The sequence below is a fragment of the Collimonas sp. OK607 genome (assembly GCF_900111995.1).
GTDB lineage: Bacteria > Pseudomonadota > Gammaproteobacteria > Burkholderiales > Burkholderiaceae_D > Collimonas.
The window spans coordinates 1-57,671 of record NZ_FOKF01000016.1 but is presented as its reverse complement, the minus strand read 5'-3'; the positions used below and the strand labels follow the sequence as shown (position 1 = coordinate 57,671).

Here is a 57,671-nt window from a genome sequence, read left to right as displayed (position 1 = left end):
GGTCGGGCGCAATATTGCGTCCCATATTGAAACGCTGTTCCTCGACAAGCCGCGCGAATGGGCGCCTTTGGTTTATTGCTGGCGCGGCGGCAACAGAAGTAGCGCCATGGCGCACGTCATGGCAAAAATCGGCTGGCCGGTGGTGCAACTCGATGGCGGTTACCAGACCTATCGCAGATACGTCAACGCCAGCCTGGCCGAGTTGCCGCAGCGTTTCCGCTTCAAGGTTATTTGCGGTCCTACCGGCAGCGGCAAGAGCCGCTTGCTGCAAGTGTTGGCGCAGCAAGGCGCGCAAGTACTCGATCTGGAGCAGATGGCGGCGCATCGCGGTTCGGTGCTAGGCAATCTGCCGACCGAACTGCAACCTTCGCAAAAGACTTTCGAGAGCCGTCTCTGGGATGCGCTACAGCGTTTCGATCCGCAGTATCCGGTATTTGTCGAATCCGAGAGCAAGAAGGTTGGCAATGTGCGGGTGCCGGAAGTGTTGATGGAAGTCGTGCGCAGCTCGCCATGTTTTGCGGTTGCTCTGTCGCGGCCGGATCGTGTGCGGCTGCTGTTGGAAGATTATGCCCACTTCGTGACCGACCCCGCTTTGCTGAATACCCAGCTGGCTTGCCTGACCTACGTCCACGGGCGCGAGAAGGTCGCTTACTGGCAGCAGCTGAGTTTGTCCGGCCGGATCGGGGAGCTGGTTGATGAGCTATTGCTGAAACATTATGATCCGGCCTATGGGCAATCGATCAAGCGAAATTTCGATCAGTTTTCCGAGGCGCAGATACTGGATCTTCCTGATATTTCAGATAGCACTTTTCAACGCGTGGCAAGACAGCTGCATCAGGACAAGTAAGCAAATAAGCCCGGATGAGGCGTATGCTTCATTAACATTCTCTATACTCTATAGACTTCAATTCCAGGATCCCTATGTCCGATCTCGCTGAACCAAACATCAAGCTGACTTCTTTTTCACACGGCGGCGGTTGCGGCTGCAAGATCGCGCCGGGGGTGCTGGCGGAAATCCTCAAGAACTCAAACGGATTCCCGGTGCCGAAAGAATTGATGGTGGGGATTGAAACCGCCGACGATGCCGCCGTCTATAAGCTTAACGATGAACAGGCGTTGATTGCGACCACCGACTTCTTCATGCCGATCGTCGACGATCCCTATGATTTCGGCCGCATCGCCGCCACCAACGCCATTTCGGATGTATATGCCATGGGCGGCACGCCGATCATGGCGCTGGCGCTGGTCGGCATGCCGATCGACAAATTGCCGGTGGAAGTCATCGGCAAGATTCTGCGGGGCGGCGAGTCTATCTGTGCAGAGGCAGGCATCCCGATTGCCGGCGGCCACACCATCGATTCGGTCGAGCCGATCTATGGCCTGGTGGTGCTGGGCCTGGTCCATCCATCCAAAGTCAAACGCAACGCCGGCGCCAAGGCTGGCGATAAACTCATATTGGGCAAGCCGATCGGCGTCGGCATTTTGTCGGCGGCATTGAAAAAAGACAAGCTGGACGCCGCCGGTTATGCGGCACTCATCAGCAACACCACCAAACTGAATAAACCGGGCCGCTTTTTGTCTGAACTGGCTGGGGTTAACGCGTTGACCGATGTCACCGGTTTTGGATTGCTGGGGCATATGCTGGAACTGGCCCGCGCTGCGAAGTTATCGGCCAGGCTCGAAATGGGATCGATCCCCTTGTTGCCGCAAGTGCAGCAACTGGCAGAGCAGGGATATATCACCGGCGCCTCCGGCCGTAACTGGAACGGCTACGGGCATGACGTAACGCTGGCCGACAGCATCACTCCGGTACAGCGCAGCTTGCTGAGCGACCCGCAGACGTCGGGCGGCTTGCTGGTTTCTTGCGATCCCGCAGCGGTGGAGCAGGTGCTGGAGCTGTTCCGGCGCGAAGGTTTTGCCGACGCTGCTGTCATTGGTGAAATGGCAGCAGGCGGCAATCGTGTGGAAGTGGTTTCCTGACCGGGTTTGGATTGAAGCGGTTCAGGACATTCAGGCACGCTTCCTGAAAAACAGCGTGTCGCCCAGCCATACGGCAAGCATCGTCACTCCCATCAGTGGAAAGATGATGCCGAGGATCGCCATATAGCTTTTCCAGCGCGTGATTGACGGTGTCGGCTGCAGTACGCGCTTTGGGGCGCCTATGGAGTTTTGCGGGCGCCGCTTCCACCACATCACGAATCCGGTGACCGCCATTCCTAGCAAGGTCAATGAAATCGCTGCGCAAATCAGCTGGTTCGCCAAGCCGAAATATTCCCCCATATGCAGCGCAACGCCCAAGGTCACTAACTTGGAGACAGGGCTGTAATCGGAAAAGCGCAGGTCTTTCATGATTTTTCCGCTGTACTGGTCGATATGCAACGTGCGTTGCCGATCAAGATCCGAACGTACGAATTCTCCAGCGCCCGGCGCATAGGATGCGGTGAAAACATCGGTGCCTTTACCCGGCAACGCGAGTTGATAGGTCTGCATGCCGTTGTGCGCAGCGATCGCTACCACCTGATCGATTGCCAGCGGGTGGTGCTGCATTTCCTGTGACATCGGCACTGTGGTTGCGCCCACTGCCCACGGAATTTCGGCAAGAGGCAGGTCCTGCATCTTCTTCGGCATGGCTGGCATGTTGGGCATGCTAGCCATTGCGCCATGGTCGTCTGCCGGCGCATCCGCCCCGTGGACGTGCGCGCTCTTGGCTGCCGCTGGCGGTTGTGCAAAGCTGGCCCAGGTGACTACAGCCTGGAAATTCTTGCCCCAGAAGCTGGACCACGGCAAGCCGCTCATGATGAAGAACACCGCGCCAATCGAGACCCAGATACCGATCACCAGATGCAACTCGCGCCAGATCGCCCGGCCACGCAGGCCGAGGCGGGGCAGCACAGTACCCCACACCGAAAACTGCTTGCGCGGCCACCACAAGGCGATGCCGGTGCCGACCATGATCAGGGTCCAGCAGGCGGCCAGTTCCATCAGCCAGCCCCCCCATCTTCCCAGCAGCAAATCGCGATGGATCTGGCGCACCTGTTTCATCAGCCTGTGTTCGACGCTGAGCGTGCCCAGCACCTGGCCGGTGTACGGATTGAGGTACACGCTGCTGCTGTCGCCGGAAGGCAGGCGAAACACCGCTTCGGTGCTGCGGCTCGGATCCTGGCTGACGGCAATCGAGCTGGCCGTTGCATCAGGCGGCAGCGCGGTGGCGGCGATGCTGAGCAGTTTGCCGTAGCCAAGCCTTGCCTGCGTGCTCGCGGGAACAAACAATTTGTCGCCGTACAAAACACTTTCAATCTGTGGTTTGAAAACGTAGATTGCGCCGGTAATCGCCAGTACGATTAAAAAAGGCATGACGAACAAGCCGGCATAAAAATGCCAGCGCCAAAGGATGCGGTAATTGCGGGACGAGACTGAACCTGTCTCATCCTGCGCTTGTTGCTCAACGATTGTCTGCATGACTGTTCCTTGCTAAAAATGATGATCTGAACCGGGGTCTTGACCACTTATAGGCTGACCTTGGCTTCCAGATAGAACGTCCGGCCCGGGTAAGGGTAGTAGACGTAGTAGCGGCGGTTGGTCAGGTTGTCGATGCCGAGTCCCAGCTCGGTATTTTTAGTGGGCTTGAATGTCAGTTTGGTGTCGAACACCAGGAAAGAACTGGTGCCGCCGAAGGTATTCGGATTGATGTCAGTATTGGTCAGCGTGTTGTATTGCCGTCCCGAGTAGCGTCCGGCCAGCATCACGTTAGCCTGGTCGTTGATGCGATAGCTGCCGACCAGATTGCTGCGCCACAAAGGGATGCGGTAGAAGTTCTTGCCGACGGTCGCCGGATTCTTGCTGTTTTCCAGGATGATCGACCTGGTGTAACCGACGCTGGCGCTCAGGTCCAGTCCGCGCAGTAAAACGTCTTCGGCCGAATAGCTGAACTCGATCCCGCGCGAGCGTACCCGATCTATATTCTGGATACTGGTAACGTTGGGGAACACTGTCGTGTTGGTCTGGCTGAACAAGGTGTTCTTCACGTCGTCTTCAAACAAAGACATACGCAGCATGCCGTTGAAATGCGACCATTCTGCACTCAGCTCTTTCGCCAGATCGTTTTCCGGCTTGAGATTCGGATCGTTGTTGATCAGCGTGGAGCCGGTCAGGCTGCCCTGGAACAGTTCACTGACGGTCGGGAAGCGATAGGCGCGCCCGGTAGAGAAGCGGATTGTCAGGTCGGAAGTAGCCTGATAGGAGAGTGCCGCCTTGGGCGACCAGTACGACAGGTTGCGGTTGTCGTAGCGCTGGGCCGCAGCGCTGGTCGCGCGTGCGCCATCGTAAGCTAGCCAGTTTTCATAGCGCAGGCCGTAGGTCAGCTTCCAGAGCTGGTTCAATTGCCAGGCGTCTTGCGCATACAGTGCCTGGGTTTCAGTCTTGCCGGCAAAGGTATTGTTGAAGCTGCCGCCATCGTTGCTGCGCCAGTTGCTCAGGTTGAGCGTAGTATTTTCCAGGAAATAATCATCGTAGTGGTAGCCGAAAGTCAGCCAATGGCTGCCGGCGTTGACGGTTGCCGGTTTGTAGTCGGCCATCAGGTCCAGCGTTTTCCAGCCCGAGCCGTCGCCATAGGTGGCGACACCGCTGAGATTGCTGGCCAACCCGCTGCTGGCGGATCTGGAAATGCTCTTTGAAACGTCGAAATACGATGCAATCGCCGAGTAGTTCCAGCCGCTGGCGTTACGGGTTTTCAGCGTTAAACCATACAGCTGGTTCTCGCTTTCGCTGGCCGCCGGCGCAAAGAAGGATGCCGGCAGGTTATATTGATAGCCGCCGATATTAACCAAGCCTGAATACACGGGATTGCCGTTGGCGTCGCGCAAGAAGGTCTGGGTACTGTTGCTTACCTGCTGGCGCCAGTAGCCGAAAGTGAAACCGGCCTGCAGCGCCGGCGTTATATCGTAGACGGCCTTGAACTTGAACAGATCCTGCACCGCTCGCTCGGCGCCCTCGGCATTGACGCCGAAGATGGTGGCCGGAGCGCCGTTAGGGTCGGTATATGAATAAGCGCCAGTGACAGGAATCGCAGAGGCAGTCGCAACTTGCGTAGAGCGCGGCTGGCTGGCATAGACAAATGGCTGGCCGGCATTGCTGAGGTGGTCTATGCCGAGCAGGAAAGACAGGTCGCCGACTTTGTTGCCGATAGCCGCCGTACTTTTGTTGCCGTCGAAATGGCCGTCGACGCCGAACATGTTGAATTGCTGGCTGAAGACCTGCGCCCTTGCCATCGCTTCCAGTTTTGTCGGCATCTTGGTGGTGATCGCTACCGTCGCCCCCATGGAATTGCCCGGATACAGTGCAGAAAACGGGCCGTAGATCACATCGACCTGGGCAATATCTTCCGGAAAAACCATGGACCAGCGCGGCGGGAAGCTATGCGTGTTGCCCATGAAATTGCTGAGCAGCAGGCCATCCGCATACACCAGGCCGCGTGCGGTCTGGGAGGTGCCGTTGCCACGAACCGAAATCGTGGCGTTTTCATCGCCCACAAAACGTTTGCGAATTGCCATGTTCGGCATGTACTTCAAGGCGTCTTCAGTATTGATGACGTTGAGATTTTCTAACTGCGCCGCAGTGATGCGTTCACTGCTGGCGGGCAGGTTGGGATCAAGTACCCGCTTTTCCCTGGCAGCGCTGACAAACACTTCGTGGAGCACTTCGTGCACTGCGTGGACATCATCCTCAGCCGCCCATGCGCTTTGCGACATCATGGGCAGGGCGAGCATGAGAGAGAGCGGTAGCGGCCGCAACGACGTAGATAATCTCGATGACTGGCTTGATAGATGCAGCGACGACAAATAGCGGCGCGTTGAAACACTCTTGGTTTGCGTGAGCAAATCAAACATAAATTCCCCTGGACTTCAAACGGTAATCGTCCCGGATTGCAGGCGCAACCGGAGATAGGCGGCATCTCAGATGCCGGTAATGGAAATCAGGAAAGAGTCAGGGGAGGGTCGAGCGGGTGAGTCTGCCCACGGAACGGGCGTGGCGGGATGTAGCTGTATAGCGGCAGGCCGGTATGTTCGGAGACAGTGGCGCTTATCGGCAACAAGCCGAAAGAAACCGTCGGCGGCGGGCTATTGGCCAGCAAAGTACAGTAGCCGCAAGCATTCCAGTGATCGGTATTCGGTGCAGAAGAGTTGCCACTGTCAGCCGGAACGGCATGCACCAGTCCGGCCGCGGTGCAGATCTCGTTGTATATCTGTATCGTTCCCGCCGCCTTGATGGACTGCGAAACCGTCGGCATGAGGATTCCCAGCCAGATGGCAAACAGGCAAGCCCAGACAACGAATTTTTGGCGGCGGATACGTAACATGGGAGATTTACGAGGATTTCAGCACCGGAGAGGTGAGGTGCGAAGCGGATTATATCGCGACGGCAATAAGTGGGCTATATGGAAAGATTGTATTGGCTTTGAAGGGCAGACATCGGCAGCGTTTGAGGAAACCATCAATACATTACACGGTACCGGCGTGGCGACGGATAATAGCGGCTACATTATTTTTAGAGTTCCCCCATGGAAATTAAGGTCAACTTTCTCGATAAGCTACGTCTTGAAGCCAAGTTCGATGACTTCACGGTAGTGGCCGACCAGCCTATCCGTTACAAGGGCGATGGCTCGGCGCCAGGTCCCTTCGATTATTTTCTGGCCTCATCGGCCTTGTGTGCAGCTTACTTTGTGAAGTTGTACTGCGTAACTCGCAACATTCCTACTGAAAATATCCGCCTGTCGCAGAATAATATTGTTGATCCGGAAAACCGGTACCAGCAGATTTTCAAGATTCAGGTCGAGTTGCCGTCGGATATCTCTGCCAAAGACCGCCAGGGTATTTTGCGCTCCATCGAGCGTTGTACGGTCAAAAAAGTGGTGCAAGCCGGACCCGAGTTTGTAATTGAAGATGTAGAGAACCTGGATGCCGATGCTCAGTCGTTGCTGACGTTGAAGCCGGCTTCTGACGTCAGCACCTATATTGCGGGCAAGGATCTGCCGTTGGAGCAAACCATCGCCAATATGTCGGGTGTTTTGGCGAACTTGGGCATCAAGATTGAAATCGCTTCGTGGCGCAATCTTGTTCCCAATGTGTGGTCGCTGCATATCCGCGATGCGCACTCGCCAATGTGTTTTACCAATGGCAAGGGAGCGACCAAGGAAAGCGCGTTGGCGTCGGCGCTGGGAGAGTATATCGAGCGGCTGAATTGCAACCATTTCTACGCCGGCACGTTTTGGGGTGAAGACATCGCCAACGCGGAGTTTGTACATTACCCGAACGAGCGCTGGTTTAAGGCTGGCCGCAAAGATGCGCTGCCGGCTGAAATCCTGGATGAGTACTGTCTGCAAATTTACAATCCTGACGGCGATTTATTTGGCTCGCATCTGGTCGATACCAACTCCGGCAATGTGCAGCGCGGTATCTGTTCGCTGCCGTTTGTGCGGCAGTCGGACGGCGAGGTGGTCTATTTTCCGTCCAACCTGGTCGAAAACCTCTACGTCAGCAATGGCATGAGTGCCGGTAACACGCTGCCCGAAGCGCAGGTGCAATGCCTGTCGGAAATTTTCGAACGGGCGGTAAAACGCGAAATCCTGGAAGGTGAAATCACATTGCCTGATGTGCCGCAGGAAGTGCTGGCGAAATATCCTGGCATTCTTGCCGGCATTCAGGGGTTGGAAGAGCAGGGCTTTCCAGTGTTGGTGAAGGATGCGTCGCTGGGAGGAGTGTACCCGGTGATGTGCGTCACCCTGATGAACCCACGGACAGGCGGTGTGTTTGCCTCGTTCGGCGCACACCCAAGCCTGGAGGTGGCGCTGGAGCGTAGTCTGACGGAATTGCTGCAGGGTCGCAGTTTTGAAGGTCTGAACGAATTACCTCGGCCCACCTTTACAAGTGAAGCCGTGACTGAGCCGAATAACTTTGTCGAACACTTCATAGATTCCAGCGGAATTGTGTCATGGCGATTTTTCAGTGCCAAAGCGGATTTCGATTTTGTTGAATGGGATTTTTCCGGCCACGGTGAAAACTCCAATGCCGACGAAGCTGCGACCTTGTTCGGTATTCTCGAAGGCATGGGCAAAGAGGTGTACATGGCGGCGTATGACAATTTAGGCGCCATAGCCTGCCGGATCCTGGTGCCCGGTTACTCGGAAATTTACCCGATAGAAGATTTGGTCTGGGATAACACCAACAAGGCGCTGTTGTTCCGCGCCGATATTTTGAATCTGCATCGCCTGGACGATGCCAGCCTGGATGCGCTGCTTGAGCGGTTGGATAACAGTGAGCTCGATGAACATTCCGACATAGCCACATTGATCGGTATCGAATTTGACGAGAATACGGAGTGGGGACAACTAACCGTTCTCGAGTTGAAGCTGCTGATTCATCTCGCCTTACAGCAATTTGAGGCGGCGCAAGAGCTGGTGGGAGCCTTCCTGCAGTACAACGACAACACGGTCGAGCGCGGATTGTTTTATCAGGCCTTGGATGCGGTGCTAGAGGTGCTGCTGGATGACGACCTGGAACTGGACGATTACGTGGTCAATTTCCGCCGGATGTTTGGCAACGCTCGGATGGATGCGGTAATGGGGTCGGTGGACGGCAGCGTGCGCTTCTTCGGGTTAACGCCAACGAGTATGAAACTGGAGGGTCTCGATAGGCACCAGCGCTTGATCGACAGCTACAAAAAATTGCATAAGGCTCGGGCCAATGTGGCGGCTACAGCCAGTTAGGGGTATGAGTCATGGCGGGATGGGCTGATGCCGTTCATCCCCCGGCGTTCGATACCAGGGCAACCGCCGTAATTGCGCCATGCTGGACTGCTCGCCCCCTGAGAGACGGGCCGTTCGGCTTGAGGATCGAATTCGAGGCGCAGATGTTTGCGCGGGTCGTCGAATCTGATCAGGGCGCAACGGATGCTGCGGCTACTTTACTGTCGCATGATGGCGAAGCGCGGACTCTCGAAATGCACCGATTGCATTTAACAGAGAGTCTCGAATCTGCAGGCTGAACTGAGGGGCTATACCCGTTGGCGCCTCAGCTCTTCTCGGGCATTGCGGAAGAGTGGTGACTTGTGATCAGCCACTGTTTTCCGTCCCACTTGTAAGTGTATGTATAGCGCGCCTTGACTTGCGCACCCGTAGTGCCAAAGGTGAACGTATAGAGTCCCACGTCAACCGCGGTATTACAACCAATCTCGATTGTTCTCGAGTCGATCTTCCCCATGGGCTTGTTTTTAAGGAAGTACTGGAAGTAGTCCTCCTTCTCGGCCGGGGTCAGTCGCGGTTTGTTCGACACGGTGGCGAGAAGGACAGAGCGCTCGGCGTAATTGGCGACAACTTTGTGCGGGTCGCCGGTTTGCAGCGAGCTATTCCATCGGTCAAACAAGGCTGAGATTTCTTGTTCGTTGGTTGCCTTGCAGACTTCCGTGCGCGCTGACTGTGCTGACACGGATCCGGACTCCGACGGAGCCGAGGCGCAGCCTGCGAGAACAACGGCAAGAACTGCTGACAGGGTAGAGATGTTCCTCATTTGCGATCCTCTTGTGGTGATCGAAAAACGGTAGGGCATAACCACAATCGTTATGCATGCACTTTTGGGCGCTCTTTTCGAAGAGGAGCCGGACATCGCCCATGAAATGATAATCCCGTGGCAACCCCGTGGCAACCCCGCCAATTGTCAAACAAGCATTCTAAATATAGGACGTGATCAATGAATTGCCAAGTTACGGGGCAATATTGGCTGTTAATGCCAATGTTGCGGGAGGTAATCTTTCGCTCGAATTTGCGCATAGTAGTACCTGGATCGCATATCACGCACAGGATTATCGTAATATTCTTTTGTATATAGCGATTAGCAAACTTAAGCACTATTCTGCTCTTGGCCTCTGTCCTGTCCACGATGTCTCGATATGACTGAGCGCTTGCAGCGGAAACATTGAAGCAAATACACCTACCGTTAGCCCCTATGGGGAATTTGCAGCATGCCTCATAGGCGCGCTATGAATTTACTTGGAGAATTGATGTCATATGTGCCTATTTCTATAGCAACCAACTCGCAACAAAATCCGTTTCAACCTACTCCTCCCCGCGACAACACCTTCCACCCGGAAGACTGGAAAATTCTTAGCAAATTCTGGTATCCCGTCGCTTTTTCTTCCGATCTGACCGATAAGCCTATCGCCGTACGCCTGCTGGACGAGCGCCTGGTCGCCTATCGCGCCGAGGGCCGCGTAGTCATCGCCAAAGATATGTGCGCGCACCGCGGCGTGCCGCTGAGCCTGGGTTGGGTCGAAGGAGAAAATATCGTCTGTCCGTATCACGGACTGCGTTACGGGCCGGACGGGAAATGCCGCCATATTCCATCGCAACCGGATGGACACATTTCCGATCGCCTCAAAATCTGCATGTATCCAGCCCAGGAACGGTACGGCTTGATCTGGACCTCGCTTGGCGGCGGACATGAACCATTCCCCGAATTCCCGACCTGGGACAATCCCGATTTCCAGCAGATCCTGCCGCCGTCGATCGACATAGCAGCTTCCGCCGGCAGGCAAGTCGAAGGCTTCATCGACGTGGCCCATTTCGCCTGGATACACGAAGCTACCTTTGCCGATCGCAACAATCCCTTTGTGCCGCAATATTCCGCCGAGCGCACCGCCCGGGGCATGCATGCCGAATACATCAGCAATGTCAGCAATTTCCCCAAAAGAATGCAGCATCGGGCGCCCGCCGACTATCGGTGGCGCCGCGTATTCAACATCGAACTGCCGTTCACAGCAAGTCTGACGGTCGACTTCCCCGAGGGTGGAGTGCTATCGATCTTGAATGCCGCGAGCCCGGTTTCGGCGCGCTCGACGCGCCTGTTTGTTCCGATAACCCGCAATTTCGACAAAGACCAGCCATTGCAGGAAGTCTATGACTTCAACCGGCAGATTTTTGAAGAAGACCGGGCAATTGTGGAAACCCAGCGTCCGGACGATCTGCCTCTGGACAAAGGGATCGAGGCGCATATCCTTGCCGACCGTTCTTCCGGCGCCTATCGTCGCTCGATGAGTCTGCTTGGGCTGGGCGCCGCTTACTCAGCTTGACGCGCTGTCCCTTCCTTCCCTGCCCAGAGGGAAGGGCCGTAACGCCCACTTGAATGCGCAAATGCGCAAGCCTTCCTTAACCGCACGACTGCGAGTGATCCTGCGCGTTAAGGCTAACGATAGACAGAAGAGAACAATATGAGGAAATGGGAATGCGTGGTTTGTGGCTTTCGCTACGACGAAGCCAGCGGAATGCCGGAGCACGGCATTGCACCGGGGACCCCTTGGGAAGACGTGCCTGACGCCTGGTTTTGTCCTGACTGCGGCGTCGGCAAGGCGGAATTCGAAATGGTGTTAATCGCGGCATAGGCGTGGCATAGGCGTGGCATAAGCGTGCCAAAAGCGATCACCTGACAGTATCAACATAAAAGGCTTTTATCATGGCACCCATTATTATTATCGGGAGCGGGCTTGCGGGTTACACCGTTGCGCGCGAATTCCGCAAACTGAATCGGGAAACCCCGCTCACTATCATCAGCCGGGATTGCGGCAGCTTCTATTCGAAGCCGATGTTGTCGAATGCCTTTCAACAAGGTAAGAATGCAGCCAGCCTGGTCAACTTTACAGCCGAAAAAATGGCTGCCCAGCTCAATGCCGAGATCCTGAGCGAGGTCGAAGTCGAAGAAATCTCACCCCATACCCATACCATAACGGTGGCCGGCAATCCGGTGGCTGGCAGACGCTTGCCCTATTCATCCCTGGTATTGGCTTTGGGCGCCGATCAACGTCAAACCAATTTGAGTGGCGACGGTGCGGCGGACGTATTGACCGTTAACGACCTGGCGGATTACACCCGCTTCCGGCAGGCGCTAGATGGCTGCCGCCGCGTCGCCATACTTGGCGCCGGACTAATCGGTTGCGAATTCGCGAACGATCTGGCGTCGGCGCAGTTTGACGTAACTTTGGTCGATCCCGCTTCATGGCCACTGAGCCGTTTGCTGCCAGAGCCGGCAGGGCAGGCAATGGCGGCGGCATTAGGCAAAGCAGGGGTGACGTTACATCTCGGGAAAACGCCGCAATCGATAGAACGCCGCGGTGATGCGTACTGCATACACATGGAAAGCGGCGAAATACTGGAGGTCGATCGCGTAGTTGCAGCAATCGGCTTGACGCCAAGAGTTGCGTTAGCGCGCAAGTCAGGCTTGTTCGTTGAGCGCGGGATAGTCACCAATGCATGGCTGCACACCAGCGCCAACGATGTGTACGCGTTGGGCGATTGCGCGGAGGTGGACGGACTAGTGCTGCCTTACGTGATGCCGATCATGCAGGCAGCCCGCGCATTAGCGAAAACACTCAATGGCGAATCGACTCGGGTGGTGTATCCAGCCATGCCGGTGGTGGTGAAGACCCCGGTCATGCCAACTGTAGTGGTGCCGCCGCTGGATGCAAATGGCCGCTGGGAAAGCGCCAGGGCATTTGATGATGAAGCCAATCCCGAAAGCGTCTGGTCGGTTTTCCGCAACGATCAAAATGAGATGTGCGGCTTTGCGTTGATGGGGGACTATGTCAAAGAGAAGAACACGCTATTGAGTACGATGGCGCCATGGCTGGCTTGAAGCCTGTCCATTTTCGAATAAATGCCTGCGACGGTCTGCAGGCATCACTTGGGGCCATCTCGGTAAATCAACAATAACCGCCATTCATTACATAGAGTCAGTGGCAATAGCCTCAACAGCTTCTTAAGTTGAAAACTTAAAATCTGTGGTTGATGCCTGCCATCCATGCATGCGTAGTCAAGCCTGCCGTTACTGGTTGCGCATAGACTGGAGACTGATTCATATTGCTACCGTGGTTATTGACGTTGGCTGCTTCCAGGTACAATTTGGTGCTCTTCGACAGCGCGTAATCGGCGCCGACCACATACATGACGGATTTGTTGGCACTGTTATTGTTGTCTTTGATGCTGTACACGCCGGAGGTCAGATTGAGCAATGGCGAAATGCGATACCCTAATCCATAGTTAATCATGTTGAGACTCCCTGTAGTCGCAGCACCACCAAATTTGGCCGGATTCGTTCCGGCGCCTGGAAACGTAGGATTTTCCGCCTTCCAATATCCAATGCTCAACGATAATGCGTCAAAGGTGTACATCGCGCCGATCTGCATCAGGCGATTGGTGGCGTGCCCCTGGGGGTTCAGCGAAGCAACGATGCCGTTATCATTTCCAGTGTAATAAATGGCATCCAGTTTCAAATGAGGATCATCGTAGGCCAGGGTCCCAACGATTTGCCTTCCCGCGGACGTATTTCCTGCAACTTCACCAAATGCGTACTCAAAACTAGCCGTGATCCCCGACATTTTTGGAGAAACATAGACGATGGCATTGTCATTGTAGATGGTGGCAACGGCGGCATTTGAATTGCTGCCGGCAAAAGCACCTGTTGCGCTATTTAAGCCGATCAACCCGGTTAAGCTACTGCCAAAATAAGCGCCGCCACGTACATCCGTTGCGGAAAATGCGTAAAACACCGGGGCGATCACACGACCCGCCTTGATCGAACCGAAATCGCCGGAAATGCCTACATTGGCCTCTTGATTGAACATGGAAGTTCCGCCTGAAGAATTGGGGCCGCCGCCAGCGCCAGTCTGAGTAGAAAAATTTCCCCGTAAATTGAAGTTAGCTTTCATTCCGTTACCGATATCCTCGGAACCACGCATACCCCAAAAACTCAGTCCCATTCCGCCATCTTTGACACCGATAACTGCACCGCCATTAGTTGAGTTAGGCAGATAACCTAAGGCAGGATTCGAATTGTTCGATATCGACAGTATCCCGGAATCGGCCATGCCATAGATCGTGACCGAAGATTGCGCGGATGCTGCGCAACTAAATAAAGAAATTATTGCAATGCCTGTTAACTTCAATTTCATCTTTGTCTCCGTTATGTTTTTTAAAATGATGAAGAAAACTATTATTTTTGAATTCAAACAAAATCATCGCGACTCTCAGAACATTTCTCAGCAAATCAAGTTCTTTGAGATTTATCGTTTTTAATTTTTCTCCCTGGACAGAAATTCGGATTTTTAATCTTTAAGATGAATCGAAGCTTGAATATCAAAAACGGAAATTCCCAGCTCTCAACACGCGTCGATGAGTCGCTGAATCAGCGCATCCGCGTCCGGCCAATCTCCGTATCCTGAAGCCGGATTCAAATGTCCGACCCTGCCCAGGTTGATAACTTGACTTTTCCAGTCGCCGGCTAGTGCGCTTACAGCCGTAATCTCACCCAAGGGGTCGTTCTCGCTGACGGTGACGATGGAACGAAACGGAAGCGGTGCGCGCGGCACCGGCAACCATCCTTTTTCCCTGAACTCATCGATGGTTGGATATCCTGCTGGAAGTGGTTTTTCAAAATCCGGTGGGACAGCTAGCAAAGCGCCCGAAATTTTTTCAGTTGAATGTCTTTGCGCCCAATGGGCGAACATGATGGTTCCGCCGCTATGTGCGACGACGATGATCTGGCCGTCGATTTCATTGATTGTTTTCTCAATCGCCGCGATTCTCGCTGCAAGATCCAATTTATTTGTCTCGAGAGGAGGAATCGATCTGAATGCCGGCAAGCGTGCTTCAAGCAAAGTTTGCCAATGTTCCGGCACATGATCCCTCAGTCCCGGAACAATTAAAATTGTGGTGTTTTTTTGATCTAACATTTTGACTCTCCAAATATTGCGGACGAAACGGTGCCTGGCATTCACGCAGATTGCGTCCGCCTTAGTTCAAACGTTTAGTGAAAATTCAACCTCTCGGCTGCATGCTCGGCATGGATAAAACGAAGCGGGTTAAACATGTCGTTTCAGTGACCATCAAAAGAACCGGTTTAACGCCAACGATCATCGGTTCTTTCAATTCATGCTGGCTTCTCTGCATTCTTTATTTCCTGGAAATCGAAAACGATTTCTCCATCTATCAATTTGTTTCCGTAAGTGCGGACGGCCATGCCTGCGCCATATTTCATGCATCCGCTACGAATATCAAAACTCAGGCCATGTGCGGGGCACTTCAGCATGTAACCATCCAACGTGCCGCGAAACAACGACGCTCCGGAATGCGGGCAGCTATCATCAATTGCATAGATATCCCCGTCGACATTGAAAATCGCAATATCTCTTCCGCCAATGCGGACAAACATTCTTTGGCCGGTAGATATATCCGTTTTGCCAAGCATGTGCGATGTGACTGTCATTGCGTTTAGCTTCTCAATAAATTTTGCATGACGGCGAAGATTTGCTCGGGAGATTGTGCTCCACTAATTTCGGTCTTTTGATTGAAAACATAGTGTGGAACACCTCTGATTTGTGTCAGATACCCATCCGTCAAAATATTCGATTCTGGCTGTTCCAGCCACTCATCAAACATTTTTTTTCCAATCCCGGCAGCTTGAGCGACGCTATAAAGCAGTTCATCGCTGCCAATATCTTCGCCGAAGAAAAAATATCCATGAAACAAACGATCCAACGTTTTTTTGTATTCCTCTTCGCCGATAAAATTCGACATGCAGGTAAGCAAAGCATGCGCTTTTGCCGTATTCGGAAATGTCTTTATACGATCAAAGTTGATACGAAAACCTACCTTGGCCGCGGCATCATTGACTTGTTGCTGACGCAAAGACATCGCTTGCAGACTACCCAATCGCTTTTCATAGAATGCCTGGAATGGCAGTCCATTCTTTGGCACATCTGGCAGCAGCTGCACTCCATGCCATTTCACATTCACTTCTACTGACGGATATTGTTCTGTAAATCTACTTATCGCCTTATCCAGGCTGACTTTACCGATCAGGCACCAAGGGCAGATCAGATCAAAACCGACTTCAATTTGTAAGTTCGTCATCGTTAACATGTCGCGATATTTTTTTTCAAGGCCAATGATGCGACTTTGTTCAGATCGTTTTCGTAATAATGCTTACCAATCATGAACACCAAAGTCGACGCAATACTGATTAAAGGAATCAACTGCAATGTCGCTTGCAGGCCAAGTCGGTCTGCCAGAATTCCGGTCACAATCGGGCCAGGCGCAAAGCCAAGTAAATTGTTTGCCAAAGTCAGTGTCGCAAAGGCAGTACCGTGTATGGCAGGACTGGTCAGATTAGCGACCATGGCTCCGGCCGGGCCTGCCGATCCTGCAGCAAAAAACATTCCAAAAGCAATGAAAATGAGCTGCGTAGAACCTGACGGCAATTGAAATGCAAACATCAACAATGCGCCGCTGGTAATGCAAAAACCAATGACCAATTTCACTTTTCGTACCGGCGAATTGCGTCCCAGACGATCACTCACCATGCCGCACAGAACCATGCCTAAACTGGCACTTATCAAAAATGCTGCAGCGAGAATGCCCGCCTTATCCGGCTTCATGAGGTAAGACCGGTTCAAATAGCTCGGCATCCAGCCGAGCAGGGCACTGATGATAAATAGTTGAAGCCCACTCCCGACATAAGCACACAGCACGGATTTGGTCGAGAACAACCCAATAAGCGGTGCACGTTGGTCTTTGAATGTTTTAGAATCGGATCTGAACTTGGCCACATTTGGACGATCCAAAGCAGCCCTGTTCTTTTTGAGGCAAAGTGGAAAAAGAATAGCGAGTATCAATCCGAACAAAGCGATGTACCCAAACGACCAGCGCCATCCAAGGTGCGTAGCTAACACGCCTCCGAAACCTACGCCAAGAACAGAACCCATTAAGCCGCCGGCCATGAATGCGGCCGTCAGCGTGGAACGCAAGTTGGCAGGAAAGACGGATAACACCAACGCCACCCCGACACTCCCATAAGCAGCTTCACCGACGCCAACAAAAAAACGCGCCAGAAACAACTGGTGATACGATTGCGACAAACCACAGGCAAGCGTCGCCAGACTCCACAACATCGCCATCAGTACCAGGCTTTTCACACGCCCCCAACGATCGGCAAGTAAAGAAAGAGGAAATGTCAACAGCCCGACCATCAGCGCGACGATGCCTCCTAAAGCACCCAACTGGGAATCGGATAAATTCCATTCGAGTTTGATCATCGGGAATACGGCATTGAGCACCTGACGCGACATGTAGTCGGAGATCAGCAATCCCAAGGTCAGTGCAAAAACCAGCCAGGCGTAACGCCGTGTGACATTGACGATAGGACTCGCGTCCACGCCAGATGATGCGTAGTGATAAGCCAAGATTGTCTCCAGTTTAGATCGCCTTATTTTGACGATTCAATGTTTGCAAACTCGGGCAGATATTTCTGCTCCGGTTTGCATTTATCGTGGGGTACGGCTGTTACTTATTGTGTTTGCGCGTCCCGCAACGGGAAACCTCGCTGGCCTTTCACGCGGTTAGGCGCCATGCCGAGTTGCGCCAGAGTCTCGTCGGCGCTCTTGTACTGAACGCCAATTTTGTAAATTTCCCGTGCTTCCTTACCCGTTGCCACTTCACGGCCCAGTTCGCGGGCAATGCGCACGCATTGTTCGATTTGCTGTACAGACGTCATACGCTTTCCATGTTGATCCATGATGACGTCTTCGATACCGCAGCGTGGATGGAAGCCCATCGCCATCGCGATCATATTGAAAGGCAATACGTAGCGCATCAGAGATTCAGCGGTCAGACATGTGCCATCGGGAAGACGATTAATAAACTGCATGAAATTATTAGGATTCGGACCATCAAAACCACCGCCGATACCAACCCAGGTCACATTTAATGGACCGGTATAGACGCCTCGGCGAACCAGCCGTTCCAAGGTTTCCAACGCATGCATGCCAGTTAACTGAAAATGCGGCTGAATGCCGGCTCCCTGCAAGCGACGCAAGTGCTCCTCCACCCAGCTTGGCCCGGCAGGTACAGTCATTTCGCGGTAAGCGTCGTAGTAGCCTGGCTCCATTAATGAAGTCCCGGCGAGTTCCTCGCGGATCATCAATTCTGTAATGTTCATCTGCGTCGTATTGATCGCCACAGTCACCTGATCTGGTTTCGGCGAGAGCTCAGCCAGCATATGGCGGGCATCATCGGATAACCATTTGGCAGCTTCACCATCGCTTTCCGGCGCGAAAGAAATCGAACCGCCGACCTGAATGATCATGTCTGGCACTGCTGCCTTGACACCTGCGATCAATTCATTGAATTTCGACAGGCGTTTGGAACCTTTACCGTCGAGTTCACGTACATGCAAATGCAATACTGTTGCGCCTGCGTTATAGCAATCGACCGCTTTTTGAATTTGTTCTTCCATGGTGACCGGAATATCTTCCGGAAAATCGCGTGGCTCCCATTCCGGGCCGTACGGAGCGACTGTGATGACTACCTTGTGCTGATTTTCCGGGAACAATGAATCGTCGAGAAATTGCATGTTGTACTCCTTGATATATTCTGTTTTATTTAAAAAAATGCGCTCTGAATTTCAAAACGGAACGTCGCCGCTAATGCCTGCGCGTTCCATCTTTCTATGGCACGGCGGGTAGTCCATGACCGCGTAATGCTGCGTGCTGCGGTTATCCCAGATAGCAACGCTGTCTTTTTTCCAGCGCCAGCGCACCTGGTATTCGGGGATATTGGCCTGACTGATCAGATAATTTAATAAGAGACTGGAACCAGGGGCGCAATCCTGCCCGAAGCGGACATTGGCAGGAGTATGAAAATTAGTGAAATGCGTAGTAAATGCATTCACAAATAGAATTTTTTCGCCGGTATCGGGATGTATCCTGACAACCGGATGTTCTGCATCGGGATATTGCGCTTTCAGCGCCAGTCGTTTTTCGATTGGCATGACGGCACCAAAACTCGCTTCAAGGCTGTGACGTGCACGCAACGTTGCAATTTTGGTTTTGATGTCTTCAGGCAGGTTTTCGTATGCGAGAACCATATTTGCCCAAATCGTGTCGCCGCCGACATCCGGTGTTTCCACGCAACGCAATACGCAGCCAAATGGCGTTGCCTGTCGCCAGGTGGCATCGGTATGCCAGGCATTTTCATAGCGTGCATTCGGCTGATCGGGTGTCTTGTAAATTTGCACCAGACCCGGATGTTCCGGGTCGCTGCCGGCAACCGGGTGGTCCTCCAGGTCGCCGAAGCGGCGCGCAAAGGCGGCATGCTCGGCCCGGCTAATGTCCTGATTGCGCAAAAACAGCACTTTATGCTTGATCAGTTGCGCTTTGATTTCGGCAAACAGGGCATCATCGTGCGTCGCATCGGCAAGATCGAGGCCAGTCACCTCTGCGCCTATGCTGCAAGTCAATTGCTCAATACGCATGATCGTCTCCTCAGATGATAAAGATCGAAGAGCCGGTGGTGCTGCGCGACTCCATATCGCGATGGGCGGCCGTAGCGTCTTCCAGACTGTAGCGCTGGTTAATCTGGATATTGATGTTGCCGCTGGCAACGTGCGTAAACAGCTCGTTTGCCAGCGCCGCCTTTTCAGCCGGATCGGCGATGTAATCGGCAAGCGCCGGACGAGTCATGTAGAGAGACCCCTTCATGGCCAGCAGAACCGGGTCAAATGGCGGAATGGAACCCGAAGCTGTCCCGACGCAGACCAGCAAGCCGCGACGTTTGAGCGAGTTCAGCGAAGACATAAAGGTGTCTTTACCCACTCCGTCAATCACGACATCGACACCGCGTCCGCCGGTCAACTCGCGGGTGCGCTTGGCGACATCTTCATGGCTGTAATTAATGACTTCGTCACATCCATTCGCCAATGCAAGTGCTGCCTTTGCATCTGAAGATACGGTGCCGATCACTCTCAGTCCGAGAACTTTTGCCCACTGAGAGACGATCAAGCCAACGCCACCAGCTGCCGCATGCAACAAAATGCTGTCGCCGGGTTGGTAAGCATGGATGCGGCGCATCAGATAGGCGGAAGTCAGGCCGCGCATGGTCATGGCGGCTGCGGTCTCGAAAGCGATCGTGTCCGGCAACTTGATCAGTAAGGATGGATCGATCAGACGCTCGGTGCTGTAAGCGCCCAATGCAGTATGAAAACCAGTATAGGTAACACGGTCACCGATTGAAAAATCAGTCACCCCGCTACCCACGGCTTGCACCACCCCCGAGGCTTCGACCCCCATCCCGGACGGCAAGGGCACGGGGTAGGTGCCATTACGAAAATAGGTATCGGCGAAATTAAGTCCGACGGCGACATGCCGTAGCCTTACCTGCCCCGGACCAGGGTTCCCGACTTCCACATTTTCATAGCGAAGAACTTCTGGCCCACCGGTTTCGTAAAAACGAACGCATTTAGACATTCTCTATCTCCAGTTTTCTGATTTATTTTTCTTGCGAGTTGTTCGCATGAAGAAAAATATACTGGAGGCATAGCTTGCTTGCTTCGCATTGGACGGCGCAAACTTTTCATTTCATGACAAACGTTGCATAATGAAAGCGGAAAATACGCATTTCATGACAAAAATAAATCGCTGATCAAATCACGCAATAGCCGGTTGAAGGGGGAGATTCCTATGAGTACGCTTGTGAGGGCAGCAGCGCTTACCAATTATTTTGAAGTCGCGCATAGCCTTGGTTTGAATCCTCAAAGCCTGTTACAAAAGGTCGGTCTGAGTAAGAGTTTGCTGGCGGATCCCGATCAGAAAATTCCTGTCAGCGCTGTAATTCAGTTGCTGGAAGATTCTGCGGATCGGACGAACTGTCCGACTTTTGGCCTTCTGATGGCAGAATCACGGCAATTATCCGATTTCGGTGTGATGAGCTTACTAATTGCTCATCAGGAAACGCTTAAAGATGTGTTGTCGACACTCATGCAATACAAACATCTTCTGAATGAATCACTGGCTATTCACGTCGAAGCCGCAGATCAGAAAGTGATCATTAAAGAAGAAATCGTGACTGATAAAAAACTATCCTCGCGACAATCCATCGAACTGGCTCTGGGCGTGTTATTCCGCACGATTAATGCATTGATCGGCGAACGTTGGTTGCCGCTCAGTGTGAACTTTACTCACCAGGCACCACCGCAATTAAATATTTATCGCCGAATATTCGGAGTACATATTGAGTTTGGCAGCGAATTCAACGGTATCGTTTGCCTCGCTTCCGACCTGAATTCACCGAACCCGCGCGCAGATTCAAAAATGGCCAAGTATGCGCAAAATTATGTCGATTCCATGCGAAGGGAAACAGAACACTCTCTAGCATCCGATGTCGAAAAAGCGATCTATCTTTCTTTACCTGCCGGACATGCAACCATAGAGCAAATCTCGCAAAGTATGGGATTGAATGTCAGGTCCATGCAGCGCCAACTGTCGGAGTCGGGGGAGGTTTTCTCGAATCTGGTCAATAATGCGCGGCGCGATCTGGCCGTGCGCTATATGGAAAATCCCAATTTTTCTCTGGGGCGCGTAGCAGGGCTCCTGGGTTACTCTATGCCAAGCTCGTTTACGAGATGGTTTAAAGCCGAATTCGGAGAGGCGCCGGCGACCTGGCGGAAAATGCACGTAAAACAGCACCTGGATAGTGCCGCCTGATCCAATGGCAGGCTGTCTTGATCAACTATGCCAAAGCGTCGCGTAAAGGAAAGAAAGCCCAGGTTGTTTTGCGCGCCGCTGCAGCCGCATCGCGAATATTCATTCCCGTAAATTTTCTGTGAAAACTCTGGCAGCACGCGAACGAATTTCGTGGCGCATGCGAAGAGTCGCCGAAGACGTCTTTGGAGTGGGCGGGTGTTTTTCCTCGAGGACAGGAACATACCCGGCCCGACGGTAAAACTCAACTGCGTTGAGAGACGCTTCAAGAGTGAGCGCTGTGATTCCGCGCCTGGCTGCCATAGCTTCAAGTGCGCGCAGAATTTTCAGGCCAATGCCTTGGCGGGAGTGAGGCGGGCTGACATAGACAGCTTCGATGAACGCCGTCTCCGGGTTCAATTGGCCGAATGCCACGACACTTTCATTCACATCTTCGACGAGTACGATCTTCCGCTCAATCGCGGTGTGATATGTCTCGGCGGTTCGAGATGAGCACCAGTCCTCTATCTCTGCCGCTGGATAATGCAAAGAGGCCTGCGCTCGAATTGCGGCTATGCGGGTTTGCAATATTTCCGGTGCATCAGAGATTTTGGCAAGTCGGAGCATTCTTTTGCGGCCTAACGTAATTTAATGTCATCTCAAGCGGCGATCTGTCTCTTCATGAGACCCGGGCGTTCTAATCTATCCAGCCTCCGGCGCGCTCAGTAGCGGACACTTCAATGCTACGCGCCCGAGCAATTCTCGCTTGAGATCAGCCAGTTCGGCGATCTTCTGATCAATGATCGCCACTTTCTCCATCAGCAATGCGGCAACCGCCGCATCGGGCGCCGGAGTGTCCAGTAAGTCCGGTAAGCTGGCGCCGATTTCGTTCAAGCTGAATCCCAGCTTTTGGGCGGTGCGGATATACCGGAGTATCTCTACGGTTTCGGGGTGATAGATCCGATAACCGTTGCTGCCGCGTGCGGAGCGTATCAACCCGCGCTCCTCATAGAAACGCAAGGTATCGCGGCTGAGGCCGCTGGCCGAAGCTAAACTGCCGATACGCATTTCCCCTCCCGGTTTTGCTTGACCTTGGAGTGTACCCGAGGCTTTACCCTGACTGCTCATTCATTCTTTTGAGGAGAGGGTAGAAAATGATCGATCAAACGCAATATCGCCGCATCGTCCGCGCCAGTGCCTGGTACGACCTGGTGGCCACCATCGGCTTTGCCACACCCTGGACCTTTGCCGCGGTGCACGCGAGTTTGTTGTGGCTGGTGCGGAGGTGGCAACTGGCCGGCAGATTTCCAGCGTTCGAGCCGGCCCACATGCTGATGGCAAACTTGCTGGGATCGATCGTCACGGTGTGGGCGATATTGCGTATCCGCGATCCGCAGCAGCAATTCGGCCGCTACGATGCGGCGGCGCGATTCCTCTTTGCGGCATGGCAAATCTATGCTGTCGCCCATGGAGCCAGCGTGATTATTCTCGGCTTCACGCTGATGGAAGTCGTCTTCGGCGTTTTGCAGTGCTTGCCAGTGCGTAGCGGCCCGGCCAGGCTAGGCCCGGCCGCTGCAAGAAGCTAGCTATATTTGTACAGCGGCTCCGGCTTGACAGTCAGTTGCTGCAGCGAGGCGATCAGGTCGGCAAAACGTTGCCCCTGAACCGTCACGTGCTGGCGCAGCAAGTCGGCCGTCAGCTCGCTGTCGCCGGCGATGATGGCTTGCACTACACCGTCATGCTCCTGGTATGAGACATTCAAGCGATCGCGCACCCGCAGCTGCAGCCGTCGATATGGCCGCAGCCTGCGCTGCAGCGATTGCGCCTGGGCCACCAGGAAGGCGTTATGGCTGCCTTCATAGATGGCGCCATGGAAGGCTTCGTTCTTGTAGAAATAGGTATCGGGATCGTGGGCGTCGCGCGCTTCCATGCAGGCCTGGTGCGCCGCCAGCAGGCTGGCGTGCTCTTCGCTGGACATCCTGCGCGCCGCCAGGCGGCCGCACATGGCTTCCAGTTCTGCCATCACCTCAAACATTTCCACCAGCTGGCGTGGACCGATTTCGGCAACTACGGTGCCGCGCCGCGGGCGAGTCACTACGATGCCCATCGAAGCCAGCTGGATCAGTGCTTCGCGCACAGGCGTGCGGGAGACGCCGAACTTGATGGCCAGGTCGGTTTCATCGAGATGCTGGCCTGGGCGAAACTCACCAACTGCAATCATTTCTTCGATGGTTTCGCGTAGCGATTCCGAGCGATTTTTTGTCATGAGCATAATTTGGCCGTTTCTGGGATTATGTGTATCCGAGATTTGATTGTAAGGCGTATTTATTCGTTGACATGAAAATGTTTTATGGAATATTGTGTATACAAGAAAATGAAAGAAGAATACATAGCATCTATCTTCAGCAATAATGGCGTGAAAAGTAGCTAAAACTGTATCGATAATTTTTCCAACAGAGGAGTGGGGATATGTCTTTAATCAGCAGAAGAGCGGTGCTGGGCGCGCTGGCGAGCACACCGTTCTGGTCGGTGTCGTCAGTCTGGGCGCAGTCGAGCGCCTTGAAAATTTCGCACCAATTTCCCGGTGGCACCATCAGTGAAGGCGACTTCCGTGATCGCCTGACCCGCGTGTTCGCCGCTGAAGTCAGCAAGCGCACCAACGGTAGCCTGAAATTCGAAATCTATCCCGGCTCTTCATTGATGAAGACCAACTCCCAATTCTCTGCAATGCGCAAAGGCGCCCTGGATTTTTCCCTGGTGCCGCTTAACTACGCCGGCGGCGAAGTGCCGGAAGTGAACATCGGCCTGATGCCTGGCCTGGTGACATCGTATGAGCAAGGCGCAGCCTGGAAGAATGCGGAAGTCGGCAAGGAATTGTCGCGCATCCTGCTGGAAAAGGGCGTCATCATCGTCAGCTGGATCTGGCAGGCCGGCGGTGTGGCGTCGCGCACCAAGCCAATCGTCGATCCTTCCGATGCCAAGGGGTTGAAGGTACGCGGCGGTTCGCGTGAGATGGACTTGATCCTGAAAGAAGCCGGCGCCGCAGTAGTGACGCTGCCGTCCAACGAAATCTATGCGGCGATGCAGACCGGGGCGATGGATGCCGCCATGACGTCATCTACCTCGCTGATTTCGTTCCGCCTGGAAGAAGTATCCAAGAGCCTGACCACCGGCCGCGATAAAGCCTATTGGTATATGTTGGAACCTTTGATGATTTCCAAGGCTACCTTCGACCGCCTCACCAAGGAACAGCAGGTAGCGGTGATGGCCGTTGGCGCCGAGATGGAGAAGTTTGCCATCGACGCTGCGCGGCTCGATGATTCCGGCGTAGCTGCGGTCTATCAAAAAGCCGGCGCCAAGGTGGTCGACTTGAACGCGGCGACCGTCAAAAAATGGCAGGACATCGCACGTACCACAGCGTGGAAGGATTACGCTGCGAGAAACGACAACTGCGCAAAATTGCTAAAACTGGCTGAGAAACTCCTATGAGCCACGGCTTCGACGCGAAGCCGACTACCGGACCCGTCTTGCCTGCCATGCCGGATAATCCGGTAGTGGCGGTCTTGGCCGGGGTCCTCGAACGCTTCAATAAACTGGCGCTGTATCTCTCCATGGCAGCGCTGATGTTGACAGCGCTGATCATGACTTATTCAGTGGTCGCGCGCTATTTCTTTCATGTTCCCACCGACTGGCAGGACGACGCCACGGTATTCATGCTGGTTGGCGTGATCTTCCTGTGTGCCGGTTACGCGCAGTCGTATCGCGGCCACATCGGCATCGAAGCGTTGTCTTCGATACTGCCGGCCGGAGTGAACGCGGTGCGTTTGCTGCTGGTTGATGTGATCTCTTTCCTGTTCTGTGGATTCTTTTCATGGAAATCATGGACGTTGTTCCATGAAGCATGGTCGGAAGGCCAGACTACCTCATCCACTTTTGCACCGCCATTGTGGATTCCCTATTCGCTGATGGCGCTCGGCATGACAGTACTGACCTTGCAGATACTGGTGCAAGTATTGACACGCCTGACTGACCGCAGCACGTCTGCCAAATCTAAAACTGTCTCGGGAGAGCAATGAGTCCGCTTGCCTTAGGTGCCTTGTACGGCATTGTCACGATTGTCGTGATGTGTTCCGGCATGCCGATTGCGTTTGCGCTCGGTGTAGTCGCGACCGGTTTCATGTATTTCTTCATGCCTGCGTCCTCGCTTGATACGGTTACACAGAACGTCTACGAGGAAATTGCTTCGGTCACTTTGCTGTCGATTCCACTATTCATATTGAAGGGGGCGGCCATCGGCAAATCGCCGGCCGGGCGCGATCTGTATTCGGCGATCCATGCCTGGCTGAACCGGGTGCCGGGCGGCCTGGGCATCGCCAACGTCTTTGCCTGTGCCTTGTTTGCGGCGATGGCCGGCTCTTCGCCTGCAACCTGCTCGGCGATCGGTTCTGCCGGTATTCCGGAAATGCGACGCCGCGGTTACTCACCGGGTTTTGCTGCCGGCATCATCGCTGCCGGCGGTACGCTCGGTATTTTGTTGCCGCCTTCAATCACCATGATCTTGTATGCGGTGGCGTCGGAACAATCGCTGGGCCGCCTGTTCCTGGCCGGCGTCGGTCCTGGCGTGCTGCTGGTGTTCCTGTTTGCCGGTTATGCCGTGTACCGCGCGCGCAAGGAATATCGGATCGCCCATGCCATCTACAGCGAGGGCGGCGTCAAGTCAGCCTATCTGGACGACGAACATTTCACCCTTGCGCAAAAAGTTGAAATGCTGCCGCGCGTGCTGCCTTTCCTGATTTTGCTGATCGGCGTGATGATCGCCTTGTACGGCGGTTTTGCCACGCCATCCGAGACTGCGGGTCTCGGCGCATTGCTGGCGATCGTGCTGATCGCTGTGGTGTATCGCATGTGGCGTCCGCGCGACCTGATGCCGTTCCTGAATTCGACCATCAAGGAATCCTGCATGCTGCTGCTGATCATCGGCATGTCCTTGCTGTATTCGTATGTCATGAGTTACCTGCATATCAGCCAGTCGGCGGCGCAATGGGTGGTTGCCCTGCATCTGTCGAAATGGCTGTTGCTGGCGGTGATCTTGCTGATGGTGATCGTGCTTGGTTTTTTCCTGCCGCCGGTATCGATCATCCTGATGACCGCACCGATCATCTTGCCGCCGCTGCGCGAAGCAGGGTTCGACCTGATCTGGTTCGGCGTGGTGATGACGGTGGTGATGGAAATGGGCTTGATCCATCCGCCGGTAGGTTTGAACTTGTTTGTCATCAAGAACATTGCGCCCGATATTCCGTTATCGGATGTGATCAAAGGCACCTTGCCGTTCTTGCTGCTGATGTTCCTGGCGATCATCCTGCTTTGCCTGTTCCCGGGCATTGTCACCGGATTGCCTGATATGTTGATGGGAGTAAGGTAATGGACGGGCGGCGCTGGAATTTACGCAATACCAATCGCGAACAGCGCTTGCAGCGCGCCGCCAACGTCCTTGGCAGTGCCTGCAAAGGCAAACTGGTAGACACCGGACGGATTGCAGATTTGCTGTACAGCGTGCTGGAATCCGGCGACCGGGTTTGCCTGGAAGGGAACAACCAGAAACAGGCCGATTTCCTGGCCAAGGCCCTGGCCAGGCTCGATTCCAGTCGCATCAGCGGCCTGCACATGCTGCTGTCGGTGCTGGCTTTGCCTGAACACCTGGATGTGTTTGAAAACGGTGTCGCCGATCGCCTGGATTTTTCCTTTTCCGGGCCGCAGGCGGTGCGCCTGGCCAGGCTAGTGGCGGCCGGCAAGTTGAATATCGGCGCGATCCACACTTATCTGGAATTGTTCGGCCGCTACTTTGTCGACCTGACGCCGCGCGTGGCCCTGGTCGCAGCGCAGGCTGCGGACCGCCACGGCAATCTCTACACCGGGCCGAATACCGAAGACACACCGGCGATTGTCGAAGCCACTGCCTTCAGTGGCGGCATCGTGATCGCCCAGGTTAACGAGATAGTCGATGTGCTGCCGCGCGTGGATATCCCTGCGGACTGGGTCAGCTTCGTAGTGGAGGCGCCGACCCCGCACTACATCGAGCCGTTATTTACCCGCGATCCGGCGCAGATATCCGAGATCCAGGTCCTGATGGCGATGATGGCGATCAAGGGTATCTATGCTGAATACCAGGTGCAGCGCCTGAATCATGGTATCGGTTTTGATACTGCCGCGATCGAACTGATTTTGCCGACCTATGCCGCATCGCTGGGCTTGAAAGGCAAAATCTGCAAACACTGGGCGCTTAATCCGCATCCGGCGCTGATCCCGGCGATCGAGGCCGGTTTCGTCGAGTCTATCCATTCGTTCGGTTCCGAACTCGGCATGGAAGAATACATCCGGGCCCGCCCCGACGTTTTCTTTGTCGGTCACGACGGTTCGATGCGTAGCAACCGCGCTTTCAGCCAGATGGCTGGCCACTATGCTTGCGACATGTTCATCGGCTCGACCCTGCAAATCGATTTACAAGGCAATTCATCGACCGCCACCGCCGGCCGCATCGCCGGTTTCGGCGGCGCGCCGAACATGGGCGCCGATGCACGTGGCCGGCGTCATGCCAGTCCGGCCTGGCTGAAAGCCGGACGCCAGGCGCGCGAAGGCAAGAACCTGATTCCGCGTGGACAAAAACTGGTGGTGCAAATCGTCGAGACCTTCCGTGAACACATGCAGCCGGCATTCGTCGAACGGCTGGATGCCTGGGAGCTGGCTGAGCAAGCCGATATGGCGCTTCCACCGGTGATGATTTATGGCGACGACGTGAGCCACATCCTGACCGAAGAAGGACTGGCCAATTTGCTGTTATGCCGCAGCGACGAAGAACGCGAACAGGCAGTACGCGGGGTTGCAGGCTATACCCCGGTAGGATTGGGGCGCGACAAGCGCATGGTCGAAAACCTGCGTGACCGCGGAATCATTCAGCGGCCTGAGGATCTCGGCATAGATAAACGGCTGGCGACGCGCGACTTGCTGGCGGCAAAAAGCATGAAGGACCTGGTGCGCGCCTCGGGCGGTTTGTACAGCCCGCCGAGACGTTTCAGGAACTGGTAAAGACGGCTGCAGTACAGAGTTGATGCAGCGAGTAGCTGCAAAGAGCTGGTGAATGGAGGTCTCGTGGAAACTTTGAATTTTCGTTTTGAGCACGGTCAGCGCCGGCTTCCGCCCGCTGCCCAGTTGTCCGGCGTAGTCAGTTCGGGCAACCTGGAAGTGCTGGTGGAGTCGGCCGCGCTGAACGGCGCCTGCACGATTGAAATCAGGACTGCGGCGCGCGGATTCGGCGCTATCTGGGAAGCTGTGCTGGGTGATTTCCAGGAGCGCTGGCAACTGGCCGATGCGCGTATCGCGATCAATGACATGGGAGCAACCCCGGCGGTAGTCAGCTTGCGTCTCGATCAGGCGCTGCAAGCCATGACAGGGAAAACGCCATGAGCAGCTACCTGGAAGCGAACGCGCGCGAGCGCTTGTCTGCGGTGCTGGATATCGACAGTTTTTATGAATTTCTGCCACCCGCGCTAAGGACAGTCAGTCCTCACTTGGGGCAGCTGGATGCGCCGGTATCGTTTGACGATGGCGTGGCGGTTGGCCAGGGGCGGCTGCACGGCGAGTGTGTATTCGTAGCGGCGCAAGAGGGCGGTTTCATGGGCGGCGCGGTGGGCGAGGTGCACGGCGCCAAGCTCACCGGTTTGTTGCAGCGCGCTCTGCGCGAACGCCCGTATGCCGTGTTGCTGTTGCTGGAGACCGGCGGCGTGCGTTTGCATGAAGCCAACGCCGGCCTGATTGCCGTGTCCGAAGTCATGCGCGCCTTGCTTGAGGTACGCGCTGCCGGCATTCCGGTGATTGTGCTGGTCGGCGGTTCCAACGGTTGTTTCGGCGGCATGGGCATCGTCGCCCGCTGCGCCAATGCGATCGTGATGTCGGAAGAGGGGCGGCTGGCGATGTCGGGGCCGGAGGTGATAGAGACTGCCAACGGCGTCGAAGAATTCGATTCGCGCGACCGGGCGCTGGTGTGGCGCACCAGCGGCGGCAAGCATCGCTATTTGCTCGGTGATTGCCAGATGCTGGTGGCTGACAGCAGCGCTGCGTTTCGACAGGCAGCGTTCGATATGGCGCAAGAATCGCATGCCAACGCCGGCAACATTCCGTTGACGCTGGAAGCGCTGGAAGCAGAACAGCAATTTTTACAGAATCGCATCGATCGCTTTGGCGCCGCGGCCGATCCGCTTGAAATCTGGAGCGCGATCGGTGTTGCCGACGCCGCGCAGCTGCCGATGCTGGAAGCAGACGCTTTCGTTACCGCCACTGCCGAATTGCGGCTGGGAGCTTGAGCATGGACTGGAAAACCCTGACAGCGACGTTGTTCCCCGATGGCCACACCGTGGTCGAGAAAGATGATTTCCTAAGCGGCACGGCAGAGGTCGATGGCAACACAGTGACGGTGATCGGCACTACCGGCCACGCTGCGATCGGCGTTGAAATCGCTTTGTTGCAGGCACAGGCGATCCTGGCGACCGTGCGTCAGCATCCGCAGCGAACGATCGTGATCCTGGTCGATACCCAAGGCCAGCGCTTGCGGCATCGGGATGAAATGCTGGGTATCAACAGTTATATGGCGCAGCTGGCAAAGTGTATCGACCTGGCGCGGCGGCAACAGCACAAGATCGTCGGACTGGTCTACGACCAGGCATTGTCAGGTGGTTTCATCACCAGCGGCCTGATGGCCGATGCCTGTTATGCCTTGCCGGACGCTACCATCCGCGTCATGGGTTTGCCGGCCATGGCAAGGATTACCAAGGTGCCGGAAGCCAGGCTGACGGAACTGGCCAAGAGCAATCCTGTATTTGCCCCCGGCGCCGTCAATTATCTGCATATGGGCGGCATCGAAGCGATCTGGGATGGCGATCTGGCCGGGCAGCTGGTAACCGCTCTGCGCGCGGCTAGCCCGCAAGACCAACGCAGTGCGGCCGGCCGGCAACGCGGCGGCCGCAGCCACGCTTGGCAGGTAACCCAGGCTGTGACGGATTATGCTGGCCCGCCATAGCCTGGTCTGGCTAAACGCCGACGGCTGGCAGCGCGCAGCGCAAACGATGGCGACGATGGCGGCCGAAGTGAATTATCAAGCTGTGCTGCAACGCTGGCAGCGCCACGACTGGCCGGTGGTCCTGCGCCGCCGTGAAGCGGGCACGCCGGAAGACCAATTATGTCTTGGGCTGGCGCTGCCGCCTGATGGCCAAGGCAACAAGACCAGAATCCCGTTTAAGGCGCAGCTTGCCGACGTCCAGAGGATTACAGATCCGCTGGCATTGGGCGCTGCCCTGAAGCATGCGCCACCTGGCTGGAGCGGCGCGCTGCATGCCTTTGCCGGCGATTGCCTGCAAAGCGGCATGGCGATGCGGATATACGGTTCCTGGGCCTGGCAAATCCTGACGCAGCAAAACTATGTAAGACCAGGTTCGGATATCGATCTGTTGTTCGCGCCCGGCAGTGCCGAAGAATTGACGCGCGGCCTCGGTTTGCTGGCACAACACGCAGCGCGGCTGCCGCTGGATGGCGAGATCGTTTTTGCGGAGGGGCAGGCTGTAGCCTGGAAGGAATGCTGGCAGGCGCTGCAGGCGGGCAACCAGCAACGCGTACTGGTCAAGACCGGGGACACGGTCAAGCTGATGCCGCTGGCGGCATTGATGGACACCCTGGAAGGCGCATGATGTTGACCGATCGCCATGCCGATACGCGAGCGCAGCCGTTGCTACCGCAGTCGCCGCATTTGCGCCGCGACGAATTGGCGCAACAGCAGAGTTTGCGCCAGCAGCGGGCATTTTGCCTGACGGTTGGCCAGCTGGCCTTGCGTAGTTTGTACCGTGAATTACAGCTTTATCCAAAACCCGGCCTGGTGTCGCCAGTGGACAGCGGTAGTCACGCTGACATGGATGTCGTCACTTTCATGCGCAGCTTGTTTGCGCTACGCCACTATTTCATACGGATTACGCAGGCAGGCATGGCAGGCACGGAGTTTGCCGTGTTGAAGCAACTGGGCATGGATGCCGAGCGAGCCATGTTGCGAGCCACTGCCGGGATCAATACCCATAGAGGGGCGATTTTTTGTCTTGGCATGTTGTGCGCAACGGCGGGTTATTGTCATGCTCGCCGCATGCCGCTGTCGGCTGCCGCGATTCGCGCCAGTTTGCTGATTCAGTGGGGCGACGGTTTGAGCCGCCATATGCAGGATCGGGCGGTAACTTCGCACGGTACGCAGGTGGCGCAAAAATATGCGGTGAGCGGCGCCAGCGAAGAGGCTGCGCTTGGCTTTCCGTCCTTGTTTGAACTTGCGTTGCCGCGTTTTCTGCAGACGCTCGGGGCCGGGCGCGGCTACGATGCCGCCGCTATCGACACCTTGTTCACCTTGATGGCAACGATCAACGACACCAATCTCTACCATCGGGGCGGGCTGGCGGGCGCCGATAAGGTAAAAACCAGCGCCCGTCAATTTCTGGATGCGGGCGGCTGCGCAACAGAAGATTGGCGCGAACGCGCAATTAGTTGCCATAGTGCATTTATTCAGGATAAGCTGTCGCCCGGTGGTGCAGCCGACTTATTGGCCGCCACCTATTTCATGCATGGACTTAGCTACCTGCGGTGATCGGGACCGTTTGCCGATTGCCCATGCTGCTACCGCCGCGACCGAATACTTGATGCGTCGACCAATTAATTGATTAATCCTTATCCTCTCTGGAGCACAAATGAAGAAGTTGTCTTTGGCAGTCGGCAGTAGTTTGCTGGGCTTGTTTGGCTTACTTGCAATTGGTAGCGCTAACGCAGAACCGGGTATTACCTCCAGCACCATCGTGATCGGCCAGTCGGCAGGCTTTACCGGCACCGCAGCCGAGGAAGTAAAACAGGCAACGGCCGGCGCGCAATTGTATTTCGATATCGTCAACAAGCAAGGCGGTGTGTTCGGCCGCAAGATCGTGCTGGAGTCGCTCGACGATGGCTTTGAGCCTAAGCGTACTGTTGAAAATACCCGTAAGCTGCTGAACGAAAAGAATGCGTTTGCATTGTTCCTGTATCGCGGTACGCCGACCACCGAATCCATCATGGGTGCCATCAATGAGGCCAAAGTACCCTTGATCGCCCCGGTCAGCGGCGCTACTTCGCTGCATGAGCCTATGCAGCACTATCTGTTTAATGTGCGTTCCAAATACCGGGATGAAGTCGGCACTGCCGTCGAACAGCTGTCCGGCATGGGTTTGCAGCGTTATGCCGTGCTGGTGTCCAACGATTCGTTTGGCAATGACGCGCTGGAAGGTTTGAAGCAGGCCATCAAGAAACATAAGTTGCCGGAGCCGGTGATCGCCAATTACGAGCGCAACACGGTGGCGGTAGAAGGTGCAGTGAAAAAGATTTTCGATGCCAAGCCACAAGCAGTACTGTTGATTTGCACCGCCAAGCCATGCGCGGCATTTATCAAACAGTACCGCGAGGCCGGCGGCTCGCAGCAAATGATTGCGTTGTCGAATGTCAGTTCGCAAGTGTTTTTGCAAGGCTTGGGTAAAGATGCGCGCGGTCTCGGCATGACGCAAGTATTTCCGAATCCAAGAAGTTCGAGCACGCAGATATCCAAGGAATTCATGACTGCGCTCAAGACGCGCACTGAATTGTCTGATTCCTATCCGACCTTGGAAGGCTTTATTTCCGCCAAGGTATTGGTAGAAGGTTTGCGCCGCGCCGGCAACAAGCCGACCCGCGAAAGCCTGGTCAGCGGCCTGGAAGGCATGGGTGGTTACGACATCGGCGGCATGGCGCTTAAATATGGCCCAAACAGTCGCGATGGTCTGAATTTCATTGAGTTGACAGTGATCGGCAAGGATGGCTACGTACTGCGTTAAGTGACCAAAGGTTTTACAGTGAATGCGAAGAGATGTACGAACTAACCGGGGTCAGAGTGAACTTTCGGTATGCTCTACCGCCGAAACTTCACTCTGATCCCGCTTAGTGGACCACGGAGCAGGAGTCGTAAAACGCAAAGAAACAAACCGGCGATAAGTGGGCTGCCTTTCTCCGTGGCCGTGATGCGTATCGCAGAGAGGGGAAATATCGATGTTGATCAATAGATTTCAAACTGCCTCTAAGCCACATCGCAAGGTGGATCGTAAATGACTCCGCGCCTGGCAATCCTGTGCCCTGGGCAGGGTGGGCAGCATGCTGCAATGTTCGATCTGCCACGCTCCGATCCGGCCACCACGGAATTGCTGCAGCAATGGCTGCCCGATACCGCGCTGGGGCACTCACTGCAGCAGATACTGGCTGACGACGCCTTGTTGTTTTCAAACCGGCTGGCGCAGCCGCTGATAGTGGCGGCCACGGCCGCAGTCTGGTCGGCTTTGCAGCCGTTGTTGCCACCGCCGGCACTGGTAGCCGGTTATAGCGTCGGCGAGATCGCCGCTTATCATGTCGCCGGTGCCATTTCTGCGCCGCAAGCGATTCAGCTGGCGACGTCGCGCGCAGCGTTGATGGACGCTTGCGTGCTGCCGGCATCGCCTCAAATCCTGTTCTCGGTTAGTGGCATTGCTGTCAGCAAGCTGGCGGCTCTACTGACGCCGCATCATTTGTATGTGGCGATCGAGACTGAAGCAGATAGCTGCATCGCGGGTGGCCTTGCTCAGGACATGCATGCGGCAGTCAGCGAGATCGAGCGTCTGGGCGGCAGGATCCGTATACTGCCAGTGACGGTGGCTTCCCATACTCCGCTGATGGACAACGCAGTCCAACCATTTGCACAGCAACTGCGCCGGCAGTTTTCGATAGATCCTCCAGTGCCTGTGCTGTCGGGCTTGAGCGGGCAAGTGCTGACAAAAAAAGAGCAAGCGATAACGGCGCTGTCACAGCAATTGGCGCAAACCATACGCTGGAGCGATTGCATGGATGCCTGTGCCGAGCAAGGTATCACGGCCGCACTGGAGCTGGGGCCGGGCGCGGCGTTGTCGCGGATGTTGCAGGCGCGTCATCCGCATATCGCCTGCCGTTCGGTAAGCGAGTTCCGGTCGCTGCAGGGCGTACGTAGCTGGCTGCAACGTTTGTGATATTAAAGAATTGCGTCGCTGTCAGGTTTTTTTCGCATCTGGCTGCACAGGCAACGTTATTTCCACCACATGCTCGCGCTTGTCATCCTGCAAGACGATCACCGCATCCATCTGCATAATCCCGTCAACGCTAACCTGAGTGCCAGCACCACGGGCCACGGTTTGGGTGACTACAATACTGTACATGGTATCCCGGTAACGGTAATTCATGCGATAGGTATCCCAGTCTTGCGGCAGGCATGGCGTGACATGCAGTTTGTCCCCTTCCAGTTTCAGGCCCAGCAGCGATTCGACAATCAGGCGATACATCCATCCTGCTGATCCGGTATACCAGGTCCAGCCGCCGCGGCCGACATGCGGCGCTCTGGCATAAACGTCAGCGGCGACAACATAAGGCTCGACTTTATAAGTAGCGATTTTCCTGGCAGTCTTGCCATGGTTGAGCGGATTGATCAGCCGCATCAATTCCCAGGCGCGCCAATGATTTCCCAGTTTGGCAAACGCCATCACGGTCCAGATTGCGGCATGGGTATACTGCCCGCCATTCTCGCGCACACCGGGAACGTAGCCGCGGATATAACCGGGATCCTGGTCGGACTTGTCGAACGGCGGGTCCAGCAACTGGATAATGGCTTCGGTGCGCCGCACCAGCCGCTTGTCGACTGCCTGCATCGCCGTCTGCACGCGTTGCGGATCGCCGGCGCCCGACAGCACTGCCCAGCTTTGTGAAATTGAATCGATCTGGCATTCGACGTTCTGGGCCGAGCCGAGCGGAGTGCCGTCGTCGAAATAGGCGCGACGGTACCAGCCGCCGTCCCAGCCGTTTTTTTCGATATTTTGCTGTAGTTGCTTTGCTTCGGAACGACAGCGATCGGCGAAAGCATGGTCCGCGTGAATCTCGGCAATTTCAGCGAAGCCGGTCAACACGTCATACAAGAAGAAACTGAGCCATACGCTTTCACCTTTGCCTTTGTCGCCCACCTTGTCCATGCCGTCGTTCCAGTCGCAAGATCCCATCAGGGACAGGCCGTGTGTGCCAAATTTCAAGCCTCTCTCGATAGCACGTACGCAATGTTCATAGAGTGTTTCCGCCTGGTTTGAATGGCCTGGCAGATCGTAGTATGAATCCTCATCCTGGTTGAGCGCACGACCTTCGAGGAAGTGCGTCCTCTCGTCCAGCACACCGCTATCGCCGGTACTGCTGACGTAACGGTGGACCGCCAGCGGCAACCACAGGTAATCGTCGGAACAATGGGTGCGAACGCCACGGTCGGTAGGTGGGTGCCACCAATGCTGGACATCGCCTTCGATAAACTGGTGGGCGGCGCATAGCAGCAGTTGGGCACGCAGCAGCTGCGGCTGGTTGTGCACCAGCGCCATGGCGTCCTGCAGCTGGTCACGGAAGCCGAACGCGCCGCCGGACTGGTAGTAACCGCTACGCGCCCACAGGCGGCAGGAGATGACCTGGTACATCAGCCAGCCATTGGCGAGCAGATTGAGTTCCTGGTCAGGTGTTTCGACCTGGACTGCACCCAGCGTCCGCTCCCAGAACGCATGTACCGCTTGCAAGGCCTCCTGCGCTGCAGTTGCGCCACGGTAGCGCTGCACCAGGTTGCTGACATTAGTCTGGCGGGTATCGGCCATCCCGAGGATGAACACGATCTCGCGCTGCTGACCCTGGTTCAGCTCGAATTGCATCTGCATTGCTGCACACGGATCCAGGCCGGCGCCGATCTTGCCTGACAGACGGACACGTTCCATCGCCGCAGGCTTTTGCAAGGAGCCGTTGCGCCCGATGAATTCGTTGCGGTCGCCACTGATGCTGCGGGCGCCGGCGTCGACATCGAAGAACGCAGTACGGTCGGTGAATTCGGTGTTGTAGGGATTGCGTGCAAACAGCGCGCCGGTAGCCGGATCGGTTTCGGTGACGATATGCATGGCGGATTTAGGGCGCAGATCGCCGAGCACCCATTCGACATAGCCGGTAGCAGACAGCTTGCGTACCGTGTCGGATTCGTTACGCACCCGCAGTACCGAATATTTAACCGATGCATCCATCGCGACATACACGGTCAACTCGGACACAATGCCATCTTCAATATGTTCGAACACGCTATAGCCGAAGCCGTGCCGTGTCACATAGTCGCCTGTACCGCGGCGCGGCAGCGGGGTAGGGGACCAGTAGTGGCCACTCTCCTCATCGCGTAAATAGAATACTTCGCCGCCGATGTCGCTGACAGGATCGTTAGCCCAAGGCGTCAGGCGGAATTCATGGGCGTTTTCGCCCCAGGTGTAAGCTTGCCCGCTTTCCGAGATGACGCTGCCGAATTGCGGGTTGGCGATGACATTCACCCATGGCGCCGGCGTGACCTGGGTGCTGGAGGTGGTGATCACATATTCGCGTCCATCCGCCGAGAAGCCGCCAAGGCCGTTTTCCATCAGCAGATCCCGGCCGGGTACTTCAATCTGCTGTGCGATGGCAAACGGCGCCTGTCTCAATGCCGGCGTCAGGCGCGGTACGCGGATTTCCATCAGGTCGCGCCGGTTGATTTGCTCAACCAGCGTGCCGCGGCTATCGCTCAAGATCACCCTTGCCACCGACTGGAACAGAATCCGGTCTTCATCGGATATCTGATCGATCAATCGTACAAATATGCCGCCGGGGCGGTCGATTTCATGAGCGCCGGTCACCGAGGAAATCAGTCCGAGGATTTGTTCCTGCAGCAATTGCCGATAGCCGGCGTGGTCTTCGTTCCAGATGACCAGGTCGATCATCAACCCTTTCGAGCGCCAATACGCGTGCGCTTGCACCAGTTGGCGCACCAGCTCGATGTTTTCCTGGCTCTTGAGCCGCACCAGCACGATCGGCAAATCGCCGGAGATAGCGTAACCCCACAGACCGGATTGCCCGCGATGATTGCGGATCAGGATGCTGGCGTCGGCACGCAGCAGCGGATTGACGTAAATCACCGAATTGGCCAGCCTGCTATATAGCTGGGCATCGGCTTCGCTGGCGTTGAGCTGGCGCAGCACCACCTGGCTATGCGGCCAGGATAATTCGACCACGCGGTCTGCCAGATGCCGGTCCTGGTATTTCTCGATCAAGCCAAGGCACGCATCCCGCGAGTCGCCGATACCGGTCACCATGTCGATGGTGGCAGTCTGTTCTGCTTCTAGCGTGATTTGATAGCGGATGGCGACAATAGGGTCGAGCACGGGGCCGGCATTGCCCGCCAACGGCCCCGGATCGCGCATCGCTTGCGGTGCGGCGACGGTATTGCCGCGGCCGATAAACTGCATGCGGTCGGTTTCATACGATACCGTGCCGATGTCGGCGCCATGCAGCGCCATCAGATGGAACATCCACGGTACTTTTTCATTCATCGAACGCGGACGGCGAGTGCACAGGATGGCGCGGTGCGCGGCGACGATCTCGGTCTGCACAAACAAATTGCTGAATGCAGGATGGGTGGCGTCGGCGGCGGCCGGCGCCAGCACTACTTCGGCGTAGCTGGTGATATCTATGGTACGGCGTGTGCGCGAGCGGTTGATGATGCGGGTACGGCGCAATTCGATGTCGTCTTCCTGCGACACCACGATTTCGGTATGCATGTCGAAATTGCTGTCGCGCCGCCGGAATTCGGCACGGCCTTCAGAGAAGATCACTTCGTAGTTATCGGGCGGCGCCAGTGTAGGCTGGAATGCCGTCGACCAGAAATGACCAGGTTCGCCGGCGTTCATTTCACGGACATAGCAAAAGGTACCCCAGTTATCGCGCGTGCTGTCTTCTTGCCAGCGGGTGACGGCCAGATCGTTCCAACGGCTGCGGCTGCCGCCGGCGCTGGTGATCATCACGTGATAACGCCCGTTGGATAAGAGCTGCACTTCCGGCGTACGTGGATCGGGGCGCTGCAGTACGCGCATTTGCATGCCTTGATCGACTGCTGCAGTACGAATGTCGGCCAGTTCCGTGGTGTTTGAATAGGTTGCGCTGGCTTTCGGCACGCGTTCGTGCAGCAGCGACATGGTGGCCTGGAACAAAGGGTCCGATTCGAAACGCTTTTGCATGGGAGCATCGAGCAGAAAATAGGCTAGCGACAAGAATCCCATGCCTTGATGATGTGCCATGAATGAACGGATTACCGCGTTTGGCTGGCCACGCGGAACCCGCGACGGTGTGTAATCGATCGCTTCGAAAAAGCCGTACTCGCCTTCGAAACCTTCAGCTGACAATTGCTGCAGGTTGCGGCATGCTTCTTCCGGCGCCACCATCAACGCCATCATCGAAGCATATGGAGCGATCACCAGATCGTCGCCGAGGCCGCGTTTGAAGCCGAGGCCAGGCACGCCGAATGCGCGATACTGATAATTAAGACTGGCGTCGAAAGTGTGATAACCCGACTCCGAAATGCCCCATGGCACACCACGCTGCATGCCGTATTCGATGTGCCGTTTTACCGCGGACCGGTAAGTCTGTGCCAGCAAGGTATTTTCGAAGTTCGGCATGACCAGCAGAGGCATCAGGTACTCGAACATCGAGCCGCTCCACGACAACAGGATAGGCTCACCGCCAGCGACGGTGAGTTGGGGTCCCAGTGCAAACCAGCTGTCCTGCGGGATCTGGCCTTGAGCGATGGCGACGAAAGTGGCCAGCCTGGCTTCCGAGGCTAACAGATCGTAGAAACTGACATCGCGCCGGCGATCACTGACGTTGTAGCCGATGGCCAGCAGATGCGTAGCCGGATCGTACAGAAAGCCGTACTCCATGCGGGAAAACTCTGCGGCTTGCGTCACCAGTTGTTCGATCAGTAGCATGCGCTCGGCAGCATGTTGGCTACCCTTGGCCACCAGTTGACTTAGGCTACGTTGCGCGTCGGTCTGGTGCAAACCATCGTCCGCAGCAAGCTTCGCTTCAAGCAATGGCGCCAGATTGGCATGGTTCTGCGCCAGTTGCCGCAAGGTCGGAATCTGGTCCAGCTGCGGGAAATCATTTATCCATTCCGCCGGCGGCAGCATGTGTATCCACGGCGTCAGGGTGTTCAATTCATGCAAAGCTTCACGACACTGGCTGGCCAGAGCGCGCGCCCAGACATTGAGCTGGGTGTCGGGGACTGTGTCAAGGCCGGCAACGAAACCTGCCGCACAATGGCTCAGTCTTTGCAGGCAATCGTGCACTACCATCAGTGTGGCCGGCGCAGATTGGCAGGCCGCTTCCAGATCTTTTTCGAACTGGATCAGTTTCGCCAGCGGCCCACCGCCCGCCGTATCGCGCAGGATTTCATAAGTGTCGCGAATGCCGGAAAATACCCTGGTGCTGAATATCGGCGTATCCAGCAAGCCGGTCAGGCCGGGGCGCAGAGTCATCAGGTGGCCGGCAAGATTGCCGCTATCCACTGTCGAGACATAGATCGGGTGCAGCGGTTTCAGGTATTGGGTGTCGTACCAGTTGTAGAAGTGTCCCTGGTAACGTTCCAGGGAAGCCATGGTCTGGAAGGTGTTCTGGGTCCTTTCCAGCAGCTGGCCGGATGGGATGTAGCCGAAATCATAAGCGGTCAGATTAGCCAGCAGGGACAGGCCGATGTTGGTGGGCGAGGTACGGCGCGCAACAACCGCCACCGGGTGTTCTTGCACATTGTCGAGTGGCAGCCAGTTATCTTCCGGGCCGACGTAGGTCTCGAAAAACAACCACATCTTGCGCGACAGCGATTTCAAGAAGCGTGTCTGTTCCTGAGACAGCTCGGCTATGCGGCGTGCAATCGGCTGGCTGATCCAATACGCAATAACCGGAGATAGCCACCATAGCAGCAAAACGACCGTAGCCGCTTGCAGCGCGTGTGGATTCCTGACAACCAGCCACGCCGCCGTGGCGAGGGCAATCACCGGTGCGATCCACATCGATCTGTAGTAGGACAGCAAACCGTTCGCGGTCTGGCGATTGACTTCGCTGGATGGGTTCCATTCCAGTAGTTTTTTATGTGAGACCATTATCCGCCATTGCGTACGGATAATGGCGTCCAGGTTCATTGCGGCCTCATACGGCAAAAAAATCAAGGTCAGCGCCGCATGGGAAAAATGCTGAAGGGCTGCCCGCAACGATGCGGAAAAATGCTGGCGAAACAGTACGTCCTCCGGTTTTCTGAGCAGGCTCAACAGGCTGGCGCAGATGGAAGGAATCAGCAGGATGCCGAGCGCGACGCAGGTCCAGAACCAGGCCGAAGCCAAACCGATCCAGCCGATCAGCAATAAGGCTGTCAGCGCGAGCGGGACTATGCTGCGCCGCAGGTTGTCGAACAGCTTCCAGCGCGACAAGGCCGACAGCGGATTACGGTGATGGCCGATCTTGCCGCTTGCCGCGTCACGCGCACCCGGCACCCTCGGCAGCAGCCAGGAAGCGATCTGCCAGTCGCCGCGTATCCACCGGTGGCGACGGCTGACGTCGGCGCTATAGCGGGCGGGATATTGCTCGTACAGCTGGACATCGCTGAGCAAACCGGAGCGTGCGTAGCAACCTTCCAGCAGATCATGGCTGAGTACGCGGTTTTCCGGCATGCGGTCTTTCAATGTCTGTTCAAAGGCGTCGACATCGTAGATGCCTTTGCCGACGAAAGAACCTTCGCCAAAGAGATCCTGATAGACATCCGATACGGTGCGGGTGTAAGGGTCGATGCCGGTTTCGCCGCCGCACAACAGTTCGTAGCGCGAGGCGCCGGCGCTGGGCAGGCTGACCGCCAGGCGCGGTTGCAGGATACCGTACCCTTCGACCACACGCTGGCGGCTGGCATCATAGTGCGCGCGGTTCAGCGGATGGGCCATGGTGGCCACGAATTTTCTGGCGGCATCGCGTGGCAATTCGGTATCGGTATCGAGCGTGATCACGTACCTGACATTGCTCAAATTTTCCGTATTGCCGACGATAAGCGAAAAACTGTCTTTCGCACCGCCGCGCAAGAATGCATTGAGATCCGCCAGTTTGCCGCGCTTACGCTCGTAACCCATCCAGGTGTTTTCTTGTGGATTCCAGCGCCGCGGGCGGTGCAGCAGCAGGAAATTACTGTCTTCATCCTGGAAGTATTTTTTGTTCAATTCCTGAATGTTGTGCTCGATATGCTGCAACAGGCCGTCGTCTTCCGGCATCGTTTCGGTTTTCGCATCGGCGAAATCGGTCAACAGGCAAAAGCGCAGATTGGCGTCGCGATTGGCCAGGTAGCGTACTTCGAGCGCTTCGCTCAGGTTGTCGATATTTTGTTTGGTGAACATTATCGTCGGCACCACCACCAGCGCCCGCGATTCGGCTGGAATACCGTTCGAAAAATCCATCCTCGGCAGCGGGTGCGGCACGGCGACCAGGGTGATTACCCAGTTGACCATGGCATGCGCAAACTGGCTGCCAGCTACCAAAGCGAGTGCGGCTACCAGTGCCAGCAGCCAAACGCTGGCGTCGTCGGCATAGGCCTTGGCGACGATGCCACCGGTGACAGCCAAGGTAATCAGCAGCGTGCTGCCCACATAGGCGGTCAGGGGAGCTGCTTTGCTTGCGCGCCGCAGCATTTCCATCGATGGTAGCCTGGCTGCGACGGCTTGTTCCAGTTGCACCAGGCCTTTGCCGACCAGGTAATAGCCGACATGCCCGGTGCGTTGGTCGACGCCCGTCGCCTCGGCGCCGGCAAGGCGTACCGCATGTTCGGCAATGTCGGATTCCGACAGCGGACTGTACCGGGCTATCTGTTCGACGACATGCCGATAGTGATCGCGCGTGGAAAAATCCATGCGGGCATAAACGTCGACCGGGTCCTTGCGTAAGACATGATCGACCACACTCATGGTTTCGACGAATTCGCGCCAATCCATGGCGCTCAGGAAGCGCAGGCTGCCGATGCTGTTGCTGATCGATACCTGATCGGCGGCTTGCTGCTGGGTTTCAGACTGGACCAGCAGCTCGATGGTCTGGCCGGATTCCGTCAGGCGCTGCGACAGCCAGGTCAAGGGCAAAGTCAGTGCCGGGCTTTGCCCTTGCAGGCGGCGCACCAGTTCGGCGACGAACGCGCTGTCCAGCGGCGGGTTGGAGCGCGCCATGTCGGCCACCAGCAGGATCAGGTTACTAGGGTCGTTTTCAGCGCTCTCCGCCATTGCGTCGGCCCAGGAGTCGGCCAGATTGCGATTGAGGCGTGTGTTGGCGAGATGGGCCGCGACGCGCCGCAGGTTTTCTATCAGCGCCAGGCGCAGCATGATCGGGATCGCCCACAATTCACCCAGTTTTAGAGGGGTAACTTGCTGGTAGGCGGCGACGAAGCGACTCAGGCTTTCGGGATCGACCCGGCCATCGCCGTGCGAAATGGTTTCCAGCGCAATGTCGTAGACGCGCGGCCGGCCGGCTGAGTTGCCGCGCAGCAGGCGCGGTAATTCCTTACTGTAGTTTTTTGGCAAATGCCGTTTGGCGGTACGGATCTGTTCTTCGATCAGATAGAAATTATCGAGCAGCCATTCGGCGGCAGGTGTGATCTGGCGACTAGCCTGGATTGCTTCGGTCAGCTGGTTACAGGCATCGATGATGACATTTTCATTGTCGGCCAGACGCGATAGCAGTTGGTCGCGCGCGCGTTCGCTGCTGAGTTTGTGCGCATTGGCCAGGATACGGCCGTGTTGCTCCATCTGCAAGGCGCTGAACAGTTCCGCGCGCAGTGGTAACTCATCCTCTGCCGGTCCGTTACGCATGCTTCCGGGTAGCAATGCGTTCTTTATGCCGAGTAAACTGTCGTAGAGAGATCTAGGGTCTGTTTTCAATTCTAACGTTTCTATTCAGATAATGAAACTGAGGAGAATCGGATCGCAGAGCGTAGACATGATTGTCAAGGATCTGATTCTGGCCCTGCAAAATAGTGCTTCAGACAACAGCACGAGTTCGCTGTCAAGAGAGGCGTGCGACAGGGGACGATAGAATTTGAGGCAGCGGGAATGCCAACTGGCGTGCTGTGAACCAGTCTACGCTTTACAGCTTAGCAGTTTCTGCGGGCGCTCTCTGAATATCGGAATATCAATCGGAGCCCGCCCCGTTAATTTTATTGCGCTGACGGTATTGTTCAAGGTTAAGTGAATTGCAGGATAAATTCAGTGCGTTGTCGCACATAGTGAAAATGACAATGTGATGTAATGCAACGCAACATAATGCATCGCATCGCATCGGCTCTGGCAGATGACGTCGATATTTTTCTGCATGTTGTCGAATGTCAGGTAATCTAGGTGCGCTGGCGCACAGAGTTTTCAGTTTGGTAAGCCTATCTTGTCAACAGGCCCTATCAGGATAGGTACGTGGCCCGCGCCCGAGTGCACGCGACGAATATGATACTTACCATCCAATGGAGCCGAATATGAACCTCAAACCAATTGTTTGCGCCATCATGGCGATAACCATGACCACAGGCGGATCTGCCTTTGCTCAAAATTTCGGCGATCGTAATGATCACCAGCAACGAGACGGTCAAGGTGATAATCGCGATAATCGCGATTATCGCGGCAATCACGATAATCGCGGCAATCACGACAATCGCGACAATCAGGGCAGGCCGCAGGATCATCGCGATAACCGGGATTTCGGACAGGCTAACCGCGGTCACGAAGGTGAGCGTGGCGCCGGACCGAATCATGAGTTTTACCGTGGCCAGCGTCTGCCACCTGAATATCGCAACCGGCAATATGTGGTTAATGACTGGCGCGGCCACCATCTGAATGCACCGCCGCGTGGTTATCAATGGGTGCAAACCGGTGGCGACTATGTGTTGGTGGCGATTTCCACCGGTATCATCCTGCAGCTTCTCCTGAATAACTGACAAAACCGTGTTTGTCGTCTTGTAGCTGACGGCTTGCAACAGAAAGCTCTCCTGAGTAAATATACAGGAGGGCTTTTTTTACGTGGGGAGGTTCGTAGGGTGGGCACGCTTTTGTGCCCACGCGGAACTCACAACACGCACATACCTATTTCCCTAACGTCCAAAACATCGCCAACACCGCGACAGCCATGACTCCGGTGCAGAGCCAGCCTAATCTTTTCAATTTGACGGTGATCACGAATCGCCCCATGATTTTCGGATGCGCGGCCATCAGCATCATCACGCACATGATCGGCACCGAAATGACGCCGTTAATCACGGCGCTCCAGTACAGGGCCTTGATCGGATCGACGGGTGCGAAGCAGAGCGCAACGCCGATGGCGGTAGAGATGGCGATGATCCCATAGAATTTTTGGGCCAGCACAGGTTTCAGTTCCAGGCTGTTTTTCCAATGGAAAGCTCCTGCCATGGCATAGGCGGCAGAACCGGCAAGTACCGGGACCGCCAGTAATCCGGTGCCGATGATGCCCGCGCTAAACAGCCAAAAGGCGAATTCGCCCGCAATCGGGCGCAATGCCGTAGCTGCCTGCGCCGAGGTTTGTATATCCGTGATGCCGTGCAGGCCGAGGGTGACTGCTGTCGTCAGCATGATGAAGTAGGCGACGATGTTGGAAAAACCCATGCCAAGGCTGGTGTCGAGCTTGATCCGGCGGAAGTTGGCGCTGGCCTGCTCCGGGGCATCTCTCAACGGTTTCGCGTCCGGATTGGCATGCAGGTCTTCCACTTCCTGCGACGCTTGCCAGAAGAACAGGTAGGGACTGATTGTGGTGCCGAATACGGCCACTACCGTAGTGATGTATTCAGGCTTCCAGGACAAGTGCGGCCAGACGGTTTTTGCGAACACTTCGGTCCACGGTGTATGCACCACGAAGGCGGTGCCGACATAGGCTAGCAAAGCCAGCGTCAGCCATTTCAGCAGGCGGACGTAACGATCGTAGGGAATGAAAATTTGCAGCACGAGCGACAACAGGCCGAAGCCCAAGGCATAAAAATGCGCAGGGCCGCCCACCAGCAGTCTCAATGCTTCCCCCATGGCGGCAACGTCGGCAGCGATATTGATCGTATTGGCCACAAGCAGCAGGCCGACGATGCCATATAACAGCCAGGGCGGGTAGTGGCGGCGAATGTTGGTAGCCAGGCCATGGCCGCTGACCCGGCCGATTTTCGCGCTGACCATCTGGATGCCAACCATCAGCGGATAGGTCAGAAACAGCGTCCACAACAGGTTGAAACCAAACTGCGCTCCTGCCTGGGAATAGGTGGCAATGCCGCTGGGGTCGTCATCTGCGGCGCCGGTAATCAGGCCCGGCCCGAGTTTTCTTAACCAGCTTTCTTTTGATTCTGGATTTTTCATTTGTGAGCGGTTTGCCGGAAAGTCAGTCTTGTTATTCGTTTGAGGTCAGCCGCGTTGTTTTTTTACCTGGTGTGCTGCAGCAGAAATTTCGCATTTTCATGCTATTGCTCAAAAAAGCTTATTGTCGAACGCTATTCCGGTCTGTACGTTATCGAACCGTGAATATGAAAACTTGCCGATGTGTCAGGCACTAAAACGGGTGATATGTGCGTCAGCGTACCGATCCCTCGCAATATACGACATACACTGGACGCGTTGCTTCGGCACAGAATTGCCGTTGATATCGTGCGTCGGAATCCATAAGTGGTCTGTCAATGGCAGGTTTTTGTTGAATGATACCGGCGCAAAAGTCGCGCCTCACACCATCTGAGGAGAATCCTATGTTGGAAAAGAATTTGAAGGTCGTCAATGATGACGTAAAAAAGCTGATCAAGGATGCGCAGGCCCTATTGCTGGCAGCCGCTGATTTGACTGGTGACAAGGCAGAGGAAATGCGAAATCGTGGCATGCGCCTGCTGGACAAGGCAGTGGTCACAGCCCAGGATGCACAAGCTAATGCGATTGTCGCTGGCAGGGAAATGGCGGATTCGGCAGAAGTCTATGTGAGAGAGAATCCGTGGCGTGCACTGGCTACGGCTGCAGGTGTGGGATTTCTGGCCGGAGTGATCCTGGCTAAAAAATAGAGCTGCGGCTGCGCGCAGCGATAGCCGGAGTTAAGACGATTCTCCGGCCTCTCGGGAAACGGCGTGACACACATCCGGATCGCGCCATTTTTTTTGCAGAAGCAGGTTTACAGTCGCCCGGTCAGCAACATGACGATCAGGATGATAACGATCAGTCCGGTAATGCCGCTTGGGCCGTAACCCCAGCTGCGGCTATGCGGCCAGCTCGGCAGAGCGCCGATGACGACGAGAATCAGTAGAATGAGTAAGACGGTGCCCATGCTTGGCTCCTAAAGAAGTGAAAGGACTGGTTCGCAAGCACGAGCGCCGCTTGCAACGGGAACTTAACGCTGTTATTTTTTTCAGCTAAGTATGGAACCAAGATAGTGGGGAAAGATCGCACGGTCTGTACGCTGCCGCACAAAAACCCGCCCTCCCGGAAGTCGGGTTTTCTGCAGACATTTACAGTAGTAGTATTGATCGAAACATGGTCTGATCGGAAGTGCCGTGTTTATTGTGACAGAATACAAAATGCGACAAATATCGGGGCAGATACCGGTAGACTGATTTTCACACCGCCTGGAGACTGCAATGCTTACCGAAACAATTGGTGACTACGAAATCGAATGTTCCGGCATCCAGCTGCCTGACAGCGAAGACTGGGTAGCCAATCTGGCCATTTATGCGCCATCCACTAATCCGATGCATAGAAATGACATTTTTCCGTCGCAGCGGGTCGCGGTTGACGTCGTATTTTCCAGCGAACAGGAAGCTGAGGCGGAGGCCCGTGTCGTTGCCATTTCGATGATTGAAGACAGAAGAAAAGAATAGCGTTAAAAAGCGATGTAAAAATACAGTCAAATCCGGAAGATTCCAAAGTAAAGATTATTCAGCAAGGAGATGCACGATGCAGCTAGGGATGATCGGACTAGGGCGCATGGGCGCCAACATGGTAAGGCGCCTGACCAAAGGCGACCATCAATGCGTGGTATATGACTTGCATCCGGATGCAGTCCAGGCGTTGTTGCATCCCGGGGCGACTGGTGCATCGTCGTTGCAAGACCTGGTGAGCAAATTGAGCAAGCCGCGTGTGCTGTGGCTGATGTTGCCGGCGGCTGTGGTTGATGAAAATCTGGCGCTGCTGACACCGCTGCTGGACGCCGGCGACATCGTGATCGACGGCGGAAATTCCTATTACCACGATGACATTCGCCGTGGCATCGAATTGAAAGAAAAAAACATCCACTACGTTGACGTCGGCACCAGCGGTGGCGTCGCCGGTTTCGACCGCGGGTATTGCCTGATGATTGGCGGCGACAAGGAAGCTGTGCAGCATCTTGCGCCGATTTTTGCCACGCTGGCGCCGGGAGTTGATGCGGCAAGCGCCACGCCTGGCCGGAACAAGTCCGACAGTAGTGCCGAGCAGGGTTACCTGCATTGCGGTCCGCAAGGCGCCGGGCATTTCGTCAAGATGGTGCATAACGGTATCGAGTACGGCATCATGGGCGCTTATGCGGAAGGCTTGAACATCCTGCGCAACGCCAATATCGGCAAGCGCAGCCATGATACGGATGCGGAAACAACGCCGCTGCGCAATCCGGAACACTATCAATATGAGTTGGACCTGCCCGAGATCACCGAACTCTGGCGGCGCGGCAGCGTGATCGGCTCGTGGTTGCTGGATCTTACCGCTGGTGCGCTACAGAACGATCCGAAACTGGAACAGTACGCCGGCCGCGTGTCGGATTCGGGCGAAGGGCGCTGGACAATTAATGCCGCTATCGACGAAGCAGTGCCGGTGCCGATTTTGAGCGCCGCTCTTTTTACACGTTTCAGCTCACGCGGTGAAGGCGACTTTGCCGATAAGGTCTTGTCAGCCATGCGGCAAGGATTCGGCGGCCACGTAGAAAAGCCGGTTAAACCACAGGAAGATTGATGACGGTAGTGCACGAAGATACTAAAAGCATCAAAAATATTAGTTGCCACCGTCCAGGAATAAGATGATGAAAATAAGCCCCCTGGCCGGAAAACCGGCGCCATTGGCATTGTTGGTCGATGTGCCGAAGCTGGTCACAGCGTATTACACGAATGTCCCGGATCCGGGGATTCCCGAACAACGCGTCGCCTTCGGTACTTCCGGGCATCGCGGGTCGTCGTTCGCGCATAGCTTTAACGAGGCGCATGTACTGGCCATTACGCAAGCCATTTGCGCTTATCGCAGCAAGCAGGGCATTAACGGCCCGCTGTTCCTCGGCATTGATACCCATGCGCTGTCGGTTCCTGCCTGCACTAGCGCGCTCGAGGTATTGGCCGCCAACGGTGTAGACGTGATGCTGGCGGAGGGTGACGAGTACACGCCGACGCCGGCAATTTCGCACGCTATTCTCAGATACAACAAGGGCCGCAGCAGCGGTTTTGCCGACGGTATCGTGATTACTCCCTCGCACAATCCGCCGGAGGATGGTGGCTTCAAGTACAACCCGCCGAACGGCGGCGCGGCAGATACCGATGTCACCGGCTGGATCGAGGCCGCAGCCAATGTTTATCTGAAAAATGCTCTCAAGGATGTCAAGCGAATGCCGGTGGAGAAGGCGCTGCGCCTTGCCACCACGCATCGCTACGACTATCTCAACACCTATGTGAACGAGCTTGACCAGGTGATTGATATGGCGGCAATCCGCAGTGCCGGGATTCATCTCGGTGTCGATCCGCTGGGCGGCGCCGGTGCGCATTACTGGGAGCGGATTGGTGAGCGTTACGGGTTGAACCTGACCGTGGTCAGCGACGAAGTCGATCCGACTTTCCGTTTCATGACAGTGGATTGGGATGGCCGGATTCGGATGGATCCGTCGTCGTCCTACGCCATGCAGCGCCTGCTTGGAATGAAGGATCGTTACGATATTGCTTTTGCCTGCGATACCGATCATGACCGCCACGGCATCGTCACAAAAAGCGCCGGGCTGCTGCCGGCTAACCACTATCTGGCGGTTGCCGTCGATTATCTGTTCCAGCACCGGACCTTATGGTCGAAGGATGCCAGCGTCGGCAAGACGGTTGTCAGCAGCCAGATCATCGACCGCATCAGCGCCAGGCTGAATCGCAAGCTGTATGAGGTGCCGGCCGGTTTCAAATGGTTCGCAGCCGGCTTGAGCGATGGTTCACTCGGTTTTGGCGGCGAAGAGAGCGCCGGCGCCACTTTCCTGCGGCTTGACGGTTCAGTCTGGACTACTGACAAGGATGGCCTGGCGCCAGCCCTGCTGGCGGCAGAGATCACCGCGCGCAGCGGCCGGGATCCCGGTGAGGTTTACCGCAAACTGGCGGCTGAGCTGGGCGATCCTGTCAGCACCAGGGTTGAGGCCAGCGCCACGCCGGCGCAGAAGAAAATGCTGTCGGCGTTATCGCCGCAACAAGTGCAGCGCGATCAGCTGGCCGGCGAAAAAATTCAGCATATTCTCACCACGGCGCCGGGCAACCGGGCCCCGATAGGGGGATTGAAAGTGGTCACGGAAAGTGGCTGGTTTGCTGCGCGGCCGTCAGGCACGGAGGATATCTACAAAATCTACGCCGAGAGTTTTCAAGGCGAGGATCATTTGCTGCGCATCGTGCAAGAGGCGCAGGCGATTGTCGACGCCGCTCTGGCCGGCAACCCACAATCGCCATCCGCGGCAAAAACATGAGCCGGAGAGCGCTGACGACAGCAGCCGAACTGGACATGCTGCAGCGCGAATCATTCAGTTATTTCATGCATGAGACTAATCTGGAAAACGGTCTCGTGATAGATAAGACCGCACTTGGCTGGCCTGCCAGCATTGCCGCGGTGGGCCTGGCGCTTGCGGCATATCCGGTGGCGACCGAACGCGGCTTCATTAAACGTACTGAAGCAGCCAAACGGGTGTTGAGGACATTGCGATTTTTCTGGAACAGCCCGCAAGGAACGGAGCCGGATGCCACCGGCTATCGGGGTTTCTACTATCATTTCCTGGATATGAAAACCGGCCGTCGGGCCTGGCAATGCGAGTTATCGACGATCGATACTGCTTTTTTCGTGGCAGGAGCCTTGACGGCAGGCAGTTATTTCGATGACCCGGTTAGTGCGGAGGAAGGCGAAATCCGCAGGCTGGCCGATGCGCTTTATCTGCGTGTCGACTGGCCATGGGCGCAGAATGGCGGCGAGGCGTTATCCATGGGATGGAAGCCGGAGTCAGGTTTCTTGCCTAATCGATGGGATGGCTACGACGAGGCGCTGCTGTTGTACATCCTGGGGTTGGGTTCGCCATCGCATCCTTTGTCTGCAGATAGTTACTGCGATTGGACCTCCGCCTATCAATGGCAGCATAGCTACGGCTACGATTATTTCTATTCCGGCTCCATGTTCACGCATCAGCTGTCGCATATCTGGGTGGATTTCCGTGGCATACAAGACAACCCCATGCGTAGCAAAGGCATCGATTATTTCGAAAACAGCCGTCGCGCCACGCTGGTCCAGCAACAATATGCGATCGCCAATCCCGGTGGTTTCGCCGGTTATGGTGAATATTGCTGGGGTATTACCGCAAGCGACGGCCCCGGCCCGGCGACGCTCGATGTCAACGGCGTCAAGCGCGAATTCTTCGACTACGTGGCGCGCGGCGTACCGCACGGTCCCGATGACGGTACCATTGCGCCATGGGTGGTGGTGGCTTCGCTGCCGTTTGCGCCAGAAATCGTACTGCCTACCATCGATTATTTTGTGCATCAGGTCGGCCTGAAGACCGGCAATCCTTATGGTTTCAAGGCGACATTCAATCCGAGCTTTCCATGTAACTGCGCCAACCCTTACGGTTGGGTATCGCCCTGGCATTTCGGCCTCGACCAGGGGCCGATCATTCTGATGATCGAGAACTATCGCAGCGAGATGCTGTGGCGCCTGATGCGGAATTGCCCATATATCAAAAACGGTTTGCAGCGTGCCGGTTTCACCGGCGGCTGGCTAGGAACGCAATAACGCCAGAGCACGTTGGCACACGTTATCAACGGTAAAACCATACTCGCGCATCACAACTTCACCCGCAGCCGAGGCGCCAAAATGATCTATCGCCAGCACGTCGCCGTGATCGCCGACATAGCGATGCCAGCCTTGCGCGACGCCAGCTTCCACCGCCAGTTTTGCGCCGATTGCCGGCGGTAGCACCGTGTCGCGATATGCCTGTGGTTGTTCATCGAACAGTTCCCAGCTCGGCATCGAGACAACCCGCACCTGGATGTTTTGCGCCAGCAGTTGCAGCCGTGCGGCTACGATCAGCCCGACTTCCGAGCCGCTGGCAATCAGGATCAACTCCGGGGAGCCGTCAGGAGCGTCGGCCAGGATATAAGCGCCACGTTGCAATTCTTCGGCCGCTGCAAATTGGCTGCGATCCAAGGTAGGCACATTCTGCCGTGTCAGCACCAGCGCCACCGGCCGTTCATGCGATTGCACCGCTACCCGCCAGGCAATCGCGGTTTCGTTGGCATCTGCCGGACGTAGCACGATCAGGTTTGGTAGCGCACGCAAGCTGGCAAGTTGTTCTACCGGTTGATGGGTGCCGCCGTCTTCGCCCAGCGCGATGCTGTCATGGGTAAACACATAGATCACCTGCAAGCCCATGAGGGCAGCAAGGCGGATGGCCGGCCGCATATAATCGGAGAAAACCAGGAAGGTGGCGCCGAACGGCAGCGCGCCGCCATGGGCCGCCATGCCGTTGATAATCGCGCCCATCGCAAGTTCACGCACGCCAAAGTGCAAGTTGCGGCCGGCATAACTCCAGCCGCCGCCATCGGAACCTTGTCTGTCGCCTGCAATGATGTCGGCCGGCTCGAAATCTCCCAATCCTTTCAATGAGGTATAAGTCGAAGGATCAAGATCCGCCGAGCCGCCGATCAGTGCCGGCAGATGCGCGGCGATAGCGTTCATGACCTTGCCCGATGCGACCCGTGTCGCCATGCCTTTGGCATCTGCCGGGAATCGCGGTATATCTGCATCCCAGCCGGCTGGCAAAGCGGCCGTTCCGCCTTGAATGAGCTGTTGCAGTTCCAACGCAAGCTGGGGAAATTGTTGTTGGTAGAGCGAGAATTTCGCATGCCAGGCCGATTCCGATTTTTCCCCCGGCTGACCGGCTTCGAGGAAATGCGCTGCAGCGGCTTCGGGAATATAAAACCAAGGCTGCTCCGGCCAGCCAAGCCTCTGCTTCGTCAAGCGCAGCTCCTCGACACCGAGCGGCGAACCGTGTGCTTCGAAACTGTCTTGTTTGTTGGGCGAGCCGTAACCGAGATGGGTACGTACCAGTATCAGCGAGGGGCGCCCGGTCTCACCGTGTGCGGCGTCCAGCGCGCGTGCTATCGATGCCAGGTTGTTACCGTCTTCTATGACTTGCGTGTGCCAGCCATAGGCGTCGAAACGCCGTGCCCGATCCTCGGTAAAAGCGATGTCGGTGCCGGCGGAGAGAGTCACCCGGTTGTCGTCGTAGAGGTAAATCAGTTTGCCCAGCTGCAGATGGCCTGCCAGCGATGCGGCTTCCGAGGCGATACCTTCCATCAGGTCGCCGTCGCTCACTATGCCGTAGGTAAAATGATTGACAATATCCAGGTCGCCGCGATTGTAGCGAGCGGCCAGATTCGCTTCCGCCATCGCCATGCCGACGCCGTTGGCAAAGCCCTGGCCGAGCGGGCCGGTGGTGACTTCGACGCCAGGCGTCAAGCCCCGTTCAGGATGGCCCGGCGTACGGCTGCCCCATTGACGGAAATGCTGGAGCTGAGTGAGCGGCAGGTCGTAACCGGTGAGATGCAACAGGCTGTACAGCAAAGCGGAACCATGGCCCGCCGACAGTACAAACCGATCGCGGTCGAACCAATGGGGATGGGCGGGATGATGCTTGAGAAACTGCGTCCATAGCACATACGCCATCGGCGCCGCGCCCAGCGGCAACCCCGGATGGCCGCTGTTGGCTTGCTGGACCGCGTCGACCGACAGGAAACGCAGGGTATTGACGCACAATTCGTCGAGTGCAGAGGTGGAAAGCGTTGAGCTCATTCGGCAACTCCTTGAATTCGATGGGCGGATCTGAGGATAGTCTGGGGTAATCCAACGCAACGCAAAGCACGATCAAAGAACGATAGCATTCTTTGCGGCGCTTTTCGCCGGTTTAATGTAACTGGCAGTAGTACAGGAATTGACGAATTGACGAATTTGGTGCTGGTATATTTCCCGACCGCCAGCCCCGGTAGTCCGATATTTACACTTACGTCTCCCGATGAAATTGGTTGTCATGCAATCTCGTCGTTAAAGCAGGCGCAGCGTACTTATCGCTAAGCTTAAACCGCCAGGCTTCGGAGCCCTGGCAGGGAAGATGGGATAACTTTAGCCAACTGTCGTGCATTTATCTGTTCGCTAAGCCACATAGAAAAAGTTTATTTTTTTTACGGGGCGTTGCAGCCGCCGGCCACAACAAAAACCACTTGCAATTTCATTCGTATCCGGTGCGTTCGGCACCGCGTTTGCCGGTAGGCGAAGATGTTTCGCCATTGAAGTCATCTGCCATGGCCCGTGACCTGACACGTTGTTGGTACGCGTATTGGCGTGCTTAATGTTTGTCTATCTGCCTATCTATTTACTTGTCTACTTTCTTGTATACATCAATATAGACTTGCGACATCATATGATCTTCGTGCCGCATCGCCTCCCATAACAAAGGATGAAGAATGAACCGGCGTTTGCCATTCCAGATCGTACCCGCATTGCATGCAAATCACGGTGGTAGACGCTGCCACCTTTATCGATGAGAGAAAACATGTTCACTTTCGACCCTAATCATTATCCCTACGCCTCCCGCCGTAGCGCGGTGTATGCCAAGCGCGGCATGGTAGCCACCTCGCAACCGCTGGCTGCGCAAGCCGGGCTGGCGGTGCTGCAAGCCGGCGGCAACGCCATCGATGCAGCGATCGCCACCGCTGCCGCGCTGACCGTGGTTGAGCCGACCGCGAATGGTATCGGTGGCGATGCCTTTGCACTGATCTGGCACAAGGGTGAACTGCACGGTTTGAACGCCAGCGGAGCTGCACCGCGCGCAATCTCCATCGATAAGCTGCACGCAGCGGGGCATCAAAGCATGCCGAAGTACGGTGCGCTGCCGATCACTGTGCCTGGCACGCCGGGGGCATGGGCCGGCATGGCAGAACGTTTCGGCAAGCTGCCGCTGGAGCGTTCCATGGCCGGCGCCATCGCGCTGGCGCAAGACGGCTATCCGGTATCGCCGATGGTGGCGTTTGCCTGGCAGCAGGCATACAAATTATTTCAACAGGAATTCAAGGACGCGCATTTTCAATCCTGGTTCGACACGTTCAATGTAGACGGCCGGGCGCCGCGCGCTGGCGAGGTCTGGCGTTCGCAGGGGCATGCCGATACCTTGCGTGCGATCGCTGCCGACAATGGCGCCAGTTTCTATCGTGGTGCTTTGGCCGAAAAGATTGCTGCCTTTGTACGCTCTGCCGGCGGTTATCTGGATAATGCCGACCTGGCGGCTTACCAGCCGCAATGGGTAGCGCCGATCAGCAGCAATTACCGCGGTTATGATGTCTGGGAAATTCCGCCTAACGGCCATGGCCTTGTTGCTTTGCTGGCCTTGAATATCCTGAAAGGCTTCGATTTCAGCGAACGCGATACTTTGCTGACCTATCACCGTCAGATCGAAGCAATCAAGCTGGCATATGCGGACGGCCTGGCGCATATCGCCGATAGTGGCCATATGCGGGTCGCAGTCGAGGATCTGCTGTCCGATGCTTATGCCGACGAGCGCCGCCAGTTGATCGGCGCGCGCGCGGCGTTGCCTGTGGCTGGCCAGCCGTCGCGCGGCGGCACCGTGTATCTGAGCACCGCCGATGATGAAGGTAATATGGTGTCCTTCATCCAAAGCAATTACATGGGTTTCGGGTCCGGGCTGGTGGTGCCGGGAACCGGCATCGCCTTGCATAATCGTGGTAACAATTTCACGCTCGATGCAGCCCATCCGAACTGCCTGGCACCTGGCAAAAGGCCATATCACACCATCATCCCGGGTTTTTTGACAAAGGATGGCAAGGCGGTAGGTCCGTTCGGCGTGATGGGCGGCTTCATGCAGCCGCAGGGACATGTGCAGATGGTCATGAACACGGTAGATTTCGGCCTTAATCCACAATCCTCGCTCGACGCCCCGCGTTGGGAATGGGAGGGGGGTAATAATGTCAGTATCGAACATACCAATGCGGAGCACATATTCCGCGGTTTGCGCGGCCTCGGACACGAGGCCTCATGGTCAGCCAATCAACTCGGTTTCGGCCGCGGCCAGATTATCTGGCGCGATCAGCACGGCGTGTTATGCGGCGGGACAGAGCCGCGTACGGATGGTAGTGTGGCGGCCTGGTAAATAACGACGCAACGGCGGAAATCATGAAAACAGTCTCAGGCACCGACCCCCAGGTAATCGCCCGGGTTAGCGACTTTGCGCCAAAAGGCGTGTCTTTACCTGACTATGTATACGGCCGTCTGCGCGAAGATATTTTCGACATGCGCCTGTTGCCGGGCGATCAGATTACCGAAACTGAAATCGCCGCCTACTTCAATGTCTCGCGCACCCCGGTACGCGAAGCGTTGCAGCGCCTGCAGGGCGATGGCTTGATGCAAGGTTATGTACGGGGCGGCTGGGAAGTGGTGCCCATCGATTTCAAGCGTTTTGAAGATTTATACGAGTTGCGCAAACTGATCGAAATTCATGCCATCAGCAAGCTATGCGCAGGACCAGCCAGCGCCGGCGCTATCGATACCGCGTTGATCGAACAGCAAAAGGCGATATGGTGTGTGCCGCCGTCTGAACGCTTAAGCGATGGACGCAAGGTGGCGATGCTTGACGAAAAATTTCACCTGGCGCTGGTGCGCGCCGCTGGCAACCTGGAAATGGCCAGTACTTTCGAGCGTTTGACTGACCGCATCCGCATCGTGCGCCGTCTGGATTTCATCTATGGCGATTGTGTGCAGTCGACCTATGACGAACATGTCGCGATCCTGGCGAAAATAGGCACCCGCGGCGCTGCCGATGCCGTCAGCCTGATGACTGCGCATATCGACGACGGTCATGTCGATGTCACCCAAATTACCTTGCATCGCTTGCACAGCGCGCGGGCGTCTGCTGGAGCCGAACGTTTGGCGTATGTGCAGGTTAAGGTGATGCGTTAGATCGCGGCTGTGGAGAAAGACAATTCACTTGCTGCGGGTTTTTTTCTTTTCGTTTTACAGCTTCTGCTCCGTGGTCCACTAAGCGGGGTCAGAGTGAAGTTTCGCGATAAAGCCTGCGAAAGTTCACTCTGACCCCGGTTAGTTCGTGCTGCTCGTCGCGTATACCGTAAAAACTTCGGTATTGGAATTTGCGTAGATAACTTTGCTAAGGGAGAAGGGTTATCAATGCGAATCGAGGACTTAGTGATGTGGGGTCAGAGTCGAATGGCACTTACTTAGCCTTTTTCGGATGGTCGTATTTTCGCAGCATCTCTCTTGCTGGGGTCCGTGCTTGCATCAGTAGAGGGTAAGGTTTTGGTCTTCGCTTGATGGCGCGCGGTTCGATTCGCCCCGGTCGGTTTCCGATCGTCTGTTCGGCCACCAACGCCAAGAATTCTGCGACGTTATCATCGTCATCAGGGTGACGCAATGTATCGCCCGTTGCCAGCCATAGTTGTAGCGTATGCTTGAAGCTCAGTGCGCGTGGCAAGACATCGGCGAGCAAGGCTGATTGCAGCATGATCATTCGGATGAGGTTGTAGGCAAGCAGGTATACCCACATCTCCTTTTCACCCATCTGCGGTGTTTTGCAGCTCAGTGTTTCCATGCCCAATGTGGTTTTGATGTTGCGGATGTCTAACTCGACATGCCAGCGGCGCTTGTATAATGCCTTCAGGGCGATTTTTGGCGTTGTTTTCGGACACAGCAAGGTCGTCACCAGCACTTTGCCGCCAGCTTCCAATTCCCTCACGGTCAGCGTATCCGGTGCAGATTCGTACTGTTCTATCGTCATCCAATCCGGGCGGATTGTCGGCTTGCTCAGCGTGATCAAATGATCCCGGCTCCCGAGACTTTTCC

Annotated in this window: 47 protein-coding genes (1 of these 47 running past the window's edge); 27 read left to right on the top strand and 20 right to left on the bottom strand. The window is 55.8% G+C overall.

Annotated features, from left to right (window positions below):
• Positions 1 to 847, top strand: the 3' portion of a protein-coding gene (mnmH, locus tag BM029_RS12755; protein ID WP_092436565.1) for a tRNA 2-selenouridine(34) synthase MnmH. Its footprint begins 215 nt before the window's first position; 847 of the gene's 1,062 nt are visible here — the last part of the coding sequence; its start codon lies off the left edge, out of view; it ends in the stop codon at positions 845 to 847.
• Positions 848 to 921: 74 nt separating this feature from the next.
• Positions 922 to 1,980, top strand: coding sequence for a selenide, water dikinase SelD (selD, locus tag BM029_RS12750; protein ID WP_092436563.1), 1,059 nt, complete (start codon positions 922 to 924; stop codon positions 1,978 to 1,980).
• Positions 1,981 to 2,010: 30 nt separating this feature from the next.
• Here selD and BM029_RS12745 read toward each other — a convergent pair whose 3' ends face one another.
• The 3 genes from BM029_RS12745 to BM029_RS12735 form a co-directional block, all read right to left on the bottom strand.
• Positions 2,011 to 3,459 carry a PepSY-associated TM helix domain-containing protein gene (locus BM029_RS12745; RefSeq protein WP_092436561.1) on the bottom strand — a complete coding sequence of 483 codons (1,449 nt, stop codon included), beginning with the start codon at positions 3,457 to 3,459 and terminating at the stop codon, positions 2,011 to 2,013.
• A 47-nt stretch (positions 3,460 to 3,506) separates the two neighbouring features.
• Positions 3,507 to 5,885, bottom strand: a complete 2,379-nt coding sequence (locus BM029_RS12740; RefSeq protein ID WP_092436559.1) for a TonB-dependent receptor — start codon at positions 5,883 to 5,885, stop codon at positions 3,507 to 3,509.
• Positions 5,886 to 5,971: 86 nt separating this feature from the next.
• Entirely contained in the window at positions 5,972 to 6,355 is a 384-nt protein-coding gene (locus tag BM029_RS12735) for a DUF2946 domain-containing protein (protein ID WP_092436557.1), read from the bottom strand.
• Positions 6,356 to 6,556: 201 nt separating this feature from the next.
• Here BM029_RS12735 and BM029_RS12730 point away from each other — a divergent pair, with 201 nt between their 5' ends.
• On the top strand, positions 6,557 to 8,761 hold the full coding sequence (locus tag BM029_RS12730) for an OsmC domain/YcaO domain-containing protein (RefSeq protein WP_092436555.1): 2,205 nt from the start codon (positions 6,557 to 6,559) through the stop codon (positions 8,759 to 8,761).
• A gap of 304 nt (positions 8,762 to 9,065) precedes the next feature.
• Here BM029_RS12730 and BM029_RS12720 read toward each other — a convergent pair whose 3' ends face one another.
• On the bottom strand, positions 9,066 to 9,560 hold the full coding sequence (locus BM029_RS12720; protein ID WP_092436552.1) for an SgcJ/EcaC family oxidoreductase: 495 nt from the start codon (positions 9,558 to 9,560) through the stop codon (positions 9,066 to 9,068).
• 490 nt (positions 9,561 to 10,050) lie between these two features.
• Here BM029_RS12720 and BM029_RS12715 point away from each other — a divergent pair, with 490 nt between their 5' ends.
• The 3 genes from BM029_RS12715 to BM029_RS12705 all read left to right on the top strand — a co-directional run bounded on the left by BM029_RS12715 (position 10,051) and on the right by BM029_RS12705 (position 12,674).
• Positions 10,051 to 11,118 carry an aromatic ring-hydroxylating dioxygenase subunit alpha gene (locus BM029_RS12715; RefSeq protein ID WP_092436550.1) on the top strand — a complete coding sequence of 356 codons (1,068 nt, stop codon included), beginning with the start codon at positions 10,051 to 10,053 and terminating at the stop codon, positions 11,116 to 11,118.
• 138 nt (positions 11,119 to 11,256) lie between these two features.
• On the top strand, positions 11,257 to 11,427 hold the full coding sequence (locus tag BM029_RS12710; RefSeq protein ID WP_092436548.1) for a rubredoxin: 171 nt from the start codon (positions 11,257 to 11,259) through the stop codon (positions 11,425 to 11,427).
• Between the two features lie 71 nt (positions 11,428 to 11,498).
• Positions 11,499 to 12,674 carry an NAD(P)/FAD-dependent oxidoreductase gene (locus BM029_RS12705; protein WP_092436546.1) on the top strand — a complete coding sequence of 392 codons (1,176 nt, stop codon included), beginning with the start codon at positions 11,499 to 11,501 and terminating at the stop codon, positions 12,672 to 12,674.
• A gap of 136 nt (positions 12,675 to 12,810) precedes the next feature.
• Here BM029_RS12705 and BM029_RS12700 read toward each other — a convergent pair whose 3' ends face one another.
• From BM029_RS12700 to BM029_RS12665, 8 genes are all read right to left on the bottom strand, one after another.
• Complete coding sequence (locus BM029_RS12700; protein ID WP_092436545.1) at positions 12,811 to 13,989, bottom strand: porin; 1,179 nt, start codon at positions 13,987 to 13,989, stop codon at positions 12,811 to 12,813.
• Positions 13,990 to 14,196: 207 nt separating this feature from the next.
• Positions 14,197 to 14,769: an RBBP9/YdeN family alpha/beta hydrolase gene (locus tag BM029_RS12695; protein ID WP_092436543.1), complete on the bottom strand. Its 573-nt coding sequence runs from the start codon at positions 14,767 to 14,769 to the stop codon at positions 14,197 to 14,199.
• A gap of 197 nt (positions 14,770 to 14,966) precedes the next feature.
• Entirely contained in the window at positions 14,967 to 15,302 is a 336-nt protein-coding gene (locus BM029_RS12690; RefSeq protein WP_092436541.1) for a Rieske (2Fe-2S) protein, read from the bottom strand.
• A 5-nt stretch (positions 15,303 to 15,307) separates the two neighbouring features.
• Positions 15,308 to 15,958, bottom strand: coding sequence for a DsbA family oxidoreductase (locus BM029_RS12685; RefSeq protein ID WP_092436539.1), 651 nt, complete (start codon positions 15,956 to 15,958; stop codon positions 15,308 to 15,310).
• Positions 15,952 to 17,277, bottom strand: coding sequence for an MFS transporter (locus BM029_RS12680; RefSeq protein ID WP_244545028.1), 1,326 nt, complete (start codon positions 17,275 to 17,277; stop codon positions 15,952 to 15,954). The genes BM029_RS12685 and BM029_RS12680 overlap by 7 nt, the downstream gene beginning before the upstream one ends.
• A gap of 104 nt (positions 17,278 to 17,381) precedes the next feature.
• Entirely contained in the window at positions 17,382 to 18,446 is a 1,065-nt protein-coding gene (locus BM029_RS12675) for a beta-keto acid cleavage family enzyme (RefSeq protein ID WP_092436537.1), read from the bottom strand.
• 51 nt (positions 18,447 to 18,497) lie between these two features.
• Positions 18,498 to 19,346, bottom strand: coding sequence for a TauD/TfdA dioxygenase family protein (locus BM029_RS12670; RefSeq protein ID WP_092436535.1), 849 nt, complete (start codon positions 19,344 to 19,346; stop codon positions 18,498 to 18,500).
• Between the two features lie 10 nt (positions 19,347 to 19,356).
• Positions 19,357 to 20,337: a quinone oxidoreductase family protein gene (locus BM029_RS12665; protein ID WP_092436532.1), complete on the bottom strand. Its 981-nt coding sequence runs from the start codon at positions 20,335 to 20,337 to the stop codon at positions 19,357 to 19,359.
• Between the two features lie 213 nt (positions 20,338 to 20,550).
• On the opposite strand from BM029_RS12665, the gene BM029_RS12660 reads away from it, so the two are divergent.
• Positions 20,551 to 21,573, top strand: a complete 1,023-nt coding sequence (locus BM029_RS12660; RefSeq protein WP_092436530.1) for an AraC family transcriptional regulator — start codon at positions 20,551 to 20,553, stop codon at positions 21,571 to 21,573.
• Positions 21,574 to 21,672: 99 nt separating this feature from the next.
• Here BM029_RS12660 and BM029_RS12655 read toward each other — a convergent pair whose 3' ends face one another.
• Together BM029_RS12655 and BM029_RS12650 are read right to left on the bottom strand one after the other, a co-directional pair.
• On the bottom strand, positions 21,673 to 22,176 hold the full coding sequence (locus BM029_RS12655; RefSeq protein ID WP_092436528.1) for a GNAT family N-acetyltransferase: 504 nt from the start codon (positions 22,174 to 22,176) through the stop codon (positions 21,673 to 21,675).
• A 75-nt stretch (positions 22,177 to 22,251) separates the two neighbouring features.
• Positions 22,252 to 22,617: a MerR family transcriptional regulator gene (locus tag BM029_RS12650; RefSeq protein ID WP_092436525.1), complete on the bottom strand. Its 366-nt coding sequence runs from the start codon at positions 22,615 to 22,617 to the stop codon at positions 22,252 to 22,254.
• Between the two features lie 86 nt (positions 22,618 to 22,703).
• Here BM029_RS12650 and BM029_RS12645 point away from each other — a divergent pair, with 86 nt between their 5' ends.
• A complete protein-coding gene (locus tag BM029_RS12645) occupies positions 22,704 to 23,135 on the top strand; it encodes a hypothetical protein (protein ID WP_092436523.1) in 432 nt (143 codons plus the stop codon).
• On the opposite strand, the gene BM029_RS12640 is transcribed toward BM029_RS12645, so the two are convergent.
• Positions 23,132 to 23,821, bottom strand: a complete 690-nt coding sequence (locus BM029_RS12640; protein WP_092436521.1) for a GntR family transcriptional regulator — start codon at positions 23,819 to 23,821, stop codon at positions 23,132 to 23,134. The two genes, BM029_RS12645 and BM029_RS12640, sit on opposite strands and share 4 nt — an antisense overlap.
• A gap of 197 nt (positions 23,822 to 24,018) precedes the next feature.
• On the opposite strand from BM029_RS12640, the gene dctP reads away from it, so the two are divergent.
• From dctP to BM029_RS12585, 11 genes are all read left to right on the top strand, one after another.
• Positions 24,019 to 25,038 carry a TRAP transporter substrate-binding protein DctP gene (gene dctP, locus BM029_RS12635; protein ID WP_092436519.1) on the top strand — a complete coding sequence of 340 codons (1,020 nt, stop codon included), beginning with the start codon at positions 24,019 to 24,021 and terminating at the stop codon, positions 25,036 to 25,038.
• Positions 25,035 to 25,625 (top strand): TRAP transporter small permease, encoded by a 591-nt coding sequence (locus tag BM029_RS12630; protein WP_092436518.1) that lies wholly within the window; start codon positions 25,035 to 25,037, stop codon positions 25,623 to 25,625. Before dctP ends, BM029_RS12630 begins: the two co-directional genes overlap by 4 nt.
• The gene (locus BM029_RS12625) at positions 25,622 to 26,971 is read left to right on the top strand and encodes a TRAP transporter large permease (protein WP_092436517.1); all 1,350 of its coding nucleotides are present in this window, start codon (positions 25,622 to 25,624) and stop codon (positions 26,969 to 26,971) included. Before BM029_RS12630 ends, BM029_RS12625 begins: the two co-directional genes overlap by 4 nt.
• On the top strand, positions 26,971 to 28,632 hold the full coding sequence (mdcA, locus tag BM029_RS12620) for a malonate decarboxylase subunit alpha (protein ID WP_092436515.1): 1,662 nt from the start codon (positions 26,971 to 26,973) through the stop codon (positions 28,630 to 28,632). The genes BM029_RS12625 and mdcA overlap by 1 nt, the downstream gene beginning before the upstream one ends.
• Before the next feature lie 63 nt (positions 28,633 to 28,695).
• Entirely contained in the window at positions 28,696 to 29,010 is a 315-nt protein-coding gene (mdcC, locus tag BM029_RS12615) for a malonate decarboxylase acyl carrier protein (RefSeq protein WP_092436513.1), read from the top strand.
• A complete protein-coding gene (locus BM029_RS12610) occupies positions 29,007 to 29,906 on the top strand; it encodes a biotin-independent malonate decarboxylase subunit beta (RefSeq protein ID WP_092436511.1) in 900 nt (299 codons plus the stop codon). Before mdcC ends, BM029_RS12610 begins: the two co-directional genes overlap by 4 nt.
• A 2-nt stretch (positions 29,907 to 29,908) precedes the next feature.
• The gene (gene mdcE, locus BM029_RS12605; RefSeq protein WP_092436509.1) at positions 29,909 to 30,619 is read left to right on the top strand and encodes a biotin-independent malonate decarboxylase subunit gamma; all 711 of its coding nucleotides are present in this window, start codon (positions 29,909 to 29,911) and stop codon (positions 30,617 to 30,619) included.
• Complete coding sequence (mdcG, locus tag BM029_RS12600) at positions 30,603 to 31,283, top strand: malonate decarboxylase holo-[acyl-carrier-protein] synthase (protein WP_092436507.1); 681 nt, start codon at positions 30,603 to 30,605, stop codon at positions 31,281 to 31,283. Before mdcE ends, mdcG begins: the two co-directional genes overlap by 17 nt.
• Entirely contained in the window at positions 31,280 to 32,215 is a 936-nt protein-coding gene (gene mdcB, locus BM029_RS12595) for a triphosphoribosyl-dephospho-CoA synthase MdcB (protein WP_092436505.1), read from the top strand. The genes mdcG and mdcB overlap by 4 nt, the downstream gene beginning before the upstream one ends.
• 100 nt (positions 32,216 to 32,315) lie before the next feature.
• On the top strand, positions 32,316 to 33,461 hold the full coding sequence (locus tag BM029_RS12590; protein WP_092436503.1) for an ABC transporter substrate-binding protein: 1,146 nt from the start codon (positions 32,316 to 32,318) through the stop codon (positions 33,459 to 33,461).
• Positions 33,462 to 33,728: 267 nt separating this feature from the next.
• A complete protein-coding gene (locus BM029_RS12585; RefSeq protein ID WP_092436501.1) occupies positions 33,729 to 34,655 on the top strand; it encodes an ACP S-malonyltransferase in 927 nt (308 codons plus the stop codon).
• A gap of 21 nt (positions 34,656 to 34,676) precedes the next feature.
• Here BM029_RS12585 and BM029_RS12580 read toward each other — a convergent pair whose 3' ends face one another.
• Positions 34,677 to 43,367 carry a glycoside hydrolase family 94 protein gene (locus BM029_RS12580; RefSeq protein WP_092436499.1) on the bottom strand — a complete coding sequence of 2,897 codons (8,691 nt, stop codon included), beginning with the start codon at positions 43,365 to 43,367 and terminating at the stop codon, positions 34,677 to 34,679.
• A 653-nt stretch (positions 43,368 to 44,020) separates the two neighbouring features.
• Between BM029_RS12580 and BM029_RS12575 the strand changes: the two genes are divergently transcribed.
• Positions 44,021 to 44,479 (top strand): RcnB family protein, encoded by a 459-nt coding sequence (locus tag BM029_RS12575; protein ID WP_092436497.1) that lies wholly within the window; start codon positions 44,021 to 44,023, stop codon positions 44,477 to 44,479.
• Positions 44,480 to 44,624: 145 nt separating this feature from the next.
• On the opposite strand, the gene BM029_RS12570 is transcribed toward BM029_RS12575, so the two are convergent.
• The gene (locus BM029_RS12570; RefSeq protein ID WP_092436495.1) at positions 44,625 to 45,893 is read right to left on the bottom strand and encodes an NRAMP family divalent metal transporter; all 1,269 of its coding nucleotides are present in this window, start codon (positions 45,891 to 45,893) and stop codon (positions 44,625 to 44,627) included.
• A gap of 380 nt (positions 45,894 to 46,273) precedes the next feature.
• Here BM029_RS12570 and BM029_RS12565 point away from each other — a divergent pair, with 380 nt between their 5' ends.
• Positions 46,274 to 46,576, top strand: coding sequence for an ElaB/YgaM/YqjD family protein (locus BM029_RS12565; RefSeq protein ID WP_092436493.1), 303 nt, complete (start codon positions 46,274 to 46,276; stop codon positions 46,574 to 46,576).
• Between the two features lie 107 nt (positions 46,577 to 46,683).
• On the opposite strand, the gene BM029_RS12560 is transcribed toward BM029_RS12565, so the two are convergent.
• Positions 46,684 to 46,836 carry a DUF3309 domain-containing protein gene (locus BM029_RS12560; RefSeq protein WP_092436491.1) on the bottom strand — a complete coding sequence of 51 codons (153 nt, stop codon included), beginning with the start codon at positions 46,834 to 46,836 and terminating at the stop codon, positions 46,684 to 46,686.
• A gap of 310 nt (positions 46,837 to 47,146) precedes the next feature.
• Between BM029_RS12560 and BM029_RS12555 the strand changes: the two genes are divergently transcribed.
• The 4 genes from BM029_RS12555 (at position 47,147) to BM029_RS12540 (ending at position 51,539) form a co-directional block, all read left to right on the top strand.
• Complete coding sequence (locus BM029_RS12555) at positions 47,147 to 47,386, top strand: hypothetical protein (protein WP_092436489.1); 240 nt, start codon at positions 47,147 to 47,149, stop codon at positions 47,384 to 47,386.
• A gap of 76 nt (positions 47,387 to 47,462) precedes the next feature.
• On the top strand, positions 47,463 to 48,491 hold the full coding sequence (gene gnd, locus BM029_RS12550; protein ID WP_092436487.1) for a phosphogluconate dehydrogenase (NAD(+)-dependent, decarboxylating): 1,029 nt from the start codon (positions 47,463 to 47,465) through the stop codon (positions 48,489 to 48,491).
• Between the two features lie 67 nt (positions 48,492 to 48,558).
• The gene (gene pgm / locus BM029_RS12545) at positions 48,559 to 50,232 is read left to right on the top strand and encodes a phosphoglucomutase (alpha-D-glucose-1,6-bisphosphate-dependent) (protein WP_092436485.1); all 1,674 of its coding nucleotides are present in this window, start codon (positions 48,559 to 48,561) and stop codon (positions 50,230 to 50,232) included.
• Complete coding sequence (locus BM029_RS12540; protein WP_092436483.1) at positions 50,229 to 51,539, top strand: glucoamylase family protein; 1,311 nt, start codon at positions 50,229 to 50,231, stop codon at positions 51,537 to 51,539. Before pgm ends, BM029_RS12540 begins: the two co-directional genes overlap by 4 nt.
• Here BM029_RS12540 and tkt read toward each other — a convergent pair.
• The gene (gene tkt, locus BM029_RS12535; protein ID WP_092436481.1) at positions 51,525 to 53,600 is read right to left on the bottom strand and encodes a transketolase; all 2,076 of its coding nucleotides are present in this window, start codon (positions 53,598 to 53,600) and stop codon (positions 51,525 to 51,527) included. The two genes, BM029_RS12540 and tkt, sit on opposite strands and share 15 nt — an antisense overlap.
• Before the next feature lie 757 nt (positions 53,601 to 54,357).
• On the opposite strand from tkt, the gene BM029_RS12530 reads away from it, so the two are divergent.
• On the top strand, positions 54,358 to 55,968 hold the full coding sequence (locus tag BM029_RS12530) for a gamma-glutamyltransferase family protein (protein WP_092436479.1): 1,611 nt from the start codon (positions 54,358 to 54,360) through the stop codon (positions 55,966 to 55,968).
• Between the two features lie 23 nt (positions 55,969 to 55,991).
• Positions 55,992 to 56,774: a GntR family transcriptional regulator gene (locus BM029_RS12525; protein WP_092436477.1), complete on the top strand. Its 783-nt coding sequence runs from the start codon at positions 55,992 to 55,994 to the stop codon at positions 56,772 to 56,774.
• A 271-nt stretch (positions 56,775 to 57,045) separates the two neighbouring features.
• On the opposite strand, the gene BM029_RS12520 is transcribed toward BM029_RS12525, so the two are convergent.
• Positions 57,046 to 57,671 (bottom strand): transposase (locus BM029_RS12520; RefSeq protein ID WP_139217241.1); only part of this gene is annotated, 626 nt, incomplete at its 5' end.

Excerpts from the sequence above, each read along its gene's own strand:
- selD (WP_092436563.1), top strand. The coding sequence starts at position 922 with ATGTCCGATCTCGCTGAACCAAACATCAAGCTGACTTCTTTTTCACAC.
- BM029_RS12745 (WP_092436561.1), bottom strand. The coding sequence starts at position 3,459 with ATGCAGACAATCGTTGAGCAACAAGCGCAGGATGAGACAGGTTCAGTC.
- BM029_RS12740 (WP_092436559.1), bottom strand. The coding sequence starts at position 5,885 with ATGTTTGATTTGCTCACGCAAACCAAGAGTGTTTCAACGCGCCGCTAT.
- BM029_RS12735 (WP_092436557.1), bottom strand. The coding sequence starts at position 6,355 with ATGTTACGTATCCGCCGCCAAAAATTCGTTGTCTGGGCTTGCCTGTTT.
- BM029_RS12730 (WP_092436555.1), top strand. The coding sequence starts at position 6,557 with ATGGAAATTAAGGTCAACTTTCTCGATAAGCTACGTCTTGAAGCCAAG.
- BM029_RS12720 (WP_092436552.1), bottom strand. The coding sequence starts at position 9,560 with ATGAGGAACATCTCTACCCTGTCAGCAGTTCTTGCCGTTGTTCTCGCA.
- BM029_RS12715 (WP_092436550.1), top strand. The coding sequence starts at position 10,051 with ATGTCATATGTGCCTATTTCTATAGCAACCAACTCGCAACAAAATCCG.
- BM029_RS12710 (WP_092436548.1), top strand. The coding sequence starts at position 11,257 with ATGAGGAAATGGGAATGCGTGGTTTGTGGCTTTCGCTACGACGAAGCC.
- BM029_RS12705 (WP_092436546.1), top strand. The coding sequence starts at position 11,499 with ATGGCACCCATTATTATTATCGGGAGCGGGCTTGCGGGTTACACCGTT.
- BM029_RS12700 (WP_092436545.1), bottom strand. The coding sequence starts at position 13,989 with ATGAAATTGAAGTTAACAGGCATTGCAATAATTTCTTTATTTAGTTGC.
- BM029_RS12695 (WP_092436543.1), bottom strand. The coding sequence starts at position 14,769 with ATGTTAGATCAAAAAAACACCACAATTTTAATTGTTCCGGGACTGAGG.
- BM029_RS12690 (WP_092436541.1), bottom strand. The coding sequence starts at position 15,302 with ATGACAGTCACATCGCACATGCTTGGCAAAACGGATATATCTACCGGC.
- BM029_RS12685 (WP_092436539.1), bottom strand. The coding sequence starts at position 15,958 with ATGTTAACGATGACGAACTTACAAATTGAAGTCGGTTTTGATCTGATC.
- BM029_RS12675 (WP_092436537.1), bottom strand. The coding sequence starts at position 18,446 with ATGCAATTTCTCGACGATTCATTGTTCCCGGAAAATCAGCACAAGGTA.
- BM029_RS12670 (WP_092436535.1), bottom strand. The coding sequence starts at position 19,346 with ATGCGTATTGAGCAATTGACTTGCAGCATAGGCGCAGAGGTGACTGGC.
- BM029_RS12665 (WP_092436532.1), bottom strand. The coding sequence starts at position 20,337 with ATGTCTAAATGCGTTCGTTTTTACGAAACCGGTGGGCCAGAAGTTCTT.
- BM029_RS12660 (WP_092436530.1), top strand. The coding sequence starts at position 20,551 with ATGAGTACGCTTGTGAGGGCAGCAGCGCTTACCAATTATTTTGAAGTC.
- BM029_RS12655 (WP_092436528.1), bottom strand. The coding sequence starts at position 22,176 with ATGCTCCGACTTGCCAAAATCTCTGATGCACCGGAAATATTGCAAACC.
- BM029_RS12650 (WP_092436525.1), bottom strand. The coding sequence starts at position 22,617 with ATGCGTATCGGCAGTTTAGCTTCGGCCAGCGGCCTCAGCCGCGATACC.
- BM029_RS12645 (WP_092436523.1), top strand. The coding sequence starts at position 22,704 with ATGATCGATCAAACGCAATATCGCCGCATCGTCCGCGCCAGTGCCTGG.
- BM029_RS12640 (WP_092436521.1), bottom strand. The coding sequence starts at position 23,821 with ATGCTCATGACAAAAAATCGCTCGGAATCGCTACGCGAAACCATCGAA.
- dctP (WP_092436519.1), top strand. The coding sequence starts at position 24,019 with ATGTCTTTAATCAGCAGAAGAGCGGTGCTGGGCGCGCTGGCGAGCACA.
- BM029_RS12630 (WP_092436518.1), top strand. The coding sequence starts at position 25,035 with ATGAGCCACGGCTTCGACGCGAAGCCGACTACCGGACCCGTCTTGCCT.
- BM029_RS12625 (WP_092436517.1), top strand. The coding sequence starts at position 25,622 with ATGAGTCCGCTTGCCTTAGGTGCCTTGTACGGCATTGTCACGATTGTC.
- mdcA (WP_092436515.1), top strand. The coding sequence starts at position 26,971 with ATGGACGGGCGGCGCTGGAATTTACGCAATACCAATCGCGAACAGCGC.
- BM029_RS12610 (WP_092436511.1), top strand. The coding sequence starts at position 29,007 with ATGAGCAGCTACCTGGAAGCGAACGCGCGCGAGCGCTTGTCTGCGGTG.
- mdcE (WP_092436509.1), top strand. The coding sequence starts at position 29,909 with ATGGACTGGAAAACCCTGACAGCGACGTTGTTCCCCGATGGCCACACC.
- mdcG (WP_092436507.1), top strand. The coding sequence starts at position 30,603 with ATGCTGGCCCGCCATAGCCTGGTCTGGCTAAACGCCGACGGCTGGCAG.
- mdcB (WP_092436505.1), top strand. The coding sequence starts at position 31,280 with ATGATGTTGACCGATCGCCATGCCGATACGCGAGCGCAGCCGTTGCTA.
- BM029_RS12590 (WP_092436503.1), top strand. The coding sequence starts at position 32,316 with ATGAAGAAGTTGTCTTTGGCAGTCGGCAGTAGTTTGCTGGGCTTGTTT.
- BM029_RS12585 (WP_092436501.1), top strand. The coding sequence starts at position 33,729 with ATGACTCCGCGCCTGGCAATCCTGTGCCCTGGGCAGGGTGGGCAGCAT.
- BM029_RS12580 (WP_092436499.1), bottom strand. The coding sequence starts at position 43,367 with ATGCGTAACGGACCGGCAGAGGATGAGTTACCACTGCGCGCGGAACTG.
- BM029_RS12575 (WP_092436497.1), top strand. The coding sequence starts at position 44,021 with ATGAACCTCAAACCAATTGTTTGCGCCATCATGGCGATAACCATGACC.
- BM029_RS12570 (WP_092436495.1), bottom strand. The coding sequence starts at position 45,893 with ATGAAAAATCCAGAATCAAAAGAAAGCTGGTTAAGAAAACTCGGGCCG.
- BM029_RS12565 (WP_092436493.1), top strand. The coding sequence starts at position 46,274 with ATGTTGGAAAAGAATTTGAAGGTCGTCAATGATGACGTAAAAAAGCTG.
- BM029_RS12560 (WP_092436491.1), bottom strand. The coding sequence starts at position 46,836 with ATGGGCACCGTCTTACTCATTCTACTGATTCTCGTCGTCATCGGCGCT.
- BM029_RS12555 (WP_092436489.1), top strand. The coding sequence starts at position 47,147 with ATGCTTACCGAAACAATTGGTGACTACGAAATCGAATGTTCCGGCATC.
- gnd (WP_092436487.1), top strand. The coding sequence starts at position 47,463 with ATGCAGCTAGGGATGATCGGACTAGGGCGCATGGGCGCCAACATGGTA.
- pgm (WP_092436485.1), top strand. The coding sequence starts at position 48,559 with ATGAAAATAAGCCCCCTGGCCGGAAAACCGGCGCCATTGGCATTGTTG.
- BM029_RS12540 (WP_092436483.1), top strand. The coding sequence starts at position 50,229 with ATGAGCCGGAGAGCGCTGACGACAGCAGCCGAACTGGACATGCTGCAG.
- tkt (WP_092436481.1), bottom strand. The coding sequence starts at position 53,600 with ATGAGCTCAACGCTTTCCACCTCTGCACTCGACGAATTGTGCGTCAAT.
- BM029_RS12530 (WP_092436479.1), top strand. The coding sequence starts at position 54,358 with ATGTTCACTTTCGACCCTAATCATTATCCCTACGCCTCCCGCCGTAGC.
- BM029_RS12525 (WP_092436477.1), top strand. The coding sequence starts at position 55,992 with ATGAAAACAGTCTCAGGCACCGACCCCCAGGTAATCGCCCGGGTTAGC.